General features: G+C 65.7%; 54 protein-coding genes and 2 pseudogenes (1 of these 56 running past the window's edge). 19 read left to right on the top strand and 37 right to left on the bottom strand.

All coding sequences use genetic code 11. The annotated features are described in order from the left end of the window. The 6 genes in view from ACN0SE_RS14745 to ACN0SE_RS14720 are tightly spaced (at most 59 nt apart) and all read right to left on the bottom strand, a layout consistent with a single transcriptional unit that may run on beyond the window. Nucleotides 1-1,410 carry the 5' portion of a GMC family oxidoreductase gene (locus ACN0SE_RS14745; RefSeq protein WP_417525294.1) on the bottom strand. The gene continues 183 nt to the left of window position 1, outside the view, so the window shows 1,410 of its 1,593 coding nt (coding positions 1-1,410); the start codon lies at nt 1,408-1,410; its stop codon lies beyond the left edge, outside the window. 23 nt (nt 1,411-1,433) lie between these two features. Continuing rightward, nucleotides 1,434-2,927, bottom strand: coding sequence for an FAD-dependent oxidoreductase (locus ACN0SE_RS14740; protein ID WP_417525293.1), 1,494 nt, complete (start codon nt 2,925-2,927; stop codon nt 1,434-1,436). Further along, nucleotides 2,927-4,039 (bottom strand): ABC transporter ATP-binding protein, encoded by a 1,113-nt coding sequence (locus tag ACN0SE_RS14735; protein WP_417525292.1) that lies wholly within the window; start codon nt 4,037-4,039, stop codon nt 2,927-2,929. The genes ACN0SE_RS14740 and ACN0SE_RS14735 overlap by 1 nt, the downstream gene beginning before the upstream one ends. A gap of 4 nt (nt 4,040-4,043) precedes the next feature. Then, a complete protein-coding gene (locus ACN0SE_RS14730) occupies nt 4,044-4,925 on the bottom strand; it encodes a carbohydrate ABC transporter permease (RefSeq protein WP_417525291.1) in 882 nt (293 codons plus the stop codon). Then, nucleotides 4,925-5,824: a carbohydrate ABC transporter permease gene (locus tag ACN0SE_RS14725; protein WP_417525290.1), complete on the bottom strand. Its 900-nt coding sequence runs from the start codon at nt 5,822-5,824 to the stop codon at nt 4,925-4,927. Before ACN0SE_RS14725 ends, ACN0SE_RS14730 begins: the two co-directional genes overlap by 1 nt. A 59-nt stretch (nt 5,825-5,883) precedes the next feature. After that, nucleotides 5,884-7,128, bottom strand: a complete 1,245-nt coding sequence (locus ACN0SE_RS14720; RefSeq protein ID WP_417525289.1) for an ABC transporter substrate-binding protein — start codon at nt 7,126-7,128, stop codon at nt 5,884-5,886. A gap of 266 nt (nt 7,129-7,394) precedes the next feature. Between ACN0SE_RS14720 and ACN0SE_RS14715 the strand changes: the two genes are divergently transcribed. Then, complete coding sequence (locus ACN0SE_RS14715) at nt 7,395-8,426, top strand: LacI family transcriptional regulator (protein ID WP_417525288.1); 1,032 nt, start codon at nt 7,395-7,397, stop codon at nt 8,424-8,426. A 110-nt stretch (nt 8,427-8,536) separates the two neighbouring features. On the opposite strand, the gene ACN0SE_RS14710 is transcribed toward ACN0SE_RS14715, so the two are convergent. The 10 genes from ACN0SE_RS14710 to trmD all read right to left on the bottom strand — a co-directional run bounded on the left by ACN0SE_RS14710 (nt 8,537) and on the right by trmD (nt 18,253). Then, nucleotides 8,537-10,063, bottom strand: coding sequence for an aldehyde dehydrogenase family protein (locus tag ACN0SE_RS14710; protein ID WP_417525287.1), 1,527 nt, complete (start codon nt 10,061-10,063; stop codon nt 8,537-8,539). A gap of 3 nt (nt 10,064-10,066) precedes the next feature. Then, the gene (locus tag ACN0SE_RS14705; protein ID WP_417525286.1) at nt 10,067-10,834 is read right to left on the bottom strand and encodes an enoyl-CoA hydratase/isomerase family protein; all 768 of its coding nucleotides are present in this window, start codon (nt 10,832-10,834) and stop codon (nt 10,067-10,069) included. Beyond that, nucleotides 10,831-12,402: an acyl CoA:acetate/3-ketoacid CoA transferase gene (locus tag ACN0SE_RS14700; protein WP_417525285.1), complete on the bottom strand. Its 1,572-nt coding sequence runs from the start codon at nt 12,400-12,402 to the stop codon at nt 10,831-10,833. Before ACN0SE_RS14700 ends, ACN0SE_RS14705 begins: the two co-directional genes overlap by 4 nt. Beyond that, nucleotides 12,399-13,403 carry a Gfo/Idh/MocA family protein gene (locus tag ACN0SE_RS14695; RefSeq protein WP_417525284.1) on the bottom strand — a complete coding sequence of 335 codons (1,005 nt, stop codon included), beginning with the start codon at nt 13,401-13,403 and terminating at the stop codon, nt 12,399-12,401. Before ACN0SE_RS14695 ends, ACN0SE_RS14700 begins: the two co-directional genes overlap by 4 nt. Nucleotides 13,404-13,791: 388 nt before the next feature. Beyond that, complete coding sequence (locus tag ACN0SE_RS14690) at nt 13,792-14,577, bottom strand: division plane positioning ATPase MipZ (protein WP_417525283.1); 786 nt, start codon at nt 14,575-14,577, stop codon at nt 13,792-13,794. 280 nt (nt 14,578-14,857) lie between these two features. Beyond that, nucleotides 14,858-16,063 (bottom strand): multidrug effflux MFS transporter, encoded by a 1,206-nt coding sequence (locus ACN0SE_RS14685; protein WP_417525282.1) that lies wholly within the window; start codon nt 16,061-16,063, stop codon nt 14,858-14,860. 100 nt (nt 16,064-16,163) lie between these two features. Then, nucleotides 16,164-16,385: a 50S ribosomal protein L31 gene (gene rpmE, locus ACN0SE_RS14680; RefSeq protein ID WP_048530142.1), complete on the bottom strand. Its 222-nt coding sequence runs from the start codon at nt 16,383-16,385 to the stop codon at nt 16,164-16,166. 11 nt (nt 16,386-16,396) lie between these two features. Then, nucleotides 16,397-16,783 (bottom strand): 50S ribosomal protein L19, encoded by a 387-nt coding sequence (gene rplS, locus ACN0SE_RS14675; RefSeq protein ID WP_417525281.1) that lies wholly within the window; start codon nt 16,781-16,783, stop codon nt 16,397-16,399. 268 nt (nt 16,784-17,051) lie between these two features. Further along, nucleotides 17,052-17,363 (bottom strand): EthD family reductase, encoded by a 312-nt coding sequence (locus tag ACN0SE_RS14670; RefSeq protein ID WP_417525280.1) that lies wholly within the window; start codon nt 17,361-17,363, stop codon nt 17,052-17,054. An 89-nt stretch (nt 17,364-17,452) separates the two neighbouring features. Then, on the bottom strand, nt 17,453-18,253 hold the full coding sequence (trmD, locus tag ACN0SE_RS14665; RefSeq protein WP_417525279.1) for a tRNA (guanosine(37)-N1)-methyltransferase TrmD: 801 nt from the start codon (nt 18,251-18,253) through the stop codon (nt 17,453-17,455). An 81-nt stretch (nt 18,254-18,334) separates the two neighbouring features. On the opposite strand from trmD, the gene ACN0SE_RS14660 reads away from it, so the two are divergent. After that, on the top strand, nt 18,335-19,225 hold the full coding sequence (locus ACN0SE_RS14660) for a phosphotransferase (RefSeq protein WP_417525278.1): 891 nt from the start codon (nt 18,335-18,337) through the stop codon (nt 19,223-19,225). On the opposite strand, the gene rimM is transcribed toward ACN0SE_RS14660, so the two are convergent. The 8 genes from rimM to ACN0SE_RS14620 all read right to left on the bottom strand — a co-directional run bounded on the left by rimM (nt 19,222) and on the right by ACN0SE_RS14620 (nt 24,674). Continuing rightward, complete coding sequence (gene rimM / locus ACN0SE_RS14655) at nt 19,222-19,737, bottom strand: ribosome maturation factor RimM (protein WP_417525277.1); 516 nt, start codon at nt 19,735-19,737, stop codon at nt 19,222-19,224. The genes ACN0SE_RS14660 and rimM overlap by 4 nt on opposite strands. Before the next feature lie 82 nt (nt 19,738-19,819). Then, nucleotides 19,820-20,185, bottom strand: a complete 366-nt coding sequence (gene rpsP / locus ACN0SE_RS14650) for a 30S ribosomal protein S16 (RefSeq protein ID WP_417525276.1) — start codon at nt 20,183-20,185, stop codon at nt 19,820-19,822. 48 nt (nt 20,186-20,233) lie between these two features. Then, a complete protein-coding gene (locus ACN0SE_RS14645; protein WP_417525275.1) occupies nt 20,234-20,530 on the bottom strand; it encodes a chorismate mutase in 297 nt (98 codons plus the stop codon). Continuing rightward, a complete protein-coding gene (locus ACN0SE_RS14640) occupies nt 20,523-21,128 on the bottom strand; it encodes a GNAT family N-acetyltransferase (RefSeq protein ID WP_417525274.1) in 606 nt (201 codons plus the stop codon). Before ACN0SE_RS14640 ends, ACN0SE_RS14645 begins: the two co-directional genes overlap by 8 nt. Continuing rightward, nucleotides 21,128-21,643, bottom strand: coding sequence for a GNAT family N-acetyltransferase (locus ACN0SE_RS14635; protein ID WP_417525273.1), 516 nt, complete (start codon nt 21,641-21,643; stop codon nt 21,128-21,130). The genes ACN0SE_RS14640 and ACN0SE_RS14635 overlap by 1 nt, the downstream gene beginning before the upstream one ends. Continuing rightward, nucleotides 21,640-22,203, bottom strand: a complete 564-nt coding sequence (locus ACN0SE_RS14630; RefSeq protein ID WP_417525272.1) for a GNAT family N-acetyltransferase — start codon at nt 22,201-22,203, stop codon at nt 21,640-21,642. Before ACN0SE_RS14630 ends, ACN0SE_RS14635 begins: the two co-directional genes overlap by 4 nt. A 3-nt stretch (nt 22,204-22,206) precedes the next feature. Further along, nucleotides 22,207-23,718 carry a signal recognition particle protein gene (gene ffh / locus ACN0SE_RS14625; protein WP_417525271.1) on the bottom strand — a complete coding sequence of 504 codons (1,512 nt, stop codon included), beginning with the start codon at nt 23,716-23,718 and terminating at the stop codon, nt 22,207-22,209. 407 nt (nt 23,719-24,125) lie between these two features. After that, the gene (locus tag ACN0SE_RS14620; RefSeq protein ID WP_417525270.1) at nt 24,126-24,674 is read right to left on the bottom strand and encodes an FMN-dependent NADH-azoreductase; all 549 of its coding nucleotides are present in this window, start codon (nt 24,672-24,674) and stop codon (nt 24,126-24,128) included. A 118-nt stretch (nt 24,675-24,792) separates the two neighbouring features. Here ACN0SE_RS14620 and ACN0SE_RS14615 point away from each other — a divergent pair, with 118 nt between their 5' ends. Further along, nucleotides 24,793-25,689 carry a LysR family transcriptional regulator gene (locus ACN0SE_RS14615; protein ID WP_417525269.1) on the top strand — a complete coding sequence of 299 codons (897 nt, stop codon included), beginning with the start codon at nt 24,793-24,795 and terminating at the stop codon, nt 25,687-25,689. Then, nucleotides 25,682-26,638, top strand: coding sequence for a DMT family transporter (locus ACN0SE_RS14610; protein WP_417525268.1), 957 nt, complete (start codon nt 25,682-25,684; stop codon nt 26,636-26,638). The genes ACN0SE_RS14615 and ACN0SE_RS14610 overlap by 8 nt, the downstream gene beginning before the upstream one ends. Here ACN0SE_RS14610 and ACN0SE_RS14605 read toward each other — a convergent pair. After that, nucleotides 26,574-26,918, bottom strand: coding sequence for an ArsR/SmtB family transcription factor (locus tag ACN0SE_RS14605; protein ID WP_417525267.1), 345 nt, complete (start codon nt 26,916-26,918; stop codon nt 26,574-26,576). The two genes, ACN0SE_RS14610 and ACN0SE_RS14605, sit on opposite strands and share 65 nt — an antisense overlap. 252 nt (nt 26,919-27,170) lie before the next feature. Between ACN0SE_RS14605 and ACN0SE_RS14600 the strand changes: the two genes are divergently transcribed. The 5 genes from ACN0SE_RS14600 to ACN0SE_RS14580 all read left to right on the top strand — a co-directional run bounded on the left by ACN0SE_RS14600 (nt 27,171) and on the right by ACN0SE_RS14580 (nt 29,777). Beyond that, nucleotides 27,171-27,512, top strand: coding sequence for an AtpZ/AtpI family protein (locus ACN0SE_RS14600; RefSeq protein WP_417525266.1), 342 nt, complete (start codon nt 27,171-27,173; stop codon nt 27,510-27,512). After that, entirely contained in the window at nt 27,502-28,260 is a 759-nt protein-coding gene (locus ACN0SE_RS14595; protein ID WP_417525265.1) for a F0F1 ATP synthase subunit A, read from the top strand. Before ACN0SE_RS14600 ends, ACN0SE_RS14595 begins: the two co-directional genes overlap by 11 nt. A gap of 102 nt (nt 28,261-28,362) precedes the next feature. Further along, nucleotides 28,363-28,587, top strand: coding sequence for a F0F1 ATP synthase subunit C (locus tag ACN0SE_RS14590; RefSeq protein WP_417525264.1), 225 nt, complete (start codon nt 28,363-28,365; stop codon nt 28,585-28,587). Nucleotides 28,588-28,673: 86 nt separating this feature from the next. Then, nucleotides 28,674-29,216: a F0F1 ATP synthase subunit B' gene (locus tag ACN0SE_RS14585; protein WP_417525263.1), complete on the top strand. Its 543-nt coding sequence runs from the start codon at nt 28,674-28,676 to the stop codon at nt 29,214-29,216. Nucleotides 29,217-29,219: 3 nt separating this feature from the next. Next, complete coding sequence (locus ACN0SE_RS14580; protein ID WP_417525262.1) at nt 29,220-29,777, top strand: F0F1 ATP synthase subunit B; 558 nt, start codon at nt 29,220-29,222, stop codon at nt 29,775-29,777. A 99-nt stretch (nt 29,778-29,876) separates the two neighbouring features. Here ACN0SE_RS14580 and ACN0SE_RS14575 read toward each other — a convergent pair whose 3' ends face one another. Beyond that, a complete protein-coding gene (locus tag ACN0SE_RS14575) occupies nt 29,877-30,650 on the bottom strand; it encodes an FCD domain-containing protein (RefSeq protein ID WP_417525261.1) in 774 nt (257 codons plus the stop codon). Nucleotides 30,651-30,824: 174 nt separating this feature from the next. Here ACN0SE_RS14575 and ACN0SE_RS14570 point away from each other — a divergent pair, with 174 nt between their 5' ends. The 3 genes from ACN0SE_RS14570 to ACN0SE_RS14560 all read left to right on the top strand — a co-directional run bounded on the left by ACN0SE_RS14570 (nt 30,825) and on the right by ACN0SE_RS14560 (nt 35,221). Then, nucleotides 30,825-31,193, top strand: a complete 369-nt coding sequence (locus tag ACN0SE_RS14570; protein ID WP_417525260.1) for a hypothetical protein — start codon at nt 30,825-30,827, stop codon at nt 31,191-31,193. 152 nt (nt 31,194-31,345) lie between these two features. Continuing rightward, nucleotides 31,346-34,801: a chromosome segregation protein SMC gene (gene smc / locus ACN0SE_RS14565; RefSeq protein ID WP_417525259.1), complete on the top strand. Its 3,456-nt coding sequence runs from the start codon at nt 31,346-31,348 to the stop codon at nt 34,799-34,801. A 63-nt stretch (nt 34,802-34,864) separates the two neighbouring features. Further along, complete coding sequence (locus ACN0SE_RS14560; RefSeq protein ID WP_417525258.1) at nt 34,865-35,221, top strand: hypothetical protein; 357 nt, start codon at nt 34,865-34,867, stop codon at nt 35,219-35,221. 4 nt (nt 35,222-35,225) lie between these two features. On the opposite strand, the gene ACN0SE_RS14555 is transcribed toward ACN0SE_RS14560, so the two are convergent. Then, nucleotides 35,226-35,993 carry an IclR family transcriptional regulator gene (locus tag ACN0SE_RS14555; protein ID WP_417525257.1) on the bottom strand — a complete coding sequence of 256 codons (768 nt, stop codon included), beginning with the start codon at nt 35,991-35,993 and terminating at the stop codon, nt 35,226-35,228. A 109-nt stretch (nt 35,994-36,102) separates the two neighbouring features. On the opposite strand from ACN0SE_RS14555, the gene ACN0SE_RS14550 reads away from it, so the two are divergent. From ACN0SE_RS14550 to ACN0SE_RS14535, 4 genes are all read left to right on the top strand, one after another. Further along, nucleotides 36,103-37,704 (top strand): GMC family oxidoreductase, encoded by a 1,602-nt coding sequence (locus ACN0SE_RS14550; RefSeq protein ID WP_417525256.1) that lies wholly within the window; start codon nt 36,103-36,105, stop codon nt 37,702-37,704. Between the two features lie 221 nt (nt 37,705-37,925). Beyond that, nucleotides 37,926-39,035 (top strand): TRAP transporter substrate-binding protein, encoded by a 1,110-nt coding sequence (locus ACN0SE_RS14545; RefSeq protein WP_417525255.1) that lies wholly within the window; start codon nt 37,926-37,928, stop codon nt 39,033-39,035. An 84-nt stretch (nt 39,036-39,119) separates the two neighbouring features. Then, nucleotides 39,120-41,438, top strand: a complete 2,319-nt coding sequence (locus tag ACN0SE_RS14540) for a TRAP transporter large permease subunit (RefSeq protein ID WP_417525254.1) — start codon at nt 39,120-39,122, stop codon at nt 41,436-41,438. Nucleotides 41,439-41,464: 26 nt separating this feature from the next. Continuing rightward, complete coding sequence (locus tag ACN0SE_RS14535; protein WP_417525253.1) at nt 41,465-41,875, top strand: universal stress protein; 411 nt, start codon at nt 41,465-41,467, stop codon at nt 41,873-41,875. Nucleotides 41,876-41,879: 4 nt separating this feature from the next. On the opposite strand, the gene ACN0SE_RS14530 is transcribed toward ACN0SE_RS14535, so the two are convergent. From ACN0SE_RS14530 to ACN0SE_RS14500, 7 genes and pseudogenes are all read right to left on the bottom strand, one after another. After that, nucleotides 41,880-42,797, bottom strand: a complete 918-nt coding sequence (locus ACN0SE_RS14530; RefSeq protein WP_417525252.1) for a nitrilase-related carbon-nitrogen hydrolase — start codon at nt 42,795-42,797, stop codon at nt 41,880-41,882. Nucleotides 42,798-42,952: 155 nt separating this feature from the next. Further along, the gene (locus ACN0SE_RS14525; RefSeq protein ID WP_417525251.1) at nt 42,953-45,016 is read right to left on the bottom strand and encodes an NAD(+) synthase; all 2,064 of its coding nucleotides are present in this window, start codon (nt 45,014-45,016) and stop codon (nt 42,953-42,955) included. After that, a complete protein-coding gene (locus ACN0SE_RS14520; RefSeq protein ID WP_417525250.1) occupies nt 45,013-45,510 on the bottom strand; it encodes a CinA family protein in 498 nt (165 codons plus the stop codon). Before ACN0SE_RS14520 ends, ACN0SE_RS14525 begins: the two co-directional genes overlap by 4 nt. A gap of 31 nt (nt 45,511-45,541) precedes the next feature. Further along, a pseudogene (locus ACN0SE_RS14515) lies at nt 45,542-46,513 on the bottom strand (SulP family inorganic anion transporter); the annotation flags it as partial. Next, nucleotides 46,486-46,658: pseudogene (locus ACN0SE_RS14510) on the bottom strand (IS256 family transposase); the annotation flags it as partial. The pseudogenes ACN0SE_RS14515 and ACN0SE_RS14510, both read right to left, overlap by 28 nt. A gap of 152 nt (nt 46,659-46,810) precedes the next feature. Further along, complete coding sequence (locus ACN0SE_RS14505) at nt 46,811-47,632, bottom strand: DUF481 domain-containing protein (protein WP_417525249.1); 822 nt, start codon at nt 47,630-47,632, stop codon at nt 46,811-46,813. Nucleotides 47,633-47,766: 134 nt separating this feature from the next. Further along, nucleotides 47,767-48,702: a LysR family transcriptional regulator gene (locus ACN0SE_RS14500; RefSeq protein WP_417525248.1), complete on the bottom strand. Its 936-nt coding sequence runs from the start codon at nt 48,700-48,702 to the stop codon at nt 47,767-47,769. 158 nt (nt 48,703-48,860) lie between these two features. Between ACN0SE_RS14500 and ACN0SE_RS14495 the strand changes: the two genes are divergently transcribed. Continuing rightward, entirely contained in the window at nt 48,861-49,142 is a 282-nt protein-coding gene (locus ACN0SE_RS14495; RefSeq protein ID WP_417525247.1) for a hypothetical protein, read from the top strand. Nucleotides 49,143-49,238: 96 nt separating this feature from the next. Beyond that, the gene (locus ACN0SE_RS14490; protein ID WP_417525246.1) at nt 49,239-50,393 is read left to right on the top strand and encodes an amidohydrolase; all 1,155 of its coding nucleotides are present in this window, start codon (nt 49,239-49,241) and stop codon (nt 50,391-50,393) included. Nucleotides 50,394-50,452: 59 nt separating this feature from the next. Here ACN0SE_RS14490 and ACN0SE_RS14485 read toward each other — a convergent pair whose 3' ends face one another. From ACN0SE_RS14485 to ACN0SE_RS14475, 3 genes are all read right to left on the bottom strand, one after another. Then, nucleotides 50,453-52,009 (bottom strand): alanine/glycine:cation symporter family protein, encoded by a 1,557-nt coding sequence (locus ACN0SE_RS14485; RefSeq protein ID WP_417525245.1) that lies wholly within the window; start codon nt 52,007-52,009, stop codon nt 50,453-50,455. Between the two features lie 12 nt (nt 52,010-52,021). Then, nucleotides 52,022-52,453, bottom strand: coding sequence for a universal stress protein (locus tag ACN0SE_RS14480; protein WP_417525244.1), 432 nt, complete (start codon nt 52,451-52,453; stop codon nt 52,022-52,024). A 132-nt stretch (nt 52,454-52,585) separates the two neighbouring features. Beyond that, nucleotides 52,586-53,482: a LysR family transcriptional regulator gene (locus tag ACN0SE_RS14475; RefSeq protein ID WP_417525243.1), complete on the bottom strand. Its 897-nt coding sequence runs from the start codon at nt 53,480-53,482 to the stop codon at nt 52,586-52,588. A 102-nt stretch (nt 53,483-53,584) separates the two neighbouring features. Between ACN0SE_RS14475 and ACN0SE_RS14470 the strand changes: the two genes are divergently transcribed. Continuing rightward, nucleotides 53,585-54,082 (top strand): lactoylglutathione lyase family protein, encoded by a 498-nt coding sequence (locus tag ACN0SE_RS14470; RefSeq protein WP_417525242.1) that lies wholly within the window; start codon nt 53,585-53,587, stop codon nt 54,080-54,082. Nucleotides 54,083-54,764 lie beyond the last annotated feature (682 nt).

Below are 54,764 nucleotides of genomic sequence, written 5' to 3'. Positions count from 1 at the left end.
CCGGCAGGTGCCGGCACAATGGTGCGAGGTCTTGGAATGGGTGCAGATGAAGTCGAAATACTCCTGATCGGTCTTCACGTCAGGCCCCGGCAGGCGTTCGGCGAGGATGTATTTGCCGAGCGCGCTCTGCGCCAGGATCTCCTGCGTCAGCTTGAGCCCGCGGATCGACATCTCGCGGTCGAGCGGATCGGCCAGATAGTTCGGATCGATCAGCGGCGCCTTTGCCGGATCGGCGCTTTGCAGCCTTACCGTGCCGCGCGAGCGCGGGCGCAGGTAGCAGGAATTCAGCGTGATCCCGCCCTGCGGCATGGCCGCCACCCCGTGTTCGATGCCGGTGCCGAGGCCGAGGTGGAACTGGATGTCGGGCGAGCGCGCATCGGGGTCGGCGTACCAGAAGCCGCCGGTCTCGAACAACGACGAGGCCACCGGCCCCTTGCGCCTGAGCAGATAGTCGAGGCCAGCCAGCGCCGCCCATTGCGGCTTGGCATAGCGGTCATAGCTGTAGGGGCCAGAAAGCTCGCTGATGCAATAGAGGTCGAGGTGGTCCTGCAGGTTGGCACCGATTTCAGGCTGATCCTGCACGACGTCGATGCCGAGGCCCGCCAGATGATCCGCCGGCCCGATCCCCGAAAGCTGCAACAGCCGGGGCGAGCCCACCGCGCCTGAGGACAGCAGCACCTCGCGGTCGGCCATCAGCCGGGTGCCGTCCAGCAACTCGACGCCCCTCGCGCGGCCCCGCTCGACGATCAGCCGCCGCACCTGCGCGCCCAGCTTCACCGTCAGGTTTTTGCGGTGCCGGTTCGGCGTGACATAGGCCATTGCCGCCGAGGACCGCCGCACGTTGCGTTGGGTCAGCTGGTAGTAGCAGACGCCATCCTGTCGCGCGCCGTTGATGTCGCGGTTGCGGGGGATGCCGAGCGCGGCGGCGGCCTCGAAATAGGCCTCGCAGATCGGCAGCGGCGCGCGCGGTTCGCTGACGCCCAAAGGCCCGCCCTTGCCGTGATAGTCGTTCTCGTATGTCTCGTTGTCCTCGGCCTTTTTGAAATAGGGCAGCACGTCGTCATAACCCCAGCCGGCGCAGCCCATCTGCTTCCAATCGTCGTAATCCTGCGGGTTGCCGCGCGTGTAGATCTGGGCGTTGATCGCCGAGCCGCCGCCGATCACCTTGGCCTGGGTATAGCGGAACACCTTGTTCTGCATGTGTTTCTGCGGAACCGTGTCCCACCCCCAGGAACCAATGCCCTTGGTCATCTTGGCGAAGCCGGCGGGCAGGTGGTAGAACGGATGGCGGTCGCTGCCGCCCGCTTCCAGCAGCAGCACCCGGGCCGAGGCGTCCTCTGACAGCCGCCCGGCAAGGACCGAACCGGCGGAACCGCCGCCAATGATGATGAAATCGTAGCCTTTGGACATGGGGTCTTCCTGGGAATGGGGGGTCAGGCCGTGAGGTCGCGCTGGCGGATGTGCTGGCCGGCGCGCAGCGCCAGCGCCGCGATGGTCAGCGCCGGGTTGACCGCCGCCGAGGTCGGCAGGATCGCGGCATCGGTGATGAAGAGATTTGGGTGGTCGTGGCTGCGGCCGAAACTGTCGGTGACGCTGGTCGTAGGGTCGTCGCCCATGCGCGCGGTGCCGCATTGATGCGAGGGCGTGCGCCGGTCGAAGGCGCGCGACAGCACCAGCGGAAAGCCCGCCTTGCGCAACAGCTGCTTGAGCCTTGTGACCAGCGCCGCATGCGCCGCCTCGTTCGAGCGTTTCCAGTCGAGCACGATCTGGCCATTCTTCAGCGTCACGCGGCTCTCGGGATTGGGCAGGTCTTCTGACATGGCATAGAGATCGACCGAGCGCGCGGCGATCCAGTTGGCCAGCGGCCGTGGCAGACCGGACGACCCGGCGAGGATCGGGCCGGAGATCTTGCCAAGGAGCTGCACATTGCCCAGCGGTTCGCCATCGGGCCCGCCGGTGAGGTAGAAATCGTTCAGCATCAGGGTCTTCTGATAGACCGAGGTGTTGCGGCGCAGCGGGTGCAGCGCCAGCACGGCCGAACAATTGTGGTTCATGAAGTTGCGCCCCACCTGGTCGGAGCGGTTGGCCAGCCCCTTGGGGTTGGTCTCGTCGGCCGAGGCCAGCAGCAGCGCCGCGCTTTGCACTGCGCCGGCGGCCAGCGCGACGATGCGGGCCTCGATCACCTCGCCGCTGTCCAGCTCGACGCCGCGCAGGTGGGTGTCCTTGCCGCGCAGCAACCGGCGCACCCGGGCACCGGTGCGCAGCGTGACATTGTCATGCGCCAGCGCCTTGGCCAGCGCCGCGCTTTCCGCATCGCGCTTGCCGCCGTTGGTGTCCGGAAAGGCATCCCAAGGCGTTTTCGCGCGCGACAGCCAGCGCTCGAGATCGACGCCCAGCGGCACCGGCGAGGGATGCAGCCCCTGCGCCGTGAGCCTCTCGCCGAGGTCGGCGATCACCGGCTCATGCGGGACCGGGCCGTAGGGATAGTCGGCCGAGCGCGGCGGTTCGGTCGGATCAAGGCCGGCCGCGCCGCGCACGTCGTACATCTGCTCGGCCTCGCCATAAAAGGGCTCGAGCGCGTCATAGGAGATCGGCCAGCCCGGCGTGGTGCCGCCGATGTGGCGCAGGGGGCGGAAATCCTCGGCACGGTAGCGGATCAGCGCGCCGCCGTAGAATTTCGAATTGCCGCCGACGTTGTAGTAATTTCCGGGTTGAAAGGCGCGGCCCTCGCCGTCGAGCCACTGCTCGTCGGGGCGATAATGCCCGCGCAGAAAGATCGCTTCGGCATCACGGTCCTCGGCCGAGGGCCGCAGCCGCTCGCCGCGTTCCAGCACGAGGATGCGGCGGCCGCTGGGAGCGAGGGCGGCGGCGAGGGTTGCCCCGCCGATGCCCGACCCCACGATCACGATATCCGCCGCATCGCTCATCACGACACGCGCTGCTCGGTTTCCGGATCGAAGGCCACGGCCTTGTCCATGTTGATGGCAAAGGGGAAGCTGTGGCCCGCGTGCACATCCACATCCGCCCGGAAGCGCCCGGTGACCTCCTTGCCGCCCAACTGGGTGACGACGAAGGTGTCGGAGCCCGCCGGTTCGGTCACCTCGACATGGGCGTCGATCACCTGCACCGCGCGGCTGTTACGGTCGGCGCCGTCGCGGTCGGTGATCGCCTCGGGGCGCAGGCCCAGCACGATCTCGCGGCCGTCGTGACGCTCAAAGCCGCGACCCTCGGCAAAGGGCAGGGTGGCCTCTTCGCCGCTGGCCAGCCGCGCCTTGGCGACCGCGCGACCGTTCTCCACCGCGATCCGCGCCGGGAACAGGTTCATCGAGGGCGAGCCCATGAAACCGGCAACGAACATGTTGGCCGGGTTGTCATAGATCTCCTTGGGCGTGCCCAGCTGCTGCACATGGCCGCCGAACATCACCGCGATCCGGGTCGAGAGCGTCAGCGCCTCGATCTGGTCGTGGGTGACATAGACGATGGTGGTCTTCAGCTTCTGGTGCAGCTTCTTGATCTCGGTGCGCATGTCGACGCGCAGCTTGGCATCGAGGTTGCTGAGCGGCTCGTCGAAGAGGAACACGTCAGGATCACGCACCAGCGCGCGGCCCATGGCCACCCGCTGGCGCTGACCGCCGGACAATTGCCCGGGCTTGCGATCCAGCAGATGCTTGATCTGCAACAGGTCGGCCACCTCGTTCATCGCCTTGTCACGCTCGGGCTTGGGCACGCCGTGCATTTCCAGACCGAAGACGATGTTCTGACCGACGTTCATGTTGGGGTAGAGCGCGTAGGACTGGAACACCATGGCGATATTGCGCTCGGCCGGCCGCACGCCGTTCATCGAGCGGCCCTTGATCGCGATGTCGCCGGTGGTGATCTCTTCCAGCCCGGCAATCATGTTGAGCAGGGTCGACTTGCCGCAGCCCGAGGGGCCGACGAGCACAAGAAACTCGCCTTCCTCGATCGAGATGTTGGTCTCGTGCAGCACCTTGACCGAGCCATAGGATTTGGTGGCGTTGTTGATGTCGAGAAATCCCATGGGATTATCCTTTCACGGAACCGGCCATCAGGCCGCGGACGAAGTAGCGCCCGGCGACGACGTAGACGAGCAGGGTGGGGAGGGCGGCCATGATGGCGCCGGCGAAGTGGACGTTGTATTCCTTCACGCCCGTCGAGGACTGGACGAGGTTGTTGAGTGCCACCGTCATCGGCTGGCTGTCGAAGTCAGAGAAGGAGGCGCCGAACAGGAAGTCGTTCCAGATGTTGGTGAACTGCCAGATCACGCAGACCACGGCGATCGGCCCCGACGAGGGCAGCATGATGCGGCGGAAGATGGTGAAGAAGCCGGCCCCGTCGATCATCGCCGCGCGCACCAGTTCGGTCGGGAACTGCTGGTAGTAGTTGCGGAAATAAAGCGTCGAGAAGCCGATGCCGTAAACGAGGTGAACAAAGACCAGCCCCGGAACGGTGCCGGCGAGACCGACAAGCCCCAGCATCCGAGCCATCGGGATCAGCACCATCTGGAAGGGGATGAAGCAGCCAAAGAGCAGCAGGCCGAAGATGATCGTGTCACCGCGAAAGCGCCACTTGGTCAGCACATAGCCGTTGAGCGCGCCCAGCACGGTCGAGATCGCCACCGCCGGCACCACCATGACGATGGAGTTCCAGAAGAACGGCTTGAGACCGGTGGCCTCGACGCCGATCTGCGCCGTCGACCAGGCACTTTTCCACGGCGCGACGGTCCATTGGTCGGGCAGGGACATCATGCCCCCGGCCTGAATCTCGCTCAGCGGTTTCAGCGAGTTCACCACCATCACGTAGAGCGGCAGCAGGTAGTAGAGACAGAAGATCGCGAGCAGGGTGTAGATCACGAAGCGCGAGCCGGCCCCGGTGCGCACCACGGTTGCGGTTGCATTGCTGGACATCACGACTTCTCCCTGAGTTCGGAGTAGATGTAGGGCACCATGATCGCCGCAATCGCCATCAGCATGATCGTGGCCGAGGCCGCGCCGATGCCCATCTGGTTGCGGGTGAAGGTGTAGGAATACATGAAGGTCGCCGGCAGTTCGGTGGCCGTGCCGGGCCCGCCGCCGGTGAGCGCGATGACGAGGTCGTAGGACTTGATCGCCATGTGCGCCAGCACCACGAAGGCCGACATGAAGGCCGGGCGCAGCTGCGGGATGACGATCCGGCGATAAAGCGCAAAGTTCGAGGCACCGTCGATCTGGGCCGCCTTGAGCACCTCGTTGTCGATGCCGCGGAGACCGGCGAGGAACATCGCCATGACGAATCCGCTGGTCTGCCAGACCGCGGCGATGACGATGGTATAGATCGCCATGTCGCCGTCCTTGATCCAGTCGAAGGTAAAGCTCTCCCAGCCCCAGCTTCTGACCACGGCCTGCAAGCCGATGCCCGGATCGAGGAACCATTTCCAGGCGGTGCCGGTGACGATGAAGCTCAGCGCCATCGGGTAGAGGTAGATGGTGCGGATGAAGCCCTCGGCGCGGATCTTCTGATCGAGCAGGATCGCCAGGGCCAGGCCCAGCGCGCAGCAGATCACGATGTAGAGCGAGCCGAAGATCAGCAGGTTCGTGACCGCAGTGTCCCAGGCGCGGATGCGGAACAGCTTGGAGTAGTTCTCCCAGCCCACCAGCTCGTAGGAGGGCAGGATGCGGCTGTCGGTGAAGGACAGGTAGAAGGTGAAGATGATGAAGCCGTAGACGAAGATCAGCACCATCGCGAGGCTCGGGCTGAGGACGATCTTTGGCAGGGCTTCGCGCAGCCAGTCAGAACCGCCTCGGCGGGTATTGGCAACCTGTGTCATGGGAGTCTCCGGAAGCAGGGTGGGAAGGCGCGGGATCGCGCCTTCCCGTTAGGGGCCGGTTACTGCGAGATTTCGACCGCGGTAACGAGCTCTTCGACAGCGGTGGCGCTGTCGTACTCGCCGTTGAAATGCGCGGTGATCACGTCATACATCGCGTTCTTGACCGACGCCGGGTTGGCGTGGCCGTGGCCCATGGAGCCGTACAGGTTGCCGCTGGAGGCGGCCGCCTTGAAGTCTTCGTAAGCGCGTTGGCCACAGGCATCCAGCTCGCTGGCGTCAAGGTCGGTACGGGCGGGAACCGAGCCCTTGACCTTGTTGAAGGCGATCTGGAATTCCGGCGACATGATCGCGTTGGCCAGAGCCGCCTGTTCGTCAGAGACGCCATCGCCCTGGCTGAACATCGCGAACTGGTCGGAGTTGAAGGTCACCTGATCCTGGCTGCCGGGGAAGCGGAAGCAGAGGAAATCCTCGCCCGGGACCTTGCCGGCATTGAGGAATTCGCCCTTGGCCCAGTCACCCATCAGCTGGAACGCGGCTTCCTTGTTGATCACCATGGCGGTGGCCAGGTTCCAGTCGCGGCCCGAGAAGTTGTCATCGACGAAGCTGCGCAGCGTGCCCATGCGGTCGAAGACCTCTTTCATCTGGTCCGAGCCCAGCGCCTCGGGATCGAGGTCGATCATCGAGGCCTGATAGAACTCGGGCCCGCCGACCGACAGCACCACGGCGTCAAAGAAGGTGGCTTCCTGCCAGGCCTGACCGCCATGGGCCAGTGCGGTGTAACCGGCTTCCTTCGCGGCTTCGAGCGCGGCGATGAAATCTTCCCAGGACTGCGGCTCTTCGAGGCCCAGTTCGTCCATGATCGCCTTGTTGGCCCAGACCCAGTTGGTCGAGTGCACGTTCACCGGGGCAGCGACCCACTTGCCGTCATAGGTGGCGAACTTCTGCAGCGCCTCAGGCACCACGTCGCCCCAGTTGCCGGCTTCGGCGATCTCGTTGAGGTTGGCCAGAGCGCCTTCCTTGGCCCAGTCGGTGATGTCAAAGCCCAGCATCTGCACGGCGGTGGGCGCATTGCCCGAAGTGACGCGCGCCCGCAGCACGGTCATCGCCTGGGTGCCGCCGCCACCGGCGACCGGCATGTCCTGCCAGCCGATATCCTGGCCGGCGAGATCGTCCTTGAGCACGTTCAGAGCCGCGGCTTCACCACCGGACGTCCACCAGTGCAGCACCTCCACGTCGGCGGCAACCGCCGGCGAGGCCAGGCCCACGGCCATGGCCGTCATCTTCAGTGTTTTCATCATTGTCATTGCAGTTCTCCCTATTGAAGCGCCCCTCCCGGGCAGCAACATTAAAACGTTATAAATCGCTTTTACGTCAAGCGTTATCTTGGTCAGGCGCCTCCAGAAATGTTTCGTAATACCGATCAACCCACTGTCGATTAACGGAAATCAGTGAAATTCGCGCCTGCACAAACTTTCAGCGCGAAAGATTTCTGTTGAAACGATTTAAATTCCAAGCTTACTCTACCTTCGATGTCGCCACCGTCCCGCGACGGTTTTGTGAAGTGGATCACATGAGCACCGGACCCCGATTCGACCGTCCCAAGCCGACGCTGCGCACCGTCGCCGAGCTGACGGGCTATGCGGTGGCCACGGTGTCGCGGGCGCTGGCCGATGATCCCAAGATCGCCAAGAGCACCCGGGAAAAGATCGCCGAGGCGGCGCGGCAGGTGGGCTATGTGCCGGACCGCGCGGCGCGGCGTCTGCGGACCGGGCGCACGCAAGTGGTGACCCTGCTGCTCAACACCGACCACGAGTTCCTGGGCTTCACCCACGAATTCCTCTCGGGCATCACCGAGGGGCTGCGCGGCACCGGCTATTCGGTCACCGTGGTGCCCGACAGCCTTGGTCCCGACCGGCTCAGCCCGGTGCGGACCATCCTGCGCAACCGCCTTGCCGACGGGCTGCTGTTCACCCGCACCGAGAATTTCGATCCGCGGGTGCGGATGCTGATGGAAGAGGGCTTTCCCTTCGTCTGCCATGGCCGGACCGAGTTCTCCGAGCCGCATGCCTGGGTGGATTTCGACAACGAGGCCTTTGCCCGCGCCGCCGTGCAACGGCTGATCGACCTCGGCCGCAGGCGCATCAGCCTGATCCCGCCCGCCGACAGCTTCACCTTCGGCCAGCACATCCGCTACGGCTTTGTCTCGGCCGCCCGCGCCGCCGGGATCGACTACGAGGTGGCCGAAACGGTCACCATCGACAGCCCGCGCACCGAGATCGCCAAGGCGATGCGCAGCCGGATGGCGCAGCCGAACCCGCCCGACGGTTACGTCTGCGTCGGTGAGGCGATTGCCCTGACGACGCTGGGCGTTCTGGCCGATGCCGGCGTGGTGCCGGGGCAGGGGGTCGACGTGGTGGCAAAGCGCGCCTCGCCGATCTTCGACAACATCCGCCCGCGGATCGAAACCGTCTTCGAGGACCTGCGCGCCACCGGCAAGACCATGGCCGAGATGCTGTTGCGCAGCATGGAAGGCGCGCCCGCCAGCGAGCTGCAATACCTCTATCCGCCGGGCCCCACCTCGTGGCAGGCGCCCGAGGCCTGAGGGCCCGCATGTGCCGGCACGACCCGGGCCACCTGTCAGAAGGAAAGCGTCACAACGCATCAAGGTCTCCATGAAATACGGCGCATAACCCCGCGCCACGTCAGTGAAATTCAGTCTGTCTTCACCCAAGGCGCGCGGCTGCGCCCGAGACGCATGACCAGTGTTTTCACCTCGAGGAACTCCTCGAAACCGTAGCGCCCGATCTCGCGTCCCTGGCCGGATTCCTTCATCCCGCCAAAGGCAAGCTCGGGAAATCCGTCCATCCAGGTGTTGGTCCAGACCGTGCCGGCCTGTGCCTTGCGGCAGAAGCTCAGGCAGGTGTGGACATCCTCGCTCCAGACGCCCGCAGACAGACCGTAGGCCGAGTCATTCACCAGAGCAACTGCCTCGTCGAAGTCGCGGAAGGTGAGCACGCTGAGCACCGGGCCGAAGACCTCGGCCTGCGCGATCTCCATGTCGGGGGTCACCCCGCGCACCACGGTCGGCTGGTAGAACTGCTGGCCCAGCCCCGGCACCTCCATCACTCCGCCACCAAGGCAGACCTCGGCGCCTTGCGCTTTGGCGGCCTGAACATAGCCGTCGATCTTCTGCTGGTGCTCGGCGGTGACGATGGCGCCGACCTGGGTGTCGGGGTGCATCGGGTTGCCGAAGACCACCTTGCGCGACAGCGCCACCACCCGCTCGACAAAGGCATCGGCGATGTCCTCGTGCACGATGATCCGCGAGGAGGAATTGCAGCACTGGCCGACATTGAAATAGACGCCGAAGGTCACCGCATCGGCGGCGCTCTCCAGATCGGCATCGGGAAAGATCACCTGCGGGTTCTTGCCGCCCAGCTCCAGCGCCACCTTCTTGAGGGTCTGGCCGGCGGATTTAGTGATCAGCTTGCCCACGCCGGTCGAGCCGGTGAAGCTCACCATGTCGACATCCTTGTGGGTGGACATCAGGCTGCCCACCGGGTCGCCATGTCCCAGCACGATGTTGCAGACCCCGGCGGGCAAGCCGGCCTCAGCCAGCAACTCGCCGAGCATGGCGGTGGTCGAGGGGGTCATCTCCGAAGGCTTCACCACGCAGGTGCAACCGGCGGCCAGAGCAAAGGGCAGCTTCTGGCTGAGGATCCAGAAGGGGAAGTTCCAGGGCGTGATGATCGAGACCACGCCGATCGGTTCCTTCAGCACCACGCCGAGGATATCCTCGCCCAGCGTATTGTGGCTGTCGCCATGACTGGTGCGGGCGAGGCTGGCGGCATAGCGCCAGAGGTCCGCCGCGCCGCCGCATTCGCCGCTCGCCTGGCTGATCGGCTTGCCGCTTTCCAGCGTCTCGATCACCGCGAGGCGCTCTTCATTGGCTTCGATCAACTCGGCCACACGGGTCAGCACCGCCGCGCGCTCCTTGGCCGGCAGGTCGCTCCAGCGGCCATCGTCAAAGGCGCGGCGGGCGGCGGCAATCGCCGCCTCGGTCTCGGTGGCAGAGCCAAGCGCCGCCTGACTGACCACGATGCCATGTGAGGGCGAGACCCGGTCAGAGGTGCGGCCATCAGCGCTGTCGCAATACTGGCCGTCGATGAAATGCCGCGCGGCAAAGGGCGCCTCGGGCATGGCGACGGTCTGGTCGGTCTGGATGGTAAGGTCGAGCATCGGTCAGGTCCCCGAGAAATCTGGTTTGCGTTTGTCACGAAAGGCGGCGACGCCTTCGGCCCGGTCGTCGCTGGCGGCAATGGCAGCGCTGCCCAGCGCCTCGACCATGGCGGCGCGGTCCTCGCCCTGGGCGGCATGGATCATCGTCTTGGCAATCTCGACCGCGCGGGGCGAGAGGGTGACGGCCCGCTCCAGGAGCGCCAGCGCCGCGGTGCGCGGATCGTCGGCGACAGCGGCGACAAAGCCGCAGGCCAGCGCCCGGTCGGCTTTGATCCGGTGACCAAAGAGCGCCATCTCCTTGACCATGGGCTCCGGCATCAGCCGCAGCAGACGCTGCGTACCGGACCAGCCGGGCACGATGCCGACACCGGCCTCCGGCAGCGCCAGCGCCGCCGTGGGGGCCATCACCCGCAAGTCACAGGCCGCCGCCAGCTCCAGCCCGCCGCCGAAGGCATGGCCATTCAGAACCGCCACGGTGGGTTTCGACAGCCGCGCCAACCGGTCGAAGATCCGGTGTCCGTCGCGCACCCAGTGGCGCGCGAATTCGGCCGGCGTCAGGTCGCCCCAGCCGTTTATGTCGGCCCCGGTGCAGAAGGCCCGGTCGCCCTCGGCGGTGAGCATCACCGCGGCAATCCCGCGGTCCCGCTCGATCCGGTCGAGGTGCGCGGCAAGCTGGTCCAGCATCTCGACGGTCAGCGCGTTCATCTTGGCCGGGTTGTCGAGCCTGAGCTCGGCCACGCGGCCCTCTTGCGACAGGTGAACGGCGCTCATTGGCCCCATCCCATCGGCGCATCCGCCAGCAGCGACAGCGGCAGGGTGATGGCATCCTCGGCCACGGTGACCCGCCCGCCAGAGGCGGCGACGATGTCACGCTCGGGGTCGATGCCGGGCATGATCTCGGTGGCCACGAGGCCCGCCTCGGTCAGCCGGATCACGCAGCGTTCGGTGACATAGAGGATTTCCTGCCCCAGCTCGCGGGCGCGTTTTCCGGAAAAGGTCACGTGTTCAACCGCTTCGACCATCTTGGTGAACTTGCCGGGGGCGGCAATGTGAATGCCCTGATCGGTCAGCTCGACCTTGGCGCCGGCCTCGAACCAGCCGGAAAAGACGATCTTCTTCGCCCCCGCCGTGATGTCGACGAACCCGCCGCAGCCGGCCGTCAGATAGGGCTTCTTGCCCAGCTTCGAGACATTGACGTTGCCGTCGCTGTCGACCTCGAGGAAGGACAGGAACGACACGTCGAAACCGCCGCCCTGGAAGTAGATGAACTGCTGCGGCGAGGGGACGAAGGCATCGGCGTTCGACGCGCAACCAAAGGCGAACCCGGTCAGGGGCATGCCACCCACGGCGCCCTGTTCGATGGTCCAGGTCACCGCTTCGGGCTGGCCTTCCTCGAGCAGGATGCGTGGCACCATGGCACTGATGCCGAAACCGAGGTTGGCCGACATGCCGGGCCGCAGCTCCATCGCTGCGCGCCGGGCGATGACCTTTTCGACGCCGTGCTCGGCCAGCTCAAAGCTGTCCCAAGGCCGCATCACCTGGCCCGAGATCGCCGGGTCATAGGGCGTCTCGCAGGTCTGCTTCTGCTCTGGGTCGATCACGATCAGGTCGACCAGATGCCCCGGCACCCGCACGTCATGCGGGCGCAGCGAGCCGCGCTTGGTGATGCGGCTGACCTGGGCAATCACCAGCCCGCCGTGGTTGCGCACGCAGATCGCCTGTTCCAGACCGCCCAGGTAGGCGCCCTCGTGTTCATAGGTCAGGTTGCCGTGTTCGTCGGCGGTGGTGGCGCGCAGGATGGCGACATCGGGCACGATGTTGGGGAAATGCAGCCAGGTGTCGCCGTCGAACTCCACCCGCCTGACAATCGGTGCCTCCGCGCCCCGGTCGTTCATCGCGCAGCCTTCGCGCTGCGGATCGACAAAGGTGTCGAGGCCGACCTTGGTCAGCACGCCGGGACGCTTCGCCGCCGCCTCTCGCGTCATGTCGAACAGGATGCCAGAGGGCACGTTGTAGGCCGCGACCCGGTCCTCGACGACCATCTTCCAGATCTCCGGCATCGGCTTCGACGAGGGGCCAGAGGGGTAGGAGCCACCGAGAATGCGCGCCAGCAGCCCGTCCTTGGCGATATGGTCGACGCCCTTGACGCCATACATGTCGCCGGCGGCAATCGGGTGGATTGTGGTCAGGTTGCGGGGATGGCCTTCGGCATCAAAGCGCGCGCCAATGGCCTCGAGCATCCGGTCGGGACAGCCCAGCGCGGAGGAGGAGGAGACGGTGACCACGGCGCCATCGGCGATACGCGCCGCGGCCTCGGCGAGAGAGACGATCTTGCTCATGCGCTCATTCCGTAATCCAGGGTCTGGCGTGTGCCGCTGCGCCCGGCCTCGCGCACTGCCATGGCGATCTGCAGCGATTTCAGCCCGTCGCGGCCAGAAGCGCTGGCCTCGGTGCCCTCGCGCACCGCGTCCTCGAAGCGGCCCACCGCGGTCTCGTAGAGGCTGGTGGTGTCGAAGGGCAGGGCGCTGCGTCCTTCGGCGGTGATCAACTCGACCTCGCCGCCCGGGTCCTGCGCCATGACGCCACGGGCGATCAGCGAGCCCTCGGTGCCATGCACCTCGAGGCCGGAGGTGGTGAAGGGGTGGGTGAAACTCTCGTGGCTGAAGACCATCGCGCCCGACGGCATGGTCCAGACCGACATGGCGCTGTCCTCGACCCCCTGGCCCATGCCCGAGGTCGCGGATTCGGCGATCACCGAGGTCGGGTCTTCGCCCAGCAGGAAGCGCACGGTATCGGCGTTGTGCACGGTGATGTCGGGGATCACCCCGCCGCCCGCCGCCGGATTGTCGAGCCGCCAGCCGCGCAGATGCTCTGGCAGATGCACCGCGTGGAACACCCGCAGCGACAGGATGCGGCCAAGCCGGCCCGCGGCAATGACCTCGCGCATCGCGCGGTGGCTGCCCGCGTGGCGCAGGTGGTGGTTGACGCCCAGCGTGACACCGGCGGCCCTGGCGGCCGCGATCATCGCCGCGGCCTCTTCGGTGGTCAGCGCCAGCGGCTTTTCGCAGAGCACATGCTTGCCGGCCGCGATCGCCGCCATCGCCTGAGGATGGTGCTTTTCATTGGTGGAGGAGATGTAGACCGCCTCGACCTCCGGGTCGGCCAGCGCCCGGCTCAGGTCGGTGGTTGTCTCGGGAATGTCATGGTCCTGCGCAAAGCGCCTCGCGTGATCTTCCGAGCCGCTGACAACCCAGCGGACCTCCCCGCCGGCCCGGGCGCGCAGGGCACCGATCATGTATTGGCTGGCGATGGTACTGGCGCCGACAAGTGCCCAAATCACGCTCTGTCCTCCTGCATTTTGGAACGTTCCATATCATTAGTGGAACGTTCCATGGCGAGTCAAGGCAGAATAGCAGCGTGGTGCTGAGAGGGCGGTGAAAATCATGTTTGGACGTCAGTCGGATCGCGTTCCATCTTGGCGGAAGCGTCCGAAAATCTTGGTGCTGAACCCCCGGGGCCGTCCTCGCTTGGCTGACGCAAGCGCAGGTCGGGCAGGGCATCGAAATGCTCCGGCGCTGGCGCCTTTCAGCACTGCATCTTGCATGTCAGGGAGGCACTGCGCGCCTGCCTGCCAGAGACAGAGCCTGCCGCCGCGCCTTCGACAGACCAGCGTATCAGGGCGGGAGCCGTAGTCCGGCGGCGGTCCAGCATCGAAGCCGCGCAAAACCTCAGAAGTTGACCGTCACCCCCGGCAGGTTCAGCGCCTTGATCAGCTCGCGCAGCTCCTGCCGCGCGGCGATGTTCGACATGTTGAGCTGTCGCACCCCGGCATCGCGCAGATCGAGCAGCGTCAGCCCGCGCGGAAACAACTCGCGAAATACCACCCGCTCGGAAAAGCCGGGCGCCACGCGAAAGCCGATGCGCTTCGACAGCTTCTGCACCGCCTGTTCCATCTTCATCTTGTTGACCATCTGTTGCGCGCCCACGCGGTTGCGCAGCACCACCCAGTCAATGGGTTTGCCACCACCCAGCGCGCGGGCCTGCCGCGCAGCCCAGACCATCTCGGAATAGACCGACGGGCCGGTGATCCGGTCGCCTTCGGTGTCGATATGGGCCAGCAGGTCGAAATCGACGAAACTGTCGTTCAAGGGCGTGACCAGCGTATCGGCCAGCGAATGCGCGATCTGGCTCAGCTTGGTGTGCGAGCCGGGGCAGTCGATCAGGACAAACTCGCAGACCGGCTCCAGTGCCGCCAGCGCGCCGTGGATCTTGGCCTCTTCCTCGCCCTCGGTCGCCGGCAGATCGTGATAAAGCGGCGTCGGCAGGCTCAGCCCGGCCTCGGCCATGTGGCTGGTGCGGTTGTGCATGTAGCGGCCAAAGGTCTTCTGGCGCAGGTCGAGATCGACCACGCCCACCGAATGGCCGATCCGCGCCAGCGCGGTTGCCACATGCATCGACACGGTGGATTTGCCCGCGCCGCCCTTTTCATTGCCGACAACGATCTTGTGCGCCATGGGGTTGCCTCTCTGCCCTGACACCTGCTGCTTGAGTTGGCCGCTTATTCCCACCAACCCGCGGCACGTACAAGGCCCGGCGGCGGGTTTTCCGCGCCGTCCTGATCTTCTTCTGTTTACAAATACCCTTGGGGGGAGGCCGCAGGCCCGGGGGGCAAAGCCCCCCTCTCATAAAAAAGACTGCGGGCAAAGCCCCCCTCTTAAAAACTGTGGGGCAAAGCCCCGGTAAAACCACGGGCAGAGCCCCCCAAACCCCTCGACACAAACAGGCGTGGCGAAATCAGGTGTCAGCGCCGCGCCGGGTCACCAGCATCGTCACCACCGCCAGCAGCGCGCAGATCAGGATGGCCAGGATCAGCCGCGCCGGGGTGCCGTCGAACACCAGCCCGGTGAGCCCGATCATGACGCCACCCACCACCATCTGCAGCGTGCCGCCAAAGGACGAGGCGAGCCCGGCAATCGGCCCGTGCGGGTCGAGCGCCAGCACCATCGAGGTCGGCACCACCAGCCCGAGGCAGGCATTGGCCAGCGCCAGACCGGCGATCAAGCCGACCAGTGGCACCGCGCCCAGCCAGGCCCAGAGCGCCAGCGCCGCGGCGCAGACGGCAAAGCCGCAGATCGCCCAGTTCACCACCCGCGCCGCGCCAAACCGTGCGCCCAGCGAGGCGGCGAATTGCGAGGCGGCGATGAAGCCCATGGCATTGACCGCAAAGGCCAGGCTGAACTGCTGCGGGCTGAGACCATAGGCGCCGGTAAAGACAAAGGGCGACATCGCCAGGTAGACGAAGAAGCTCGCCATGCCGAAGCCACCGACCAGCGTCAGCCCCATGAACACCGGGTCGCGCGACAGCGTGGCGATACCGCGCCGCATGGTGGCGAGGTTGACCGGTTGCCGCGCCTCCGGCGCCAGGGTCTCGGGCAGGGCGCGCAGGCTCAGCACCAGCGCCAGTGCGCCGGCCCCGGCCAGCACGCCGAAGATCAGCCGCCAGCTTCCCGCGCCCAGGATCAGGCTGCCGGCCAGCGGCGCCAGCATCGGCGAGACCGACATCACCAGCATGATCATCGCCATCATCCGGGTCGCGGCGTCACCGGTGTGGCGGTCGCGGATGATCGCACGGGGCACCACCATCAGCACCGCCGCGCCGATCGCCTGCACCACCCGCGCCGCGATCAGCACACCGATCGAAGGCGCCAGCGCACAGGCCAGCGTGCCCAGCAGGAAGACGCCCAGCCCGGCATAGATCGGCTTCTTGCGGCCGGCGGCATCCGACCAGGGGCCATAGAGCATCTGCGCCAGGCCGAAGGCGATGAAATATGCGGTCAGCGTCATCTGCGTCGCGGCCACCGTGGTGCCCAGATCGCGGGTGATGTCGGGCATCGCCGGCAGGAACATGTCGACGGCAAAGGGGCCCGGCACGACCAGCGCGCCGAGGATCAGGCCTTCGCGCCAGAACGACCGGGCAGGGGCAACGGAGAGGGAGGTCATGGGAAACTCGCTTTCACTGAATACGGCAGTCACAAAAGAAAATGGCTGCCCGCGGAAGGTCCGGGGGCAGCCACGACGAAACGTCGAATGCAGCGGGTGATCAGAACCCGAGGCCCTCGTATTTCTTCTTGAACTTCGAGACGCGGCCGCCCTGGTCCATCAGACGGGTGTTGCCACCAGTCCAGGCCGGGTGCGCGCTGGGATCGATGTCCAGCGTCATGGTGTCGCCTTCCTTGCCCCAGGTGGTGCGCATCTGGACGACGGTGCCATCGGTCATCTTGACGTCGATGACGTGGTAATCGGGATGTGTATCTTTCTTCATCTCGCCAATCCTTACGCTTCGGCGCCCGAAGACTTGGGCTTGTAGTTTGCATCCTCGGCGATCCGGGCGGATTTGCCACGGCGCGAGCGCAGGTAGTACAGCTTGGCGCGACGGACGCGGCCACGGCGCACGACGGTGATGCTGTCGATGTTGGTCGAATAGAGCGGGAACACACGTTCCACGCCTTCGCCGAACGAAATCTTGCGAACGGTGAACGAACCGGCAATGCCCACGCCGTTCTTGCGGCTGATGCAGACACCTTCGTAGTTCTGCACCCGGGTGCGGGTGCCTTCGGTCACCTTGTAGCCGACGCGAATGGTGTCGCCGGCCTTGAAATCGGGAATGTCCTTCCCGAGCGAGGCGATCTGTTCCGCCTCGAGTTCCGCGATCAGATTCATCTGATCCTCTCCTATATCTCGCTCACGGTTTTGCCCGTGAAGGTGGTCGGCCTCAGAGCTCTCGGTCTTCTCTCGGGTCCGCGTATAGCGCCCGCCAGAGATCAGGTCGGCTTTGCTGTCGGTGTCCCGGCGTCGTGCCCAGGTGGCGCTTGTCAGACCCGCCAGAAGCAGACGGGAATCGATCAAGAGCCAGCGCGGCGCGGGATGGGCGGGATAAATCAGAGAATGTCCCGCGTTTCAAGCGAAAATGCCGGTCCCGGACGGGGCCTCAGGAAATCACCTGACCGACCATCATCTGCGGTTCGGTATCGGTGAAATTGGCAATGTCCGCCACCACCGGCGGGGCCGCCGCCAGCGCGGCATCCAGCGCATCCAGGTTGGCGAAAGTCATCGTCGCCACCGCGTAATAGGGCGAGGGCGCCCCCGGTCCGCCACCGGCCAGACCGCCTGTCACCAGCACCTCGTCGATATGTGCGCCCATGTGTTCGCCCACCAGCGGCATATGGGTGTCGGTGTAGTAATCCATGTCGAACCTGGTGCCGTCGGTCGCCGGATAGATGACCTGCAATGTCAGTGCCATGGTGTCGTCTCCCTCTGCGTGTCCCTGACGCAGGGTAACACGAAACACCGCCGCGCCGGCGGGTTTTCAGACCGGGGCTATGGCAGAGGTCACTTCCGGCGTTGCTCCCACGCCTGCCAGAGATCGGGCCGCCGCGCGCGGGTGATCGCCTCCGACTGCGCCTGGCGCCACTTGGCGATCTCGCCATGATGGCCGGACAGCAGCACATCGGGGATCTTCAACCCCTGCCATTCCGCCGGTTTGGTATATTGAGGATGTTCCAGCAAGCCGTTGGAAAAGCTCTCTTCCTCGGCGCTGGCCTCGTTGCCCAGCACGCCGGGCAGCAGCCGCACCGTGGCGTCGATCATCGCCTGCGCCGCCAGCTCGCCACCGGTCATGACAAAATCGCCCAAGCTGACCTCGGTGATGCCGTAGTGCTCGATTACCCGCTGGTCGAGCCCCTCGAAGCGCCCGCAGATGAAAATCGCGCCGGGCGTGGTGGCCAGGCTCTTGGCCATGGCCTGGTCAAAGCGACGGCCGCGCGGGCTGAGGTAGATCAGCGGGCCCGGCCCCTTGCGCATCGCATGTTCGAGGGCGCGGCCCATGATGTCGGCGCGCAGCACCATGCCCGCCCCGCCGCCTGCCGGCGTGTCATCGACGTTGCGGTGCCGGCCCTCGCCGAAATCGCGCAGGTTCACCGTGTCGAGCTGCCACTTGCCGTCCTTGAGCGCGCGCCCGGTGAGCGAGCCGCCGAGAACGCCGGGAAACATTTCAGGGAACAGCGTGATCACGCTGGCGCGCCAGACGTCGTGCAGGTCCGGCGTGTCGGTCATCAGCGGCTGCGGTTGCAGCGTGGGGCGCACGGCCTTGCGGCCATGGGATTTGCTCGGAGGGGACTTTGGCTGTGTCATGGACGCTCCTTAGCCTGCGAATTTGGCGCTGCAAAGACCCCGCAGCTTGCGCGCGCCGGCAAATCCCGCATCAATGCCGGCATGATCCTTGCCGACCTGCCGCTTCCTGTCTGGGCCACCCTGTGCCCCGAGACCCCGCCCAAGGACATCGAGGTGCTGGGCCCCGATGTCTGGCGGGTGGGCGACGTGGTGCTCAAGCGCTTTCCCGAGGCCGATCTGGCGCGGTTTCGCCGCATCGTGCGGGCGCACCGCCAGGCCGGGCGGATCTTTCGCGGCTGCGAGGGCATGGCGGCGCAACGGCTGCGCGGCTTTGACGAGGCGTCGCGGGCGCTGCTGCTGGACTTCGTGCCCGGACGCTCGGGCCGCATGGCGCTGCTCGAGGATGTGGCCCCCGAAGACCTGCTGGCCCGCGCCGGCGCCTGGCTGAACCATCTGCACGGCGCGCGCGCGGTCAGCGAAGGCCGGTTCGATCCCTGGGGTGCGATCGAGCGCCTGCCGCAGACGCCGAACTGTGCCGAGCCCGCAGGCTACGAGGCGGCAATGGCCCGACTGCGGCACGAGGCGGACCGCCTGCAGGGGCGACAGGTGCGCCGGGCCTGCCTGCACGGCGATCTGACGCTCGCCAACCTGCTGTTCGGGCAGGGCGTGGTGACCGGCATCGATTTCGAGAACCTGGCGCAGCACCCGGCTGACCGCGACGTGGGCGAAATCTGGGCCGATCTGCTGCTGCATGTGCGTCGTCTGCCTAGCGATCTGCGTTTGATGCCAAGGGCCTGGGAGGCGGCCTTCGCGCGAAGCTACCCGGATGTCAGGCCGAAGGTTGCGCGCTTCTACACCCGTCACCGCATCCTCAAGGCCTGGGCGGCGATCCCGGCGGAGCCGCCCGACCGGGGGCCGGGGCGGGACCGGCAATTGATCAACATCCGCGCGCTGATGGCACGCGGCGCCTTTGCCGAGACCTCGCAGGCCTAGGATTTGTCGGGAAAGAGCCCCTCGGGCGGGTCCGCCACGATCCGGCCTGCGGCAAGATCGACAGTCGGCACGGCGGCCAGCGTGAAGGGCAGCAGCACCGTGGTCTTGAGCCCCGGCCCGTGAATTTCCAGCAGGTCGTCGGCGCCGTGGTTGTGCACCGCCTTGACCCGGCCCAGCGAGACGCCACCGGTGTCAAAGACCTCCACCCCGATCAGGTCGGCGTGGTAATATTCGTCGTCTGGCAGCGGCGGCAGACGGTCGCGCGGGGCAAAGAGCTGCACGCCGCGCAGGGCGTCGGCCTCTTCCTTGGTGGTCACGCCCGACAGGCGTGCGGCAAAGCCGCCCTTGACCGGCCGGCCGAGATCGAGATCGAAGCTCCGCGCCCCGTCTTCGGTGCTCAGCGGCACATAATCGACAATCGCGGTGGGATCGGCGGTAAAGCTCTTGAGCCGCACCTCGCCGCGCACCCCGAAGGCGCCCGCGATTGCTCCGACACAAACCAGATCGCTCATCAACTCTTGTCTCCGCTCAATCCCGAGAGGGTGCCCCGGAAGGGGCGTGGGCCCGGGCAGATCGCCCGGGCCCGCCAGCCGATCATTCCTCGGCTGTGGCTTCTGCCGCTTCGGCTGCCTTGGCGGCCTTCTCTTCGGCGCGTTCCTTGGCTTTCTTGCCCGGCTCGGCCTTCTTCATGTTGGCGCGTTCCTTCTTCTCGACAACGCCGGCGGCTTCGAGGAAGCGCGACACGCGGTCGGTGGTCTGGGCGCCCTGGCCCAGCCAGTACTGAACGCGCTCCATGTCCATCTTCACGCGGTCTTCGCTGTCTTTCGGCAGCAGCGGGTTATAGGTGCCCAGCTTTTCGATGTAACGGCCGTCGCGCGGCATGCGGCTGTCGGCGGCAACGATGCGGTAGAAGGGGCGTTTCTTGGAACCGCCACGGGCGAGACGAATTTTGATGGCCATTGGTGTTTCTCCTTTGAATGGCGAATGTGCAGGGGGGCAGGTGCCGCCCTACGATTGGTGCTGTTTGTGGTGCTGAATGACTTCAGCGATGATGAAGTTCAGGAACTTCTTGGCAAATTCCGGGTCGAGATCGGCCTGGACTGCCAAATCCTCCAGACGCGCGATCTGTTTCGCTTCGCGGTCCGGGTCGGAGGGCGGGAGGTCGTGTTCGGCTTTGAGCCGGCCCACGGCCTGGGTGTGCTTGAACCGCTCGCCCAGCGTGTAGACGAGGATCGCATCGAGCCGGTCGATGCTTTCGCGGTGGCCTTTGAGCAGCGCGGCGGCGCGTGTTACGGCGTCAGTCAAGGGCGTATCCTTTCGGCTGAAACAGCGGGTCGGCGTAGTGGCTGATTTCCATGTCGATGCCATGGGCCAGCTGGGTGCCGTCGAGTTGCGCGGGCGAGGGGTGGCGATAGACCACGTCGTTGCCGTCGACGCTGGGCGCGCCCTGGTCCTTTTTCGCGCCAAGGCGCTCGGCCAGGCGGATGCTGTCGAGGTTCTTTGGGTCGAGGTAGCTGACCGCGCCCTCCCAGCCCAGCGTGTCGTAGAAATAGCGCCGCGCCGCATGGGTGGCTTCCAAGGCAAAGCCGCGCCCGGCCTTCTCGGGCCAGATGATCCAGGCGATCTCGGCCTCGGGCCATTTTGCAGGCTTCCAGCCGCCGGCCATGCCATAGGTCTCGTCGGTGTCCTTGTCGCGGATCATCCACATGCCGTAGCCACGAATGCGCCAATGGCCGATCTCGGCGGCATAGAGCATCCAGGCCTCGTAGGCATTGAGCGGCCCACCCATGAAGCGCGAGCGATACGAGGCAAAGGTGGCGCGGAAATCCGGGTAGTCCTCGGCATCGGGACCGGTCAGGATCAGCCGGCGGGTTTCCAACACGGGAATGTCGACGTCGGGCATCAGAGCGCCTCCGCCGGTTTCGGCTGGCGATAGACCAGGCAGGGAAAGTCGGGCTTGGGCTGCGGGGCATCCACATCCAGATAGGCGCCCAGACGTTCGGCCAGCGCGATCGAGCGGGTGTTTTCCGGCGCGATGTAATGCACGATCTCGGTCCAGCCCAGCCGCTCGCGGCAGTCCTTGACGGCGGCGCGCGCCGCCTCGAGGGCATAGCCATGGCCTTCGGCGCCGTCGAACAGCTCCCAGCCGATCTCGGTCTCGGGGCGGCCGTCGGGATAATAAGGCCCGACCAGGCCGATCGCGGTGTCATCGCCCCGGAGGGTCACCGCCCAGAGCCCGTAGCCGCGGATCTGCCAATGGCCCAGCATTGCCGCCGCATTGCTCCAGGCCTTGGCGCGCGGGACATTGCCGCCGGCATAGCGCGAGCGCTCCGAGACGTAGAACTCGGTCAGGGCCGGCACATCGCGGGCCTCAGGCGGGCGCAGCACCAGCCGTTCGGTTTCCAGACGCAGGCTCATGCATAGGCCTCCGGGCTGCCGTCGTCGTCGAGCGGATAGTCGAACACCAGCGCACCGTCCAGCGTGCCGGTCTGCACGCCGCCCAGCCTGGCCACCAGTGCCTGGCTGGCCCCATTGTCCGGCGCGACGTAGCTGACGATCCGCTCAGGCCCCAGCGCCCGCAGGTGGCCCAGCGCCGCCACGGCGGCCTCACAGGCAAAGCCCCGGCGCTGCGCCTCGGGCGCAATGACAAAGCCCAGCTCGATCGCCTCGTCCCCCGCCTCGACCCCGGCAAAGACGAACCCCACCGGCGCGCCGCCATGGCAGACGGTGAACATGCCGTCACCGCGCAGCAGCCAGCCGGCGACGTAGTTGGTGAACTGCGCCCAGATGGCTTCTTCCGTCGGCTCCACGCCCAGGAACTTCGCCGAAGGCTGCGAGAACAGCCGTTTGAACAGGGCAAAATCCTCCACCTCCGGCGCGCGGAGCAGGAGCCGCGCGGTCGCCAGAACGGGCAGCGTCGCGCGCGCGGCGGCGGCGATATCTGCGCCGGGGCAGGGAAGGGAGACGGGCGAGAGCATCGGTTACTTCTTCTTGCCGAAACCGCTGAGACCGGGAGGCAGCGCCGCGCCACCGCCCAGCCCGCCGAGACCGCCGGGCAGACCGCCCTTGGCGCCCATCTGCTTGGCCGCGGCTTCCAGCGCCTTGGGGTCCATGCCGGCCATCTCGGGCGGCAGACCGCCCTTGCCGCCGAACATGCCGCGCATCGCCTGCTTGAGCATGCCGCCTTTGCCCATCTTGCCCATCTTCTTCATCATGTCGCCCATCTGGCGCTGCATCTTCAGAAGCTTGTTGAGGTCTGACACCTCCATGCCGGCACCCTTGGCGATCCGCTTCTTGCGGCTGGCCTGCAACAGCTGCGGATTGGCGCGTTCCTTCTTGGTCATCGAGTTGATCAGAGCGATCTGCTGGCGGATGGCGCGGTCGTCGAAGCCCGATTCCTCGACCTGCTTTGCCATCTTGCCCATGCCCGGCATCATCGACATCATGCCCTGCATGCCGCCCATCTTGAGCATCTGGTCCATCTGCATCTTGAGGTCGTTGAAGTTGAACTGGCCTTTCTGGAAGCGCTTCATCATGCGCTCGGCCTGTTCCATCTCCAGCGTTTCCTGGGCCTTCTCGACCAGCGCGACGATGTCGCCCATGCCGAGGATGCGGCCGGCGATGCGCTCGGGCTCGAAGGTTTCGAGCGCGTCCATCTTTTCGCCGAGACCCACGAACTTGATCGGCTTGCCGGTGACCGCGCGCATCGACAGCGCCGCACCGCCGCGGCCGTCGCCGTCCATCCGGGTGAGAACCACGCCGGAGATGCCGATCTTGCCGTCGAATTCCTCGGCCACTTCCACGGCGACCTGGCCGGTCAGCCCGTCGACCACCAGCAGCGTCTCGCGCGGCTCGACGGCGTCGCGGACGTCCTCGACCTCTTTCATCAGGACTTCGTCGATCTGCAGACGGCCGGCGGTATCGAGCATGTAGACGTCGTAGCCGCCCAGCATCGCCTGCTGCCTGGCGCGCTTGGCGATCTGCACCGCGCTCTCGCCCTTGACGATCGGCAGGGTGTCGACGCCGACCTGTTTGCCCAGAACCGCCAGTTGATCCATCGCCGCCGGGCGATAGATGTCGAGCGAGGCCATCAGAACCTTCTTGCCCTCGCGATCCTTGAGCCGCTTGGCCAGCTTGCCGGTTGTGGTGGTCTTGCCCGAGCCCTGCAGGCCGACCATCAGGATCGGCGCCGGGGCCTTGTCGATCTTCAGCGTGCCGGGCTCGCCTTCGCCCTTGAGCACTTCGATCAGCTCGTCATGCACGATCTTGACGACCTGCTGGCCCGGGGTGACCGATTTGGTCACCGCAGCGCCGGTGGCCTTTTCCTCGACTGCCTTGATGAAATTGCGCGCCACCGGCAGCGAGACGTCGGCCTCGAGCAGGGCAACGCGCACTTCGCGCAGGGCGGTCTTGACGTCATCGGCGCTCAGCGCGCCCTGTTTGGTCAGGCGGTCGAAGACGCCGGACAGGCGTTCTGACAGGTTCTCGAACATGCGGCTCTGAAGCCTCCCGATCTGGTTTCCTCGTCAACTCACATAAGAGCCAACCGCACAAAGCACAAACGCTCCCACGGGCGCAACGCGCTGGTGGAAGGCGATCCCGGGACAAGCCCAAGGGACCGGAAGGGATAATTCTTCCGGATATGGCCGGGGGAATAGGCGCAAGTGCCGCCAGAGTCAAGCGGCCCGCCACCGCAGCCCGCCGCCCGCAATGTCCACCCGACCCCCTGGTTCTTCTCTTTCCAAATACCGCCGGGGGTCAGGGGGCAGAGCCCCCTGTAGAAGTTGGGGGTCAGGGGGCAGGGCCCCCTGCCGGGTCGTGCCATGAGACCGGCACGCAGGAAAAAGCCCGTGAGCGACGCCCCCGGGCCCAGTCAACCAAAGTTGTCGCCGAACCTCGCTCAGGCGGCGAATTGCGCCGCCTCGGCCTGTTCGGTCACGAAGGTCACGTCGGTCAGGCCGATGAAGCCCAGCACGTGGCGCAGATAGTTCGAGGCAAAGTCATAGTCCGACCCCAGCGACACGCCGCCAGAGGCAAAGGCCACGATCACCTTCTTGCCGGTCAGCAGGCCTTCGGGGCCCTCGGCGGTATAGCGGAAGGTCACGCCGGCGCGGGCGACGAGGTCGATCCAGGCCTTGAGCGCTGCGGGCACGCCGAAGTTGTAGACCGGCAGGCCGATGACGATGGTGTCGGCCTCCTGCAGCTCCTTCACCAGGGCGTCGGATTGCGCCAGACGCGCCTTCTGCGCCTCGGTCCGGTCGGCCGGCGGGGTGAAGTTGGCACCGACCCAGCTCTCGTCGATCTGGGGCAGGGGGGTGTCGGCCAGGTCGCGGGTGATCACGCGGGTGGGGGCCAGGGTTTCGGTCAGGCTTTCGGTCAGCACGCGGGTGGCCGAGCCGGTCTTGCGGGCGGATGCGTCAACGCGCAACAGTGTGGATGTGGTGGTCATGGTGTCTCTCCGGGGTTTGATCCTGCCCCTAGAGTTGGCTCTTGCATTCATGAACTCAATGTCCCCATATCAACAGCAGTTGTTTATAGATGCACATAAGTATGGGTTGGAGGGTCTTATGGACAATTGGGGAGAGGTGCGCACCGCCTTTCAGGTGGCGCTGCATGGCACGGTCAGCGGCGCGGCCGAGGCGCTGGGGGTCCACCACGCAACGGTGATCCGCCATATCGACGCGCTCGAGGCGCAGCTCGGCGCCAAGCTCTTCCAGCGCCACGCCCGCGGTTACACGCCGACAGAGGCCGGCGAGGACCTCCTGCGCGTGGCGCAGGCCACCGAGGACCAGTTCAACCAGTTGCAGGGCCGGATCAAGGGCCGGGGCGAAGGCGTCTCCGGCGAGCTTGTGGTGACCTCGCTGGTCGGCATGGCGGGGATGTTCGCCCCGGTGCTGGCCGATTTCCAGCGCGATTACCCCAATGTCGTGCTGCGCTATCTCACCGGTGACCGGCTGTTCCGGCTGGAATACGGCGAAGCGCATGTGGCGATCCGCGCCGGATCGGCCCCCGAGCAGCCCGACAACGTGGTGCAACCGTTCTTCCGCCATCCCTTCGCGCTTTATGCCTCCGAGAGCTACATCAAGGCCCATGGCATGCCCGAACGCGACGCTGATCTGGCGCAGCATCGCATTGTCTGCCACGACGATCTCAACAGCCGTGCGCCGATGTACCGCTGGCTGCGCGAGCAGGTGCCCGAAAGCGCCTGCGTCTTCCGCAGCACCGACATGCGCGCCAATACCGAAGCCGTGGTGGCCGGCGCCGGCATCGGCTTTGTCTCGGTCTGGCAGGCGCATCGCCACCCCGGGCTGGTGCAGGTGATGGCGCCGCGCGACGAATGGGCCTCGCAGCTCTGGCTGGTGACCCATGTCGACCTGCACCGCGCGGCCAAGGTGCAGGCCTTCCTGAAATACCTCAAGTCCAACGCCAAGGACTGGGAAAAGACCTGCGCGCTGCATGACTGAGGCGACCAGGGGCCATCTGGCCATGCTCTGCTTTTCGGCGCTGGTGGCGGGGTCGTTCTCTCTCGGCGGGTTGGTGGCGAACGAGATCGCGCCGGCAGCCCTGCAGGCCGCGCGCTTCCTGCTGGCGGCCCTGCTGACCGGCGGGGTGGTGCTGGCCACCGGCCAGCTGCGTCGGGCGCATCTGGCCGCCCCCTGGCGCTATGTCGTGCTGGCGGGCTTCTTCGCCACCTATTTCGTGCTGATGTTCGAAGGCCTGAAGACCGCAGCACCCGTCAGCGCCGCGGCGGTCTTTACCCTGATCCCGATCATGGCGGCGGGCTTCGGCTATCTGCTGCTGCGCCAGAAGATGACGCCGCGCATCGCGCTGGGGCTGGCGGTGGGGGCCTCGGGCGCGCTCTGGGTGATCTTTCAGGGCAGCTGGTCCGCGCTCTTGCGGTTCGAGATCGGCCGCGGCGAATGGGTCTATTTCCTCGGCTGTATCTGCCACGCGATCTATGCGCCGCTGGTGGCACGATTCAACCGGGGCGAGTCGCCGCTGGTGTTCACCGCCGGCATCTTGACCGCCGGGGCGCTGTTGCTGGGGCTCTACGGCTGGCGCGACGTGATTGCGACCGATTGGGCAGCGCTGCCGGCGATCGTCTGGATCACGCTTGTCTACATCGCCACCTTCGCCACCATCGCCACCTTCATGCTGCTGCAGATCGCCTCGATGCGGCTGCCGGCCTCCAAGGTCATGGCCTATACCTACCTCACGCCTTCATGGGTGCTGCTCTGGGAATTGGCGCTTGGCCACGGCGCGCCGCTGCCGATGGTGCTGGGCGGGGTGGGGCTGACGGTTCTGGCGCTCCTGATCCTGCTGCGGCAGGAGGCGCCGCGCGCCGCGGCTACTCCCGCTCCGGCTGCTCAGGCAGCTCGGTCGCCAAGAAACGCTCGAAGGCATCCAGATTGACCGGTTCGAACTGGCCGAAGCCCTGCATCCAGACGCTGGCGGCGCGCAGCGCATCAGGTTCCAGCTTGCACCATTTCACCCGCCCGCGCTTTTCCTGAGAGATCAGCCCGGCGCGGGTCAGGATCACCAGATGCTTGGAGATCGCGGCCAGCGACATGTCGAAGGGCTCGGCCACATCGGTCACCGCCATGTCATCCTCGAGCAGCATCGACAGGATCGCGCGGCGGGTCGGATCGGCAAGAGCGGCGAAGACCGCGTCAAGGGAGGCTGTCGGTGTCACAGGCGCGGAGGTACTGTCTGGGCCCGACCCGGTCAAGGGGCGCGGATTTCAAGATCAACCAGATAGTTGAATATGGCGAGAGCGGGGATTTGCCGGCGCTTCGGCCTGCGACGGATTGACAGGCTTGAAGTTCGGTTCGAAAAATAGACCTGAAATCAATGTCTTGCGATCTGCTCCGAACGCGCTCACCGCTTATTGACTCGCGGCCCCCGCGGGCTTAGCACAACGGCAGGATTTACCAAGGGGGACAGCTTGCCGGACCTTGAGCATCGCAAGCGGCTGGAGGCGCTCGACGCGCGCATCGCCAAGCTCAAGGGCGTGGAAGCGAAACCCCACCAGGAAGAGCACTATTCGCAGGCCAACATGGGCTGGCGCATGGTGATCGAGCTTGTGGCCGGTCTGGGGATCGGCTTCGGTCTCGGTTTCGGGCTCGACAGTCTGTTCGGCACGCTGCCGATCTTCCTGGTGCTGTTTACAATGCTGGGCTTTGCCGCCGGGGTGCAGACGATGCTGCGCACGGCCAAGGAGTTCCAGCCAAAGGACCAATCGGCCGACACGGCCGGAGAGCACGAGAGGGACAAAAATGGCGACTGAGGCGCAAGCTGCCGAAGAGGGCGGTCTGGTTTTCCACCCGATGGATCAGTTCATCGTCGAGCCGCTGTTCGGCGGCTCCGAAGTGGGCATGTTCACCATCACCAACGTGACGCTGTGGATGGCGCTTGCGGTTCTGGCCGTTGTGGCGCTGATGGTGCTGGGCACCTCGCGCCGTGCGATCATCCCCTCGCGCACCCAGTCGATCGGCGAGCTGGCCTACGGCTTTGTCTACAAGATGGTCGAAGACGTCGCCGGCAAGGACGCCATCGTGTTCTTCCCCTACATCATGACGCTCTTCATGTTCATCGTGATGGCCAACTTCCTCGGCCTGATCCCGATGTCCTTTACCACCACGTCGCATTTCGCGGTGACCGTGGTTCTGGCGCTGCTGGTCTTCGTCACCGTCACCGTGGTCGGTTTTGTCAAGAACGGCACCAAGTTCCTCGAGCTGTTCTGGGTCAAGTCGGCACCACTGGCGCTGCGCCCGATCCTGGCGATCATCGAGGTGATTTCCTACTTCGTCCGTCCGGTCAGCCACTCCATTCGTCTGGCAGGCAACCTGATGGCCGGCCACGCGGTGATCAAGGTCTTCGCAGGCTTTGCCGCCATCGCCGTCGTCTCGCCGATCTCGGTCGTGGCAATCACCGCGATGTACGGTCTCGAAATCCTCGTGTCCTTCATCCAGGCTTATGTCTTCACCATCCTGACATGTGTCTACCTCAAGGACGCTCTGCATCCGTCGCACTAATCCGACGGTGGGTTGCACACCCATCCCACGAAATACGGGCGGAGGTCCTCTCCGCCCAGGACAACCCTGAATTCCAACTTCCAATCGTAAGGAGATACACCCATGGAAGGTAATCTGGCACACATCGGCGCAGGTCTCGCAGCAATCGGTTCCGGCGCCGCCGCAATCGGTGTGGGCAACGTCGCGGGCAACTTCCTCGCCGGCGCCCTGCGCAACCCCTCCGCCGCTGCGTCGCAGACCGCGACCCTCTTCATCGGCATCGCCTTCGCAGAAGCCCTGGGCATCTTCTCGTTCCTGGTCGCTCTGCTGCTGATGTTCGCCGTCTAAACCCTGCGGAAGATCGATCCTTACGCCTCGGTCGGGCGCGCTGACGCGCCCGGCCGCTGGTAACCGGACTTCCCAAGGAGGACGACATGGCAACAGTAACCACAGAAGCCGCAGTCGGGGCTGACGCCGCCGCATCCGCACCCGGCATGCCGCAGCTGAACTTCGATCACTGGGGCAACCAGATCTTCTGGCTCCTGATCACGCTGGCCGTGATCTATTTCGTCCTGTCCCGCATCGCGCTGCCGCGCATCGCGGCGGTTCTGGCGGAACGTCAGGGAACCATCACCAATGACCTCGCCAAGGCCGAAGAGCTGAAGCGTCAGGCCGGTGAAGCCGAAAAGGCCTATGACAAGGCGCTGGCAGATGCCCGTGCCGAGGCACAGAACATCATCGCCGAGGCCAAGGAGGAGATTGCAGCCGAGCTCAAGGTTGCAACCGACAAGGCCGACGCCGAAATCGCCGCTCGCACGGCGGAATCGGAAAAGGCGATCTCCGAGATTCGCGCCAGCGCGCTCGACAACGTGAAAGAGGTTGCCCGGGAAACCGCGGAAGCGCTCGTCACGGCGCTTGGCGGCAAGGCCGACAGCAGCGCAATCGACGCGGCCGTCGCCGAACGGACGAAAGGGTAAGACATGCGCAAGTTTCTGACCATCGCGCTGATTGCCTCGGGCAGCCCTGCGCTGGCCGCAAGCGGTCCTTTCTTCTCGCTGGCCAACACCGATTTCATCGTGTTGCTCGCCTTCCTGCTGTTCATCGCGGTCCTGATCTACTTCAAGGTCCCCTCGATGCTGGCAGGCATGCTCGACAAGCGGGCCGAAGGCATCCGCAGCGAGCTGGACGAAGCCCGCGCCATCCGCGAGGAAGCGCAGACCCTGCTGGCCTCTTACGAGCGCAAGCAGCAAGAGGTGAAGGACCAGTCGCAGCGCATCGTCGACCACGCCAAGGAAGAGGCGCGCATTGCCGCCGAATCCGCGAAGAAGGACATCGAAGCTTCGATCGCCCGCCGCCTGGCCGGTGCCGAGGACCAGATCGCATCGGCCCGTGCCGCCGCGGTCAAGGAAGTGCGGGATCGCGCGATCGTGGTGGCTGTTGCCGCCGCCCGCGAAGTGATCGCCAAGCAGATGACCGAGGCCGACGCCAACCGGATGATCGACGAGTCGATCGCCACGGTGGAAGCCAAGCTGCACTGAGCCGCGTGGGGGGCTTTCCCGCGCTGACAGCCGGCAGACAAGATTGCATCGCCCGGAGCTTCGCGCTTCGGGCGTTTTGCGTTTCTCGGGGCAGGGGGATCAGGGCTTGCGGTTTTGCTCGTGTTCGAACCGTTGCAGCGCCACTGCCTCGTTGCGCGCCGCCTTGGCATTGTCGCGCAGCGCGGTCTCGACGAAATCCAGGTGGCTCTCGACCGCCGCCCGCGCTGCCGTGGCCTCGCGCGCCTGCAGGGCGGTGTTGATGCGTTCGTGCTGCTCCAGCAGCATGTCGCGGGTCAGCCGCTGGCGGAACATGATCTGGCGGTTGTAGAACACGCCCTCGCGCAACAGCTGGTACATCGAGCGCATCATGTGCAGCATGACGACGTTATGGCTGGCCTCGATGATCGACAGGTGGAACTCGGCATCCAGCGCCGCCTCGTCAGACGGGTCGCGCTTGGCATGCGCCGCCACCATCTTGTCAAACACCGTCTGGATCACCCGCAGATCGGTGTCCGACCCCAGCCGCGCCGCGCGCTCGGCCGCCAGCCCCTCCATGTCGCGCCGGAAGGAGAGGTAGTCGAAGACCGCCTCGTCATGGCTGGCAAAGAGCTGCACCAGCGCCGGCGCAAAGGCCGAGCCCAGCACATCGGCGACAAAGACCCCGGCGCCGGCCTTGGCGGTCAGCAGGCCCTTGGCCTCGAGATCGGCGATGGCTTCGCGCAATGAGGGGCGCGAGACGCCCAGCCGGTCCGAGAGTTCACGTTCCGAGGGCAGGCGCTCGCCCGGGCGCAGGATGCCACGCAGGATGAGCTGTTCGATCTGGCGGGTTACCGCGGTCGAAAGCTTCTCGGGCTGGATCGGTTGAAACGGCATGGGGGCTCCTGCAATTGGTCAGTTTATATGACCACAGGCGGGGCAGGAGCAAGCTTCCCGGCGATCTGCGAAACAATCGACGGCTTGGGCCTGGATTGTTTCGCATCCGGTAAGGGTTTGTTAATGCCTGCGGTCTAGGCCTGACCCATGGGTCGATTTGCGTTGTTTCCCGTTTTGATCCTTCTCTCAGGCTGTAACAGCCCGGGGCTGCGCCATATCGGCGTGGCCCCCGTCCGCCTGTCAGAGGGTGGCATGCAGTTCGACGTGCGTCACCGCGCCGGCTATGCCGAGGCGATCCGTACCAACGCCCTCTGGAGTGTCCGCATGGCGGATGTCGCCAATAACGGCGGCCGCGCCATCGAACGCGCCACCGGCTGCGACATTGTCTGGCTGCAGGGCGATCCCTCGGTGCTGCTGGCCGGTCTCGACTGCGGCGACGGCCTCAAGCCTCCGCGCCAGCCACGGGGCCGGGCGGTCTGCAGCGGCAGGCTGTCACCGGCGGATCTCCGCGGAGAACGCGACGTCTTCCTGAGTTGCGGCTGACAACCAGCCGGAATCAGCCGATATATTGTGGATAAGTCAGAGGTTATTCCCACATCCTGTGTGGGGGCGTTGACAGACCACAACACCAAGGCTCAGACTGGCTGAAAACCGGAATCACCGGGCCATACCCGGGCAATCGAGAGGCCAGAGCATTGCGCTTTTCCAAACTGCGTCTGACAGGCTTCAAAAGCTTTGTCGACCCGACCGATCTGTTGATTCAGGACGGTCTGACCGGCGTGGTGGGGCCGAATGGCTGCGGCAAGTCCAACCTGCTCGAAGCGCTGCGCTGGGTGATGGGCGAGACCCGCGCCAAGGCGATGCGCGGCGGCGGCATGGAAGACGTGATTTTCGCCGGCGCCTCCTCGCGCCCGGCCCGCAACTTTGCCGAAGTGGCGCTGCATCTCGACAATTCCGACCGTCTGGCGCCCGCCGGCTTCAACGACAGTGACGCGCTGGAGATCACCCGCCGGATCACCCGCGACGTGGGTTCTGCCTACAAGATCAACTCCAAGGACGTGCGCGCCCGCGACGTGCAGATGCTCTTTGCCGATGCCTCAACCGGTGCGCATTCGCCGGCGCTGGTGCGGCAAGGCCAGATCAGCGAGCTGATCAATGCCAAGCCCAAGAACCGCCGCCGCATCCTTGAAGAGGCCGCCGGCATCTCGGGCCTCTACCAGCGTCGCCACGAGGCCGAGCTGAAGCTCAAGAGCACCGAGGCCAACCTGCTGCGCGTCGACGACGTGATCGAACAGCTCGCGACCCAGCTGGCGCAGCTCGCCCGTCAGGCCAAGCAGGCCGCGCGCTATCGCGCCATCGGCGAAGACCTACGGCAGGCCGAGGGGCTGCTGCTTTATCGCCGCTGGAAAGAGGCCGATGAGGCCCGTCTCAGGGCCGAAGAGGTGCTGCGCGCCATGGTCACCGGCGCCGCCCAGGCCGAGACCGCCGCCCGCCAGGCCACCAAGGCGCGGCAGGAGGCCGACACCGTGCTGCCGGCCCTGCGCGAGGAAGAGGCGATCGCCTCGGCCGTGCTGCAACGCCTGCAGGTGCAGCGCGACACGCTCGCCGACCAGGAGACCACCGCCCGGGACAAGATCGCCACGCTGGAAAACCGCATCGCCCAGCTGGCCCGCGACATCGACCGGGAGGCCGGGCTCAACCGCGACGCCGGCGAGACCATCGAGCGGCTGGAGTGGGAAGCCGCCGAGCTCGCCAAGGCCGGCGAAGGCCATGAGGCCGCGATGGAAGAGGCCACCGAAATGGCGCAGGAGGCCGCCGCCGTCCTGTCCGAACGCGAAGGCGACCTGACCCGCCAGACCGAAGACGTCGCCCGTCTCGCCGCCCGCCACCAGTCGGCCCAGCGCCTGCTGGACGAGAGCCGCAAGCGCCAGGATCGCAGCGAGACCGAGGCACAGAAGGCCCGCGCCGCCGTCGACGAGTCGAAATCCCGCCTAGCCCAGGCCGTCGAGGACGAGGCCGCCGCCCGCGCCGCCGAAGAGGCCGCGCGGCAGATGGCGCAGCGCGCCGACGATGCGCTCACCGCTGCCGATGACGCCCGCGCCGAGGCGCAATCGCGCGAGGCCGAGGCCCGCGCCGAACGCTCCGAGGCCGAGGGCGAGGCCAATGCCCTGCGCGCCGAGGCCTCGGCTCTGGCCAAGCTGCTCGAACGCGACACCGCAGAGGGCGGCCAGATCATGGACCGGCTGCAGGTGCAGCAGGGCTTCGAAAAGGCGCTCGGCGCCGCTCTGGCCGATGACCTGCGCGCGCCGGAGGTGCAGGCCGATGGCCCCTCGGGCTGGGCCAGCCTGCCGAATTACGACCTGCCGCCGGCGCTGCCCGAAGGCGTCACGCCGCTGTCGCTGCATGTTTCGGTGCCAGAGGTTCTGGCCCGGCGCATGGGCCAGATCGGCCTCGTCGAGGCCGACGACGGCGCCCGGCTGCAACCGCTGCTGCAACCCGGCCAACGGCTGGTCAGCCCCGAGGGCGATCTCTGGCGCTGGGACGGTTTCCGCGCCTGGGCCGAGGATGCGCCCTCCGCCGCCGCGCTGCGACTGGAACAGCTCAACCGTCTGGAAGAGCTCAAGCAATCGCTGGAACATGCCACCACCCGGATGGAGGCCGCGCGCGCCGCGCATGACGCTCTGACCGCCCGTCTCAGCGATCTTGCCCGCGCCGACAAGGAGGCCCGCGAGGCCCGCCGCGAGGCCGACCGCGCCTTCAACGATGCCAGCCGCGCGATGAACCGCGCCGAGGCTGAAAAGAACCTCGCCGAGGGCCGTCTCGAAAGCCTGGGCCTTGCCGTGCAGCGCCATGAAGAGGAAAGCCACGCCGCCGCGCTGCAACTGCGCGAGGCCGAGCGCGCCGCTGCCGATCTGCCCGATCTCGAAGCCGCGCGGGCGCTGGTCGAAGACGTCAAGATGACGGTCGAGGCCGCACGGATGACGATGATGGCTCGGCGCTCCGGCCTCGACGAGTTGCGCCGCGAGGGCGAGGCCCGCACCCGCCGCAGCCAGCAGGTCACCAAGGAGCTGTCGGGCTGGCGCCACCGGCTCGAGACCGCCGAAAAGCGCAGTACCGAGCTGACCGAGCGCAAGACCGCAAGCGAGGACGAACTGGCCGCCGCGGTGCAGGTGCCGCTCGAGATCGCCGCGCAGCGCGAAGAGCTGGGCGACAGCATCGCCGCCGCCGAAGAGCGCCGCAGCGCCGCCGCCCAGGCCCTGTCAGAGGCCGAGGCCACCCTGCGCAGCGCCGATCAGGCCGAACGCGAGGCCGAACGCGCCGCATCCGAGGCCCGCGAAGCCCGCGCCGCCGCCCAGGCCCGCGCCGAGGCCGCGCAGGAAACCACCCGCGCCGCGGCTGAGCGGATCGAGGACGAGCTCGAGGTCACCCCGGCACGGCTGCTGGAAAAGCTCGGCACCAACCCCGAGGACATGCCCCCCGCCGAGCGCATCGAAGAGACCGTCAATCGGCTCAAGCGGCAGCGCGACGGTCTGGGCGCGGTCAATCTCCGGGCCGAGGAAGACGCCCGCGAGGTGCAGGAAGAGCATGACACCCTGGTCACGGAAAAGACCGACCTCGAAGAGGCGATCCGCACCCTGCGCGGCGGCATTGCCAGTCTCAACCGCGAGGGGCGCGAGCGTCTTCTGACCGCTTTCGAGCAGGTCAACAGCAACTTCTCGATGCTCTTCACCCATCTGTTCGGCGGCGGCGAGGCCAATCTGGTGCTGGTGGAGTCCGACGATCCGCTGGAAGCCGGCCTCGAGATCATGTGCCAGCCGCCGGGCAAGAAGCTCTCGACCCTGTCGCTGCTGTCTGGCGGCGAACAGACGCTGACGGCGCTGGCGCTGATCTTTGCCGTCTTCCTCGCCAACCCGGCGCCGATCTGTGTGCTCGACGAGGTCGACGCGCCGCTCGACGATGCCAACGTGACGCGGTTCTGCGACCTGCTGGACGAGATGTGCCGCCGCACCGACACCCGCTTCCTGATCATCACCCACCACGCGGTGACGATGGCACGGATGGACCGGCTGTTCGGCGTGACGATGCAGGAGCAGGGTGTGTCGCAGCTGGTTTCGGTCGATCTGAAGAAGGCCGAGAAGCTGGTCGCGTGATCGTGTGCCGCCGGTCAGCCCGGATCGGCTAGGCTCGGGGCAAACCACATCGGAGCCTGCCTGATGCGCCTTGTCCTTGCCCTCTGCCTTGTCGCCGCGCCCCTGGGTGCCACCGCGCAACCCCGCGACAGCGACCGCGAGATCGCCGTCGCTGCGCTGGACGCGCGGCTGCGTGGCAACAGCATCGCCTTCTACGATGGCGGCGTCTCGGAATTCTACGACGACGGGCGCTATACCTACACCTATGCGGGCGAGGGCGGCACCGGCTACGGCTATTTCGAGGTCACCGAGGACAGCACGATCTGCATCGAGTTCGTCACCGGGTTCTCGCGCTGCGACCTTTACGTGCTCGACGGCAAAGACCGTCTGGTGGTGATCACCAAGGACGGCGACCGCTTCCCGGTGCGCCCCGAGGGCTGAGGGCTCAGGTCGCGGGAAACAGCGCCTCGCGCAGCCTGGCGGCGGCGGTCTGCAGCAGTTCCTTGCGGTCAATCGCCGCCTCGAGGGAAATCCTTTGCGTCGGGCCGTGCACCGCCAGCGCGGCGATGAACCGGCCCTGAGGGTCGGTGACCGGCACGGCAATGGCCACCATGCCCTCGATGAATTCCTCGCGGTCGAGGGAATAGTCGACTGCGGCGATCTCGGCCAGTTCAGCCAGCAGCGCGTCGGGATCGGTCAGCGTCGCCGTGGTCATCTGCTTCAGCGGCAAGGCCGAAACAAAGCGCGCCCGCGCCTCCGGCGCAAGGCTGGCGAGAAAGCATTTTCCGCTGGCGGTGCAGTGAAAGGGCACGTTGGTGCCGACCGGCAGCTGCACGCGGAACGGCCAGTCGGTCTCGACCCGGTCGAGATAGCGCATGCCGGTGTCCTCGGGCACCACGTAGTTCACCGTCTCGCGCACCTCGGCCGAAACCTCGAGCAGCACCTGATGGCGGGCGATGTGATCGCGCGAGCTGTGGATCAGCCCGGCGCCCATCTCGCGCAGCCGCCGCGCCACCTGATAGCGGCGGTCGGGGCCCTGGCGGGTGAGGAACCCGGTCTCGACCAGCGTGGCGCAAAGCCGGTGCACCGTCTGCTTGGGCAGGCCCAGGTCCTCGTTGATCTCGGTCGCGGTCATGGGGCGGTCGCTGCGCCCGAGGATCTCGAGGATCAGGAGGGTCCTGAGGTTGGTCGGTATCCGGTCGTGCTCAGACATCCGAGGGGGTCCCTGCAAATAGTTTGTGGACTTGTACCCGAATCACTGTAGCCTGCCCATGCGGTAAAAATCGAGACCTTTAGTCCCAATTTTGCTGATAGGGAGGCGCATGGAGTTTGATTTCGTCATCGTGGGGGCCGGGTCTGCCGGTTGTGCGCTTGCCAACCGGCTGTCGGAAAGCGGGCGCTACAGCGTTGCGCTGCTCGAGGCGGGACCGCGTGACACCAATCCCTGGATCCACATCCCCGTCGGCTATTTCCGCACCATGGGCGACCCGCGCACCGACTGGCGCTATCGCACCGAGGCCGATCCCGGCATCGCCGGCCGCGCCATTCCCTGGCCGCGGGGGCGGGTGCTGGGCGGGTCGAGCTCGATCAACGGTCTGCTTTATGTGCGCGGACAGCCGCAGGATTACGACGGCTGGGCGCAGGCCGGCTGTCGCGGCTGGTCGTGGGAGGACGTGCTGCCCTGTTTCAAGCGCGCCGAGCGCTGGGAGGGCGAAGACCCCGAGAATCTGCGCGGCCGCGACGGGCCGCTTTCGGTGCAGACCTCGCGGCTGACCCGCGAGGTGGTGGACCGCTGGATCGAGGCGGCGCAGGCGGCCGGCTATCCGAAGGCGCGCGACTACAACGGCGCCGACCAGGAGGGCGTGGGCTATTTCCAGCTGACGATGCGCGGCGGGCGGCGCTGTTCCTCGGCGGTGGCCTATCTCAAGCCGGCGCGGGGGCGGAAGAACCTCGAGGTGATCCCCAATGCGCAGACCGAGAAGGTGCTGCTGGAAGCCGGCCGTGCGGTGGGCGTGCGGGTGCGTCTCGGCAATACCTTCCACGAGATCCGCGCCCGTGCCGAGGTGATCCTGAGCGCCGGGGCGATCGGTTCGCCGCAGATCCTCATGCTTTCAGGGATCGGCGATGGCGCGGCGCTGGCGCCGCTGGGGATCGAGGTGCAGGCCGACCTCAAGGGGGTAGGGCGCAACCTGCAGGATCACCTGCAGGCGCGGCCGGTGTTCAAGACCGACCTCAGCACCATCAACACCGAGACCAGCAGCCTGCTGAAACAGGCGCGCATTGCCTTGCAATATGCCCTGACCCAGCGCGGCCCGATGACCATGGCGGCGAGCCTCGGCACCGGCTTCCTGAAGACCGAGCCGCATCTCGAGACGCCGGACATCCAGTTCCACATCCAGCCGTTCAGCGCCGACAGCCCGGCGGAAGGGCCGCACAGATTCTCGGCCTTCACCGCTTCGGTGCTGCAGCTGCGCCCCGAAAGCGCCGGCCATCTGAGCCTGACCTCGGCCAGCATGGACGACCACCCGGCGATCCATCCGAATTATCTCGCCACGCCGACCGACCAGAAGACAATCGTCAAAGGCATTCAGATCGCTCGCAAGATTGCCGGCCACGATCCGCTGAGATCGCATATCATGGAAGAGCATGCCCCCGGACCGGACGTGGCCTTCGACGACGAGGCCGCGACGCTCGACTGGGCGCGGCGCACGGCGGTCACGATCTATCACCCGACGGGCACCTGCAAGATGGGCATCGATCCGATGGCCGTGGTGGACCCGAGCTTGAAGGTGCGCGGGGTCACCGGCCTGCGCGTCGCAGATGCCTCGATCATGCCGCAGATCGTCAGCGGCAATACCAACGCCCCGGCGATCATGATCGGCGAACGCGCCAGCGATCTCATTCTGGAGGAGTGTACCGCTTAGGCGACAGGACAGATCGCGAGACACCAGGAATTCCGGCGGCCTGCCCTGCGAGGGGAGGTCGTCGGGATACGAAACGCCAGACATGCGACCGGGAGAGTCGCGGCGTCAGGAGACAAGAGCTTCGGCGGCCCGTTCAGGGAGGGGGGCCGCCGAAACGACCAGGGGACCGGACCCGTGCCTTCGCCGCCGGCCCGATAACAAAAGCAGAAGGCAAACGCATCATGGGAGGAAAATTGATGTTCAACCTCAAGACTTTGACAACCGGGGTCGCGGCCCTTGCCCTGACCGCCTCGGCGGCGCTGGCCGAAACCGTGATCCGCGTGCAATCGGTGATCCCGGCGCAGGCCGACGAAGTGCACATGCTCGAGGATTTTGCCGCCGACGTGGCGGCGCTGACCGGCGGATCGCTCAAGATCGAAGTGCTGCCGGCCGGGGCTGTCGTGGGCGTGCGCGAAACGCTTGATGCGGTGGACAGCGGTCTGATCGAGGGCGGCTTTGCCTGGACGCACTACTGGTCGGGCAAGCACCCGGCGGCGATGCTCTTTGGCTCGCCCGTGGCGGGCGCCGGTGTCGGCATCGACAATATCGCCTTCGTGTCGTGGTTCCAGTACGGCGGCGGCAAGGAGCTCTACGACCAGCTCTGGGACGAGATGGGCATGAACGTCAAAGGCTTCATGCTGCAGCCGGTCGGCCCCGAGGCGCTGGGATGGTTCAAGGAACCGATCGAGAGCATGGCCGATTTCCGCAAGTACCGCTTCCGCACGCCTCCGGGCATTCCCGGCCAGACCTACAAGGATATCGGCGTGGCCTCGGTTGCCATGGGCGGCGGTGACATCCTGCCGGCGCTGGAGAAAGGCACGATCGACGCCGCCGAATGGTGCTGCCCCAAGCCCGACTCGGTCTTCGGCTTTCAGAAGGTGCTGAAGCACTACTACCTGCAGGGCCTGCACCAGGTCGTCGTGAACGCCGACCTCTACATCAACGGCGATGTCTACGAGGGGCTGACCGATCTCGAGAAGAAGGCGCTGGAAGTGGCGGCCAATGCCTCGCTGTCCAAGTCGATGTCCTATCGCATCTACGAAAACGGCAAGGCGCTGAAGGACCTGACCGAGAACCACGGCGTCATCCTGCATGACACCCCGGCGGATTACTTCACCGAGTACATGGCCGCCGCCAAGGCCGCGCTCGAGACCAATGCCGCCGAGAACGAGTTCTTTGCCGAGGTCTGGCAGAGCCAGAAGGACTTTGCCGAAGTAGCGGTGCCGTTCTGGGCCGGGGCGCAGACCTCGAACGCCAACCTGGGCCGGGCCTTCGCGGATACGCTGAAGTAGGCGCAACAGCCTGGAAAGCCCCGGCGCGTCCGGGGCTTTTCCACTGACGACATTCAACAAGAAGAACGACAGGGACGGGTGGCAATGGCCGAAGAGGTAATCCCCGAAGAGCTCGACATCACCGACGAGCTTATCGCCGAGCGGCGCGCTGAAGAGCCGGGGCAGACGCCGGAGGACATGACCGCCTGGCAGAGGCCGATCACCGCCACCATCGACGTGATCAACCTCTGGGCCGGGCGGATCATCTGCCTGCTGATGATCCCGCTGATCCTGGCCATCGTCTACGAAGTCTTTTCGCGCAACATGTTTGCCGTCCTGACCCAGAACGGCATGAACGACGTGGCCATCGCCTGGGGCTTCGGCCCGACGCTCTGGGTCTATGACATCGCCCGGATGCTGGGCGGCGTGCTCTTCATGGCGGCGGCCGGCTATGCGCTGATGCGCGGCGTGCACATCCGCGCCGATTTCCTTTATCGCAACTGGTCGGACAAGACGCAGGCCACCGTCGACGCGGTGCTTTACCTCGCCTTCTACATCCCGGCGATGCTGTTCTTCACCTGGGTCTCGTCGGAATACTGGCTCAAGTCCTTTGTTTCCGGCGAACAGGCCAGCGACAGCACCTGGGCGCCGGTGCTCTGGCCGGCGCGGCTGGCGATGCCGGTGGGCGCGCTGCTGTTGCTGCTGCAAGGATTCCCCGAACTGTTCCGCGCCTTCCACAAGATGGGCAAGGAGCGCGAGGCGCGGTTCCTGAAGATCCTGCCGTTCTATGCGGTGGGTCTGCTCATCGTCACCGGGGGCGTGTTCTTTCCCGATGTCGTGCCACTTGCCGATTGGTGGACAGCTGCCTTTGGCCGCGATGGACTTCTGGATGTCGACAAGCCGATCATCGGGCTGATCATGCTGGCGGTGATGCTCTTTGCCATCTTCGTGGGCTTTCCGATCTCCTTTACCCTGATCTTTTTGGGTTTCGTTTTCGGCACCTGGGGTGCGAATTTCAAGCTCGCCACCTTCCTGATGACGCTGCAGACCAACTCAGTCATGCTGTCCGATCAACTGGTGGCGGTGCCGCTCTTCATCTTCATGGGCATCGTGATGGAGAAGGCCGGGCTGATGGAGCGGCTGTTCCAGGCGGTGCAGATGATGATGAGCCGGACGCGCGGGGCGCTGTTCATCGCGGTGCTCTTTGTCTCGACGATCTTTGCCGCCGCGACCGGCATCGTCGGCGCTTCGGTCACCATTCTGGGCATCATGGCGGCGCGCACGATGAACAAGTCGGGTTATGACGTGCGGCTGGCCGCCGGCACGATCACCGCAGGCGGCACGCTGGGCATCCTGATCCCGCCGTCGATCATGCTGATCGTCATGGGGCCGGTGCTCGAGGTGCCGGTGACCGACCTGTTCCGCGCAGCGATCATTCCCGGGGTGATGCTGGCCGGGCTCTACCTGCTCTATGCTCTGGGGCGCTGCTGGCTCAACCCCAGTCTCGGGCCGATCCTGCCGCCGGAGGACCAGCCGGAGACCTCGAGATTCTACCTGCTGGAAGTCATCCTCGTCATGGCCTCGCTGATCGTGCTGATGTGGCTGATAACGAAAGGCATCACCACCGGCTTCGGCTTTTTCTTCGGCGCGCTGATTGTGCCGCTGGCCTGGATCGGTTTGATGTATGTCGTCTACACCTGGCTGCACCGGACCAAGCCCGGCGGCTTCTACTTCTCGGACCTCTGGTACGAGTTCTTCATGGGGCTGGTGCCGCCGACGGTACTGATCGCCTTTGCCCTGGGCTCGATCCTCGCGGGCTGGGCCACCCCGGCCGAGGCCTCGGCCTGCGGCGCATTCGGCGCGGTGCTCTTGTCGATGCTCTATCGCAAGTTCACTATCCCGGGCCTTTACGACGCGCTGATCAAGAGCCTCGAGATTACCGTGTTGATCATGTTCCTGGTGGCGGCGTCGAACTTCTTCGGCGCGGTCTTCTCGAACCTCGGCACGCCGAAGATGCTGACCGAACTGCTTCTGGCGCTCGACATGCCGCCGGTGCTGATCCTGATGCTGATCATGGCGCTGATCTTCCTCTTGGGTTGGCCGCTGGAATGGGTGCCGATCGTGCTGATCATCGTGCCGATCCTGATCCCCACGGTGATCTCGCTCGACCTCGGCTTCGAGAACCAGAACGACCTGCTGATCTGGTTCGCGATCCTGGTGGCGGTCAACCTGCAGACCGCCTGGCTCAGTCCGCCGGTGGCGCTTTCGGCTTACTTCCTCAAGGGGGTGGTGCCAGAATGGGATCTGCGCGACATCTATCTCGGGATGATGCAATTCATGGTGATCCAGCTGATCGGCTTGATCCTGATCTTCATCTTCCCGCAGATCGCGCTCTGGCTGCCGAATTACATCTACGGCAACTGACCCCCGACGGCGCAAAGGAGAGTTCGATGTACTACAAGATCCTCGTGGCCATGGCGCTCGATCACGGCATCTCGCCGCAGATGCTCGAAATCGCCCAGGCGCTGTGCAACCCGGGTGCCGAGATCGTGGCGATCCACGTTTTCGAGGCGCCGCCTTCGTCGGTCAGCGCCTATCTCGGCGAGAACGCGGTGCGCGAAGGCTTCGAGAGGGCGCGGCGGCTGCTGGTCGAGAAGACCGCGCATATCGAGGGCATCAGCGCCAAGATCGTGCGCGGCCATACTTATCGGACGCTGATCGACTATGCCGACGAACATGCCATCGACTGCATCGTCATCGGCTCTCACAAGCCGGATTTCAGCGACTTCCTGCTTGGCTCGACCGCCGCGCGGGTGGTGCGACACGCGCCCTGTGCGGTGCATGTCTTCCGCAGCAGCTGAGCGCTCAGGCCGGGTCGTTGACCGTGAGATGCCCGGCATCCCATTGCGCCGGGCAGACCTCGGCCTCGGCATGGCCGTTGCGCAGCCGGCGGACGGCACCAACGGGGATGTCAGCGGCCATCAGCACGTGGTCGGTCATCATCGCCGCCGTCTGCGGCGCCAGCGTTGCGTGGCAGCCATCGAGCGAGACATTCACGTCGCAGGGCAGAAAGACGCTCGCCCCGCCGACGCCGGTATCGGTCACGGGCTGGCCAAAGGGCACACCGACCGCACCCAGCACGCAGACCACGGTCTGCAGCTCGATCGCGCGGGCGCGGGCGCAGCCGAAGACGCGGTTGTAGCCGGTGATCATGTCAGTCTTGGCCGGAACAATGATCACGTCGAGATCAAGCGCCCCCAGCCGCGACCAGAGGTCGGTGAACTCGCTGTCGAGGCAGATGATCATCGCCAGCCGCAGCCCGTTCCATTCGATCACGTTGATGCTGTCGCCATGCACGGTGACACCGCCGGCGCCCTGGGCCTCGAGCGGTGTGAGGCTGAGCTTGTCCTGGCTGTGGCGCGCGCCGTCCGGCGTCAGCAGCCAGGCGCGGTTGAGATAGGTCGGCACGCCGTCCTTGTTGCCGGCGGCAAAGGGGATGGTGCCGGGCAGGATCGAAATGCCATGCCGCGTGGTCATCTCGGCAATGGCATCCAGCGCGTGCTCGCCGCACTCGTAAAGCCAGCCGAGGGTGTTTTCCTTGGGCATGTCCAAGGGCGCGAATGTCAGCCATTGCGCGCAGGCAAACTCGGGCAGCACCAGCATCTGCGCACCAAGGGCGGCGGTCTGCGCCGCGCGGGCGTCCAACTGGGCAAGCCAGGTCTGCAGGTCGGGCACCCCGGGCTCGAGATTGGCGGCCCAAAGGTCGATTGAAACGTGTTCCACTGGCATATCCTGATGAGATCAACTCACCGCAGGTAGCCCGGCGCGGGGCAGGGGCAATGGCTGGTCACCGTGGCTGACACGGAAAGAACGCTGCGTCTCGGCGGTGACGCCGGGCCGCCAGTGATGCGCACGACGCTATGCTCTGGCGGGAAGCCTCAGATCTCCGGCCAGGTCTCCGGCACATTGTCCCGCAGTTCTTTAAGCCAGGGCGTCGCCACGCTGTCTGACGGCGCGCGCCAGTCACCGCGCGGGCTAAGCGCGCCGCCGGGGCTGACCTTGGGGCCGTTGGGCAGGGCCGAGCGCTTGAACTGGCTGGTGGCGAAGAAGCGGAACAGGAACTTCTCCAGCCAATGTCGGATGGTCTCGAGGTCATAGGCATTGCGCTTGGCCTCGGGGAAACCTTCGGGCCAGCGCCCCTCGGAGACGTCATGCCAGGCGTGCCAGGCGAGGAAGGCCACCTTCGACGGCGCATGCCCGTAACGCATGGTGTGATAGAGGAAGAAATCGTTCAACTCGTAAGGCCCGATCATCGACTCCGTGCTCTGGATTTCCTCGTCCTCGCCGGCGGGCACCAGTTCCGGCGAAATCTCGGTCTCGAGGATCGCCTCCAGCACCCGGTCGGTCTCGGCATCGAACTGGCCGGTGCGGGTGGTCCAGCGGATCAGGTATTGGATCAGCGTCTTGGGAACGCCGGCGTTGACCGCGTAATGGCTCATCTGGTCGCCGACGCCATAGGTGCACCAACCCAGCGCCAGCTCGCTCAGGTCGCCGGTGCCGATGACAAACCCCTGCCGCTGGTTGGCCAGCCGAAACAGGTAATCGGTGCGCAGCCCCGCCTGAACGTTTTCGAAAGTGATATCATAGACCGGCTCACCGTCGGAAAACGGGTGGCCCATGTCGGACAGCATCTGCCGGGCGGCGGGGCGAATGTCGATCTCGTCAGCCGAGACCCCCATGGCGCGCATCAGCTTCCAGGCGTTGTCCTTGGTGTGATCCGAGGTGGCGAAGCCCGGCATGGTAAAGGCCAGGATCCGCTCGCGCGGCAGGCCCATGCGGTCGCAGGCCTTGGCCGCAACGATCAGCGCATGGGTGGAATCGAGCCCGCCGGAGATGCCGATCACCATGGTCTTGCCATGGGTGGCCTCGAAGCGGCGGCGCAGGCCTTCGACCTGGATATTGAAGGCCTCGTAGCAATCCTGATCGAGATGGCTTTCCCGGTTGGGCACATAAGGAAAGCGCCGCAAGGGCCTGATCAACCCGGCGTTTTCGTGATGAGGTAGGTGGTCGAAGCGGATCTGGCGGAACTCCGGCGCATGGTGGCGGGCAGCGTCGTTGAAGCTGCCGGTGCGCATCCGCTCGGACCGGATGCGGCCAGCGTCGACATCGGCCAGCGTCAGCTCGGGCTCGGTCGGAAAGCGGGTGGATTCGGCCAGCAGATCGCCCAGCTCGTAGATCATCCCCTGACCGTCCCAGGCCAGGTCTGTGGTGCTCTCGCCCGGGCCGGCGGCGGAATAGACATAGGCCGCAAAGCCGCGCATCGACTGCGACTGGCAGAGCGAGTGCCGGTCGGTCGACTTGCCGATCACGATGTTCGACGCCGAGAGGTTGGCGAGGATCAGCGCCCCGGCCATGGCGGCATTCGACGAGGGCGGGGCGGGCGTCCAGAGGTCTTCGCAAATCTCGGCGTGAAAGATCAACCCGGGCAGGTCGCTTGCCTCGAAGATCAGGTCGTCGCCAAAGGGCACGCGCGCGCCAGCGACGGTGATCTCGCCACGGATGCCCCGGCCATGGGCAAACCAGCGCTTTTCATAGAACTCGCGGTAATTCGGCAGATAGGACTTCGGCACCACCCCCAGCACCTTGCCGCGCGAAATCACCACCGCGCAATTGTAGAGCCGCGCCTCGTGGCGCAGCGGCGCACCGACCAGGATCACCGGGCTCAGCTCCGCGCTCGCCTCGGTCACCCGGGCCACCGCCGCCTCGACCTCGGCCAGCAGCGCCTCCTGCATGTGCAGGTCGTCGATGGCGTATGACGACAGGCACAGCTCGGGGCAGACCAGCAGGTCGGCGCGGGCGCGGTCGGCGGCGCGGGCCTCCTCGATCACGCTCTCGCAGTTGAAGGCGACATCGGCGGGCCTGACCCGCGGTGTGCAGGTGGCCACACGGATGAAACCGTGGCGGTGAAAGGCGGCAAAGGCGGCGGCGTTGTCTTGGGTCATGGGAAAGAGCTTTCGAGCATTTCCAACACGGTTTCAAGGCATCTGTGCCGGATCGCATCGCGGCCGATGGCGCCGAAGGCCTCTTCCCTGTGCTCGGTCGCCACGCCACTGCGGGCGAGGGCGAAATGCACATGGCCTTCGGTGCCCTCGTCCCCCGCCGGCCCGGCGAAGCCGGTGACCGAGACCGCCAGATCGGCCTGGGAGCGCGCGAGCGCCCCCTCGGCCATTGCCACCGCGGCCTCTCTTGACACTGCGCGGCATGTGTCGAGCACCTCCGCCGGCACCCCCAGCATCTCGTGCTTGGCTTCGGCGCTGTAGACCACAAGGCCCCGCTCGAAGGCATGCGAGCAGCCCTCGATATCGGTGAAAAGCGCGGCGACCAGCCCGCCGGTGCAGCTTTCTGCCGTGCTCAGGCGCAGCTCTTCGTCACAGACCCGCTCCAGCACCCGCCGCGCCCTTCGGGCCACCGGGGTCGGGATCATCGCGTCACTCATGAAGCACCCTCCTTGATGCTGGGTCTGCACCTCAGACGGCCTTTTGTTCATAGGTAACGCGGTCCCGCAGCGGTGCCAGAGCCTCGTCGACCGTGGCGGCATGGTGGACCACCGGCGGCTGCAAGCCGTGGGTTGTGAATATTCGCTGCGTGTCGCGGGTCGCCCCTGTGAGCCAGAGCGCGACACCCTGCGTCTGCGCCTTGTGAGCCAGACCCTCGATCATGTTGGCACCGGTGGAATCGAGGAAGGGGACAGAGGTGAAATCGACGATCAGCGCCTTGTGGGTGTCATGGATGCGGTCGAGCACAGAGCCGATCGAGGCCGTGGCGCCGAAGAACAGCACGCCGGTGATCCGGTAGATGATCACGTCCGGGTCGGCGGCCTGCTGTTCATGGTATTCGCCCCGCGGATGGGCGGTGTCGGCCTCGTCGCGACCGACAAAGGCCTTGTCGGTTGCAACATCGGTTGTCCGGCTCATGCGGTGAATGAACAGGACCGACCCGAGTGCGAAGCCCACGACGATGGCCTCGGTCAGATCGCGGAAGATGGTCAGGAAGAACGTGGCGCCCAACACCGTCGCCTCGCCCCAGCCCGAGCGAAGGAGGATGGCGATGGCCGGTTTCTCGATCATGTTCCATGCCACGACGGCCAGAACGCCTGCGAGTGCCGCCAGCGGGATGTAGGACGCGAGTGGGGCGGCGAAGAGCATGAACAAAAGCAGAAACGCGGCGTGCAGCATCCCCGCAACCGGGCCATGCGCACCGGCCCGCACATTGGTCGCGGTGCGCGCGATGGTGCCGGTCACGCAAAAGCCGCCAAAGAGCGACGATCCGACATTGGCCACCCCCTGTGCCACCAGTTCGCAATTCGAGCGGTGTCGGCGGCCGGTCATGCCGTCAGCGACGACGGCGGACAGAAGCGACTCGATGGCGCCCAGCAAGGTGAATGAGATGGCGGCTGGAAGGACTGCGACGATGCTGTCGATCGAGAGCGAGGGTAGCGAAGCCGACCGAGAAAGCTGTCCAGTTCCTCTTCAAATAAAGCTTCGATGGTCGCGCGCACGTTGCACGAAGCCGCTCCTCAATCGGGTCGAACGCGGCCTCTCCGGCCAGTAGCGCGGAGCTCGCGGTGTCGGTAATCTGGTTCATGGCGTGATCTCCCTGGCGGTTGCAGCCGCCGGTTGGGTGGGTGTCAGTTCACCCGGAAATTACGCCACCCTCGAATTTCCACCACTTCTGAGACACGACCTAAAAGGGGGCGGAAAGACCGCCCCCAAGGTGATGAGGGAAAAGGCAGATCGTCAGAAGCCGTAGACCAGCGACACGCCGAGCGTGTTGTCGGACTTCTCGAAGCCGGCTTGCGGGTCGCTGTCCCACTCGGTGCGATAGGACACGCGGGTCGAGAGGTTGTTCGACACCTTGAAGTTGGCGCCGAGGTCGTTCGACACGACGGTGTCCTCTTTCGAGAAGATCACGTCGGTGTCCATCGAGACAGAGACGGTGTCGGTCAGACCGTAGAAGTAACGCGACGAGGTGATGCCGGCGACTTCGGTCTCGTTGTCACCCGACTGCTCTTCGATGTAGCGGATGCCGGGGCCGGCCTGGATGCGCCAGGTCTGGTTCGGCTGGTTGATCACGCGGTAACCCGGGCCGAAGCCGAGGAAGCCGTCGATCTTGTTCGCATCGAAGTTGTCGTAGCGGGCCGAGGCCAGGCCGAAGACGTAGAAGTTCTCGGTCAGGTACCGGTTTGCGTCATAGGTCGCGTAGTATTCTTCCTTGTTGCGCACGTCGTTGTCTTCGGCAAACTCGGCCGCGAAACCGATGGTGTGGTTCCAGGGGCCCGAGCCGTAGCGGAAACGACCGGCCATATCGAGATCGGTGGTGTCGGTGTTGCCCGAGGTGGCCGAGAAGCCCAGAGCGAAGCTGCCGGTCCAGCCTTGAGCGTACTGGTTGCTCATGCGGTCACGGACATTGGCGTTCGACAGGTCGTCGGAGACGTCTTCCTGAATGTCGTCGATCCGGTCGTCCAGCGCATCGACGCCGACAAGGGCACCCTGTGCGAAGACGGGCGATGCGATCAGAAGCGCCAGAACCGAAGCGGTCAGAGCATTGCGTGTTTTCATGGGTCTATCCTTCCCAGATGAGGTGTGACCCGGCCCGAAGTGGGCGGGAGCATTCCTGCTGTGACTGGAGATAGAGGGGATTATGACCCAAGAAAAATTAATTATAATCGTCGATGGAGTGAGTACTGCTCATGTCAGGCGGGATCTTCAGAAGATCCAAGCGTTTCAACGGTTTCGCCGGTGCTGATCTCGGCCAGCTCGGCGATGACCGCCGATTGATCCTCGTCGATCTGTGACTGAATAGTCACAAGCGTGGCCTCGGCCACCTCTCTGACGTCCGGATCAAGGTCTTCGCGCCAGATCGACCAGACCGGATAGGGGAAGACCGGGGCATCCGGCACGAGGAACAATTCGCCCGCGTCGAGATAGCGCTTGATGTAGCGCGCCGGCAGATAGGCGGCGGCGCGGCGCGACACCACGTAATCGGCGACCATGGCGCCCAGCGACATGGTGAGCCCGGGGTTGGTGAGGTTCGGCAGCTCCAGCGCATGGGCATGCACGAACTCCGGCCCCCAGTCGACAAAGAGATAGGCATCGCCGATCTCGTCCAGGCTCGCATCCCAGGACGCCGCCAGCACCAGCTCTTCGTCCAGCACCTTCGACGCGATCAGCCCGGGCCGCAGCTGCGGCGTGTAGATCAGCCCGATCTGCACGATGCCCTCGATAAGGAATCGGGTCAGACGCTCCGGCATGCCCAGCTCGGCGCGGATGTTGAGCGTCGGCATCCGGCTCTGCATCAGGTCGATCCAGCGAAACCCCAGCCGCGGCCAGAGCGAATATTGCGCGCCGATGCTGAGCGACTTGGTATAGCCCTCGGGCACGCCGATCTGCTGGCGGGCCTCTTCCCAGATCTTGATGAGCGACAGGGCGTAGCGCTCGAATTCCCGCCCTGCCGCCGTCAGTTCGGCCCCGGCTTTGGAGCGGGTAAAGAGCGGCTTGCCCAGATCGGCCTCCAGCCGTGCCACCCGCAGGCTGACCGCCGACTGGGTGACGAACAGCCGTTCGCTGGCATTCACGAAGGACCCGGTGGCCGCGACTTCGAGGAAGGTTCGGATGAGGGCAATGTCCACGGTGATGTATCCATGAGTAATTCTGCGATGAAAGGGTAGTTTAATTCGCTTTTCTGCGCTTGTCTCTTGGGCGTAGGTGAGAGGCGGTCTTTTATGCGCCCGGCAGCGATACAGGCCACCCGTGCTGCGGGCCGAACCCCTCGTCAGAAAGGAACCAGATGGCCCAACTCGTAACCCCCGTGACGCCTGAGCTTCTCAGGCGGCTGGAACTGCATGGCGCGGCCGGTGCCGCGCTGATCAGCCAGCTTGCCGAGGCCGAGCAACTGATTGCGCAATCCAACGCCGTCAGCGGTTTCGCCCATCCCGCCCGCCGCCAGAAGGCGCGGCAACTGGCCGCCGAGGGCAGGCAGCTGCTGGCCAGCGCACTGGCCGAGGCGCAGCAGCTTCTCGACAGTGAGCCCGCGCCAAGCGGCGCATCGGCGCCGGAGGTCAGGCTCTAGCGGTCCCGGCACAGGGGCGCAGGCCGCTTGGCTCTGGCGCCCTTGTCTGATTTACCTTCGGTCCGAAACACCAGGCAGGGCAGGGGTGCAGGGAGCATGCTGACAAATCTCGACGTGACCGAACTCACCGCGTTTCGCCGCGAGCTTCACCGCAAGCCGGAGCTCTCCGGCGAAGAGGTCGAAACCGCGAGGACCATCGCCAGCGCGCTCGGGGCGTTGAACCCCAGCCGCATCCTGACCGGCCTCGGCGGCCATGGCGTGGCGGCGGTCTTTGACAGCGGCACCCCGGGCCCGACGGTGCTGTTCCGCGCCGAGCTGGACGCGCTGCCGATCGCCGAGCGCAACGACATCGACTGGGTCTCGCAGCATCCCGGCAAGAGCCATGTCTGCGGTCATGACGGTCACATGACCATGCTGCTGGCGCTGGGGCGGATGATCTCGCGCCGGCCGGTGGCCAAGGGACGCGTGGTGCTGATGTTCCAGCCCGCCGAGGAAGACGGCAGCGGCGCCAAGGCGGTGGTGGCCGATCCGGCGTTCGCCGGGATCCAGCCCGACTGGGCCTTTGCCATCCATATCGAGCCGGGGCGGCCCTTCGGCTATGTCTCGACCTGTCCCGGCCTGATCAACTGCGCCTCGCTGGGGTTGGGGATGACTTTTTCCGGCAAGACCGCCCATGCCGCAGATCCTGAGGACGGTCTCTCGCCGGCCCGCACCATAGCCGCGCTCATCCCGGCGCTCGAGGCGCCGGGGCAGGGCGGTGAACTGGACGACGATTTCCGGCTGGTCACCATCACCCATGTGCGGATCGGCGAGCCGTCCTTCGGCGTGGCCCCGGGCGAGGGCGAGGTCTATGCCACACTGCGCACCTCAGGCGATGCCGGGATGGAGGCGCTTGAAACGCAGGCGCGCGCCTTGGCCACCTCGCTGGCCGAAGAGGCCGGGCTTGGCGTGAGCTTCCAGGTCTGCGATCATTTCGCCGCCTCGATCAACCACCCCGAGGCCTATGAGGTTGCCGCAGCCGCGATGGAGGCGCTGAACGTGCCTTATGGCGATGCCGGCGTTCCGATGCGCGCCTCGGAGGATTTCGGTGTCTTCGGCTGGAACGCAAGGGCGGCGATGCTCTGTCTCGGGCCGGGCGAGGACTACGCCGCGCTGCACAACCCGGACTATGATTTCCCCGATGACTTGATCCCGGTGGGCAGCGCCATCTTCGAACGCATCGCCCGCGACCTGCTGGGCAGCGCGTCCTGAGGCACAGAAAAAGGGCCGCTCCGTGAAGCGGCCCTTTCCATGTCAGATGTGTTCCGGCCTCAGGCCGAGAACTTCCTGATCTCGCCCGACTTCAGACGGCGGCTGTAGGAGTTCAGCTCCTTCCGCACCACTTTCATCAGGAAGTAGAGGCAGAAGATGTTGACCACCGCCATGGCAAAGATCGCCGCGTCAGAGAAGTCGATCACCGGGCCGAGGTTGGCCGCCGCGCCGATCACCACGAAGGCGCAGAAGATCAGCTTGAACACCAGCTCGGTCGTCTTGCCTTCGCCGAACAGGTAGGTCCAGGCCTTGAGCCCATAGTAGGACCAGGAGATCATCGTCGAGAAGGCAAAGAGGATCACCGCAACCGCCAGGACATAGGGGAACCAGCTGATCGCCGAGCCGAAGGCCGCCGAGGTCAGCGCAACCCCGGTGTTGCCGTCAACCGTCGCAATGGCGCTGCCGGCCTCGTCGAGCAGGTATCTGCCGGTCGCCTCGTCGAGGATCAGCTGCTGCGAGATGATGATCACCAGTGCGGTCATCGTGCAGATCACCACGGTGTCGATCAGCGGCTCCAGCAGCGAGACGAAACCCTCGGTGATCGGCTCCTTGGTGCGCACCGCCGAGTGGGCGATGGCCGCCGATCCGACGCCGGCCTCGTTGGAAAACGCCGCCCGCTTGAAGCCCTGGATCAGCGCGCCGACAAAGCCGCCCGCCACGCCCAGCCCGGTAAAGGCCCCGGCGAAGATCTGGCCAAAGGCCCAGCCGATCATGTCGTAGTTGACAGCCAGAACCACCAGCGCCGCGCCGACGTAGAGGATGCCCATGAAGGGCACGACCTTTTCGGTGACCCGGGCGATCGACTTGATGCCGCCGACGATCACCGCAAAGACCACGGCCGCGAACAACAGCCCGGTGATCCAGCCGGGATATTCGCCGGTGATCTGGGTGATCTGCGCATGCGCCTGGTTGGCCTGGAACATGTTGCCGCCACCCAGCGCGCCGAGGATGCAGAAGACCGAGAACAGCACCGCAAGGATCTTGCCCCCCGGCAGGCCCAGCTCGGTAAAGCCCTTGGAGATATAGTACATCGGGCCGCCAGAGACCGTGCCATCGGCGTATTCGTTGCGGTATTTCACGCCGAGCGTGCATTCGGTGAACTTCGACGCCATCCCCAGAAGACCGGCAAGGATCATCCAGAAGGTCGCGCCGGGCCCGCCGATGCCCACGGCCACGGCGACGCCGGCAATGTTGCCGAGACCGACGGTGCCCGACAGCGCGGTCGCCAGCGCCTGGAAGTGGCTGACCTCGCCCGCGTCATCGGGATCGGAATAGTCGCCTTTGACCAGGCTGATGGCATGGCCGAAGAAGCGGAACTGCACCGCCGCGAAATAGATGGTGAAGACCGTGGCGCCGATCACCAGCCACATGACGATCCAGGGAAACGACGTGCCGGGGATCGGCGCGAAGATGAAGCTGACAAAGGGGCCGGTGAACGCGGCGAAAGCCTCGTTCACGCGGGCATCGAGTGTCATCGGCGACTCCTGCGCCTGCGCCGGCAGGGCAAGGGCGAGACAGGCCGTCAGCGAAAAGATCAGTGAGAAAAGTTTCTGCATTGCGAACATTCCTTAAGGGACGACGGTGACAGGGACGCGGGCATCCATCACGAGGTTGGCAGTCGAGCTGCCGAACAGTCGCGTGGTCACCCCGCCGGCGCTGCTGCGTCCGACGATGATCTGGCTCGCGCCTTCCTTGTGCGCGATGCTGTCGATGGTATCGGCCACGTCGCCATGCCGCACGATCGCACGTGCCGTCAGCCCGGCCTCGGTCAGCCCTTGAACTGCCGGGTTGACCACCCGCTCCATCGCAAGCGAGATCTCTTCTTCCCGCCGTTTGTGCCGCTGCGCGTTCTCCTCTGCCGAGTGGAACGAGAACGGCGACCACTCGATCACGTAGACCACGATCAATTCGCAGCCCGTGGTCCTGGTCGCGAGGTCCCTGGCAAAGGCCAGGGCGTGTTCTCCCGAGGTGTGGCCATCCAGCCCGATCACCAGTTTCATCTATCTGCCTCCCGTTGCGTTTGAGATGGTTCAATCATTGTGAGACCTGCGTCGGCGCAATCGTCCCGGCCTTGAACCTGAGCGCAGGCTACAAGCTAAAGGTGCGACGGTCTACCGCAGCCTGAGCCGCTCTCAGCCCTGCCCAAGCTGCCGCGTCGCCCCGGCAATCAGGTCAGCAGCATGACGCAGGCGCGCCGACAGCGCGCGGCCGCGCCGGGTGACCAGCCAGAGCTCGTGCCAGCGACGATGGGCGAGGCGCGCGACCGAGAGATCGGCCTTGCCGGCAAAGGCCTCGACCCCGCTGCGCGGCAGAAGCGTGTAGCCGATCCCCTGCGCAACCGGCGCCGGGATCTGCCCGATCTGGTTGACGGTGCCGCGAATGCGTATCCGGTCGGCGCCGGGGTAGTCCTCGGGGAAGTTGATCCTGAGCAGGTCATCGGCGTAGCCGTAGCCGTCGGGATGCGCGATGAAGCCCCGCGCCTCGAGCTCGGCAAAAGTGACGGGGGCATCGGCCGCCCCGGCCGGCAGCACCAGGCACAGCTCCTCGCGCCCCAGCAGCCGGGCGTCGAGCCGCGCATGACCGGGGTCCGCCCCTAGTACGCCGAGATCGAAGCGCCCTTCGATCAGCCCCGCCAGAATCTTTGCCTGCGGTGCCGCCTCGAGATGCAGGGCAAGCCGCGGCGCCGCGTGCATCCAGGGCAGCAGCTTGGGATAGAGCAGCATGGCGAAGCTGCCCGAACAGGCGATCTGCACCGATCCCGCATCCCGGTCATCAACCTCGATCGCGTCGCGCAGGCGCCGCTCTTCGGCCCTGCGGGACAGGCCCAGCGCAAACAGCTCCTCGCCCGCCGGCGTGAGCGTGAAGCTCTTGCCCTGCCGGCTGATCAGCGGCTGGCCGATCTGCTGCTCGAGCTTCCTCAGATGCTGGCTCACGCCCGGTTGGGTCATGTTCAACCGCTCGGCCGCGCGGGTGAAATGCCCGACCTCGCAGAGGGTGGTGAAGGTCTCGAGCCAGGTCGCGTTCAGCATCTTTGATAACGATTCGTTTGGAATTTTATCTCGATTGATAATTTCACAGAACGGCCTGCCGGGTCCATATCCCTCTCATCAAACCTTCACAGGAGACATGAGATGACCCAGACCCCGCGCACCTTTTCCCACATCGGCCTGTCGGTCCCCGACCTCGAGGCGGCTGTGGCCTTCTACTCCGACGTGCTCGGCTTCTACGTCGTGATGGGCTCGTCAGAGGCGGTCGAGGACGACAGCGCCATCGGCCAGATGTGCACCGACGTCTTCGGCCCCGGCTGGGGCTGTCTGCGGATCGCGCATCTGTCGACCGCCGACGGCATCGGCATCGAGCTTTTCGAATTCCCCGGCAACTACGCCCCCGAGGAAAAGCTCGAACACAAGCGTCACGGCACCTTCCATTTCGCGGTGCAGGACCCGGATGTCGAAGGGCTGCTCGCGCGGATCGTCGCGGCCGGCGGGCGGCAACGGATGCCGGTCCGCGAGTACTACCCCGGCAAGAAGCCCTACCGCATGGTCTATGTCGAAGACCCGTTCGGCATCGTCTTCGAGCTTTACAGCCACAGCTACGAGCTCACCTATTCCGCAGGCGCCTACGAATGAGACTGCGCACCGGTCCTGCCTTTGGCGGGGCCGGTGCCTTTCGGTTCGGTTGGCGGGCGAGGAGAGAGGAGGGCGGTCCGAGGCCGAAGACGTCGGCATGGTTTGTTTGGCGCCACGGGGCACAAATTGCGAGAAACTGCGTGAAAGCCGTTCGGCGCAATGACGATGTTTGGGCAAAGGTGACAGCCCGTAGGGGTCTCAAATCCAATGGAAATCGTCTTGTTTTTAAGGGGTGAGGTGTACCACGAGTATGCTCAAGGCCTTCAATAGGATCAATGCCTTAGAATATTGGTGTCCCACGGGTTTTGAACCTAACGAAACCTGAAACGAACACACCTGAGCAGTCCAGAGACCGGACAGGCCATCTTCAAAGGATAGGGCGGACTGCATGCGCCGCCCTCTTGGTGGTCGGCCACACGAACGTGCTGACCTTCCGGTGGTTCTACGATGAAGTCAGTTGGCCAGGGCTGAAGGTATAGTGTTGGTCGTTCTGGCTTAGATGGGCGGTTGGACTAAGCCGCTCCGCGGCATTGGCGTTCTTGGCTGATTGCGTGAACCGCCCGTAACGATGCGCATTTTGCGATCTTCCTGACCTGCCTGACGATTAGGCTCAGGATGCATTGATTTCTATGGCGCAGCGTGATTCACGGTTCCGAAAAGGAGCGGTGACATGAGCGATCTC

It is taken from the genome of Marinovum sp. (assembly GCF_048263515.1).
Classification (GTDB): Bacteria; Pseudomonadota; Alphaproteobacteria; order Rhodobacterales; family Rhodobacteraceae; genus Marinovum.
This window is presented reverse-complemented; position numbering and strand designations above follow the sequence as displayed.

What these genes read in the sequence shown, in the direction of transcription:
- ACN0SE_RS14690 (WP_417525283.1), bottom strand. Translation starts at nt 14,577, where the DNA reads ATGGCGCACAAGATCGTTGTCGGCAATGAAAAGGGCGGCGCGGGCAAA.
- rpsP (WP_417525276.1), bottom strand. Translation starts at nt 20,185, where the DNA reads ATGGCCATCAAAATTCGTCTCGCCCGTGGCGGTTCCAAGAAACGCCCC.
- ACN0SE_RS14505 (WP_417525249.1), bottom strand. Translation starts at nt 47,632, where the DNA reads ATGAAAACACGCAATGCTCTGACCGCTTCGGTTCTGGCGCTTCTGATC.
- ACN0SE_RS14495 (WP_417525247.1), top strand. Translation starts at nt 48,861, where the DNA reads ATGGCCCAACTCGTAACCCCCGTGACGCCTGAGCTTCTCAGGCGGCTG.
- ACN0SE_RS14705 (WP_417525286.1), bottom strand. Translation starts at nt 10,834, where the DNA reads ATGAGCGCCGTTCACCTGTCGCAAGAGGGCCGCGTGGCCGAGCTCAGG.
- ACN0SE_RS14470 (WP_417525242.1), top strand. Translation starts at nt 53,585, where the DNA reads ATGACCCAGACCCCGCGCACCTTTTCCCACATCGGCCTGTCGGTCCCC.
- ACN0SE_RS14615 (WP_417525269.1), top strand. Translation starts at nt 24,793, where the DNA reads ATGGACAATTGGGGAGAGGTGCGCACCGCCTTTCAGGTGGCGCTGCAT.
- ACN0SE_RS14555 (WP_417525257.1), bottom strand. Translation starts at nt 35,993, where the DNA reads ATGTCTGAGCACGACCGGATACCGACCAACCTCAGGACCCTCCTGATC.
- ACN0SE_RS14660 (WP_417525278.1), top strand. Translation starts at nt 18,335, where the DNA reads ATGATCCTTGCCGACCTGCCGCTTCCTGTCTGGGCCACCCTGTGCCCC.
- ACN0SE_RS14720 (WP_417525289.1), bottom strand. Translation starts at nt 7,128, where the DNA reads ATGACAATGATGAAAACACTGAAGATGACGGCCATGGCCGTGGGCCTG.
- ACN0SE_RS14710 (WP_417525287.1), bottom strand. Translation starts at nt 10,063, where the DNA reads ATGCTCGACCTTACCATCCAGACCGACCAGACCGTCGCCATGCCCGAG.
- ACN0SE_RS14700 (WP_417525285.1), bottom strand. Translation starts at nt 12,402, where the DNA reads ATGAGCAAGATCGTCTCTCTCGCCGAGGCCGCGGCGCGTATCGCCGAT.
- ACN0SE_RS14525 (WP_417525251.1), bottom strand. Translation starts at nt 45,016, where the DNA reads ATGACCCAAGACAACGCCGCCGCCTTTGCCGCCTTTCACCGCCACGGT.
- ACN0SE_RS14630 (WP_417525272.1), bottom strand. Translation starts at nt 22,203, where the DNA reads ATGCTCTCGCCCGTCTCCCTTCCCTGCCCCGGCGCAGATATCGCCGCC.
- ACN0SE_RS14740 (WP_417525293.1), bottom strand. Translation starts at nt 2,927, where the DNA reads ATGAGCGATGCGGCGGATATCGTGATCGTGGGGTCGGGCATCGGCGGG.
- ACN0SE_RS14550 (WP_417525256.1), top strand. Translation starts at nt 36,103, where the DNA reads ATGGAGTTTGATTTCGTCATCGTGGGGGCCGGGTCTGCCGGTTGTGCG.
- ACN0SE_RS14585 (WP_417525263.1), top strand. Translation starts at nt 28,674, where the DNA reads ATGGCAACAGTAACCACAGAAGCCGCAGTCGGGGCTGACGCCGCCGCA.
- ACN0SE_RS14730 (WP_417525291.1), bottom strand. Translation starts at nt 4,925, where the DNA reads ATGTCCAGCAATGCAACCGCAACCGTGGTGCGCACCGGGGCCGGCTCG.
- ACN0SE_RS14590 (WP_417525264.1), top strand. Translation starts at nt 28,363, where the DNA reads ATGGAAGGTAATCTGGCACACATCGGCGCAGGTCTCGCAGCAATCGGT.
- ACN0SE_RS14725 (WP_417525290.1), bottom strand. Translation starts at nt 5,824, where the DNA reads ATGACACAGGTTGCCAATACCCGCCGAGGCGGTTCTGACTGGCTGCGC.
- ACN0SE_RS14685 (WP_417525282.1), bottom strand. Translation starts at nt 16,063, where the DNA reads ATGACCTCCCTCTCCGTTGCCCCTGCCCGGTCGTTCTGGCGCGAAGGC.
- ACN0SE_RS14545 (WP_417525255.1), top strand. Translation starts at nt 37,926, where the DNA reads ATGGGAGGAAAATTGATGTTCAACCTCAAGACTTTGACAACCGGGGTC.
- ffh (WP_417525271.1), bottom strand. Translation starts at nt 23,718, where the DNA reads ATGTTCGAGAACCTGTCAGAACGCCTGTCCGGCGTCTTCGACCGCCTG.
- rimM (WP_417525277.1), bottom strand. Translation starts at nt 19,737, where the DNA reads ATGAGCGATCTGGTTTGTGTCGGAGCAATCGCGGGCGCCTTCGGGGTG.
- rpmE (WP_048530142.1), bottom strand. Translation starts at nt 16,385, where the DNA reads ATGAAGAAAGATACACATCCCGATTACCACGTCATCGACGTCAAGATG.
- ACN0SE_RS14485 (WP_417525245.1), bottom strand. Translation starts at nt 52,009, where the DNA reads ATGCAGAAACTTTTCTCACTGATCTTTTCGCTGACGGCCTGTCTCGCC.
- ACN0SE_RS14610 (WP_417525268.1), top strand. Translation starts at nt 25,682, where the DNA reads ATGACTGAGGCGACCAGGGGCCATCTGGCCATGCTCTGCTTTTCGGCG.
- ACN0SE_RS14560 (WP_417525258.1), top strand. Translation starts at nt 34,865, where the DNA reads ATGCGCCTTGTCCTTGCCCTCTGCCTTGTCGCCGCGCCCCTGGGTGCC.
- ACN0SE_RS14475 (WP_417525243.1), bottom strand. Translation starts at nt 53,482, where the DNA reads ATGCTGAACGCGACCTGGCTCGAGACCTTCACCACCCTCTGCGAGGTC.
- ACN0SE_RS14620 (WP_417525270.1), bottom strand. Translation starts at nt 24,674, where the DNA reads ATGACCACCACATCCACACTGTTGCGCGTTGACGCATCCGCCCGCAAG.
- ACN0SE_RS14490 (WP_417525246.1), top strand. Translation starts at nt 49,239, where the DNA reads ATGCTGACAAATCTCGACGTGACCGAACTCACCGCGTTTCGCCGCGAG.
- trmD (WP_417525279.1), bottom strand. Translation starts at nt 18,253, where the DNA reads ATGACACAGCCAAAGTCCCCTCCGAGCAAATCCCATGGCCGCAAGGCC.
- ACN0SE_RS14580 (WP_417525262.1), top strand. Translation starts at nt 29,220, where the DNA reads ATGCGCAAGTTTCTGACCATCGCGCTGATTGCCTCGGGCAGCCCTGCG.
- ACN0SE_RS14635 (WP_417525273.1), bottom strand. Translation starts at nt 21,643, where the DNA reads ATGAGCCTGCGTCTGGAAACCGAACGGCTGGTGCTGCGCCCGCCTGAG.
- ACN0SE_RS14520 (WP_417525250.1), bottom strand. Translation starts at nt 45,510, where the DNA reads ATGAGTGACGCGATGATCCCGACCCCGGTGGCCCGAAGGGCGCGGCGG.
- ACN0SE_RS14640 (WP_417525274.1), bottom strand. Translation starts at nt 21,128, where the DNA reads ATGCCCGACGTCGACATTCCCGTGTTGGAAACCCGCCGGCTGATCCTG.
- ACN0SE_RS14575 (WP_417525261.1), bottom strand. Translation starts at nt 30,650, where the DNA reads ATGCCGTTTCAACCGATCCAGCCCGAGAAGCTTTCGACCGCGGTAACC.
- ACN0SE_RS14540 (WP_417525254.1), top strand. Translation starts at nt 39,120, where the DNA reads ATGGCCGAAGAGGTAATCCCCGAAGAGCTCGACATCACCGACGAGCTT.
- ACN0SE_RS14595 (WP_417525265.1), top strand. Translation starts at nt 27,502, where the DNA reads ATGGCGACTGAGGCGCAAGCTGCCGAAGAGGGCGGTCTGGTTTTCCAC.
- ACN0SE_RS14715 (WP_417525288.1), top strand. Translation starts at nt 7,395, where the DNA reads ATGAGCACCGGACCCCGATTCGACCGTCCCAAGCCGACGCTGCGCACC.
- rplS (WP_417525281.1), bottom strand. Translation starts at nt 16,783, where the DNA reads ATGAATCTGATCGCGGAACTCGAGGCGGAACAGATCGCCTCGCTCGGG.
- ACN0SE_RS14535 (WP_417525253.1), top strand. Translation starts at nt 41,465, where the DNA reads ATGTACTACAAGATCCTCGTGGCCATGGCGCTCGATCACGGCATCTCG.
- ACN0SE_RS14670 (WP_417525280.1), bottom strand. Translation starts at nt 17,363, where the DNA reads ATGGCACTGACATTGCAGGTCATCTATCCGGCGACCGACGGCACCAGG.
- ACN0SE_RS14735 (WP_417525292.1), bottom strand. Translation starts at nt 4,039, where the DNA reads ATGGGATTTCTCGACATCAACAACGCCACCAAATCCTATGGCTCGGTC.
- ACN0SE_RS14480 (WP_417525244.1), bottom strand. Translation starts at nt 52,453, where the DNA reads ATGAAACTGGTGATCGGGCTGGATGGCCACACCTCGGGAGAACACGCC.